Source organism: Flavobacterium silvisoli, from assembly GCF_004329815.1.
GTDB classification, from domain to species: domain Bacteria; phylum Bacteroidota; class Bacteroidia; order Flavobacteriales; family Flavobacteriaceae; genus Flavobacterium; species Flavobacterium silvisoli.
Genome location: NZ_SJPE01000013.1, coordinates 1 through 57671, shown reverse-complemented (window position 1 = coordinate 57671; position 57671 = coordinate 1). Strand labels below are relative to the sequence as shown.

57 protein-coding genes (1 of these 57 running past the window's edge) are annotated in these 57671 nt (G+C 36.7%); 34 read left to right on the top strand and 23 right to left on the bottom strand.

All coding sequences use genetic code 11. The features are described from left to right. Positions 1 to 618, top strand: the 3' end of a protein-coding gene (locus EZL74_RS10680) for a class I SAM-dependent methyltransferase (RefSeq protein WP_131476603.1). It extends 990 nt beyond the left edge of the window; only the last 618 of its 1608 coding nucleotides appear in the window; its start codon lies beyond the left edge, outside the window; the stop codon is at positions 616 to 618. 1 nt (position 619) lies between these two features. Here the strand turns inward: EZL74_RS10680 and EZL74_RS10675 are convergent, their stop codons facing one another. Beyond that, the gene (locus tag EZL74_RS10675) at positions 620 to 808 is read right to left on the bottom strand and encodes a hypothetical protein (RefSeq protein WP_131476602.1); all 189 of its coding nucleotides are present in this window, start codon (positions 806 to 808) and stop codon (positions 620 to 622) included. Positions 809 to 884: 76 nt separating this feature from the next. On the opposite strand from EZL74_RS10675, the gene EZL74_RS10670 reads away from it, so the two are divergent. Then, complete coding sequence (locus EZL74_RS10670; RefSeq protein ID WP_131476601.1) at positions 885 to 1268, top strand: pyrophosphohydrolase domain-containing protein; 384 nt, start codon at positions 885 to 887, stop codon at positions 1266 to 1268. 3 nt (positions 1269 to 1271) lie between these two features. Here EZL74_RS10670 and EZL74_RS10665 read toward each other — a convergent pair whose 3' ends face one another. The 3 genes from EZL74_RS10665 to EZL74_RS10655 all read right to left on the bottom strand — a co-directional run bounded on the left by EZL74_RS10665 (position 1272) and on the right by EZL74_RS10655 (position 6672). Further along, complete coding sequence (locus EZL74_RS10665; protein WP_131476600.1) at positions 1272 to 2774, bottom strand: thioredoxin-like domain-containing protein; 1503 nt, start codon at positions 2772 to 2774, stop codon at positions 1272 to 1274. Between the two features lie 148 nt (positions 2775 to 2922). After that, positions 2923 to 4182, bottom strand: coding sequence for an aminotransferase class I/II-fold pyridoxal phosphate-dependent enzyme (locus tag EZL74_RS10660; protein ID WP_131476599.1), 1260 nt, complete (start codon positions 4180 to 4182; stop codon positions 2923 to 2925). 96 nt (positions 4183 to 4278) lie between these two features. Then, positions 4279 to 6672 carry a hybrid sensor histidine kinase/response regulator gene (locus EZL74_RS10655; RefSeq protein ID WP_131476598.1) on the bottom strand — a complete coding sequence of 798 codons (2394 nt, stop codon included), beginning with the start codon at positions 6670 to 6672 and terminating at the stop codon, positions 4279 to 4281. 143 nt (positions 6673 to 6815) lie between these two features. Between EZL74_RS10655 and EZL74_RS10650 the strand changes: the two genes are divergently transcribed. The 3 genes from EZL74_RS10650 to EZL74_RS10640 all read left to right on the top strand — a co-directional run bounded on the left by EZL74_RS10650 (position 6816) and on the right by EZL74_RS10640 (position 10319). After that, complete coding sequence (locus tag EZL74_RS10650; RefSeq protein ID WP_131476597.1) at positions 6816 to 7385, top strand: non-canonical purine NTP diphosphatase; 570 nt, start codon at positions 6816 to 6818, stop codon at positions 7383 to 7385. Between the two features lie 142 nt (positions 7386 to 7527). Beyond that, on the top strand, positions 7528 to 9387 hold the full coding sequence (locus EZL74_RS10645) for a DEAD/DEAH box helicase (protein WP_131476596.1): 1860 nt from the start codon (positions 7528 to 7530) through the stop codon (positions 9385 to 9387). 164 nt (positions 9388 to 9551) lie between these two features. Next, the gene (locus tag EZL74_RS10640) at positions 9552 to 10319 is read left to right on the top strand and encodes a carboxypeptidase-like regulatory domain-containing protein (RefSeq protein WP_131476595.1); all 768 of its coding nucleotides are present in this window, start codon (positions 9552 to 9554) and stop codon (positions 10317 to 10319) included. A 1-nt stretch (position 10320) separates the two neighbouring features. Here EZL74_RS10640 and EZL74_RS10635 read toward each other — a convergent pair whose 3' ends face one another. After that, positions 10321 to 10989: a TrmH family RNA methyltransferase gene (locus EZL74_RS10635; protein ID WP_131476594.1), complete on the bottom strand. Its 669-nt coding sequence runs from the start codon at positions 10987 to 10989 to the stop codon at positions 10321 to 10323. Between the two features lie 82 nt (positions 10990 to 11071). Here EZL74_RS10635 and EZL74_RS10630 point away from each other — a divergent pair, with 82 nt between their 5' ends. Further along, positions 11072 to 11779: an SIR2 family NAD-dependent protein deacylase gene (locus tag EZL74_RS10630; RefSeq protein ID WP_131476593.1), complete on the top strand. Its 708-nt coding sequence runs from the start codon at positions 11072 to 11074 to the stop codon at positions 11777 to 11779. 99 nt (positions 11780 to 11878) lie between these two features. Beyond that, the gene (gene purB, locus EZL74_RS10625; RefSeq protein WP_131476592.1) at positions 11879 to 13222 is read left to right on the top strand and encodes an adenylosuccinate lyase; all 1344 of its coding nucleotides are present in this window, start codon (positions 11879 to 11881) and stop codon (positions 13220 to 13222) included. Positions 13223 to 13284: 62 nt separating this feature from the next. On the opposite strand, the gene guaB is transcribed toward purB, so the two are convergent. From guaB to EZL74_RS10600, 5 genes are all read right to left on the bottom strand, one after another. Beyond that, positions 13285 to 14757, bottom strand: a complete 1473-nt coding sequence (guaB, locus tag EZL74_RS10620) for an IMP dehydrogenase (RefSeq protein WP_131476591.1) — start codon at positions 14755 to 14757, stop codon at positions 13285 to 13287. 66 nt (positions 14758 to 14823) lie between these two features. Next, positions 14824 to 14997: a hypothetical protein gene (locus EZL74_RS10615; RefSeq protein WP_317125810.1), complete on the bottom strand. Its 174-nt coding sequence runs from the start codon at positions 14995 to 14997 to the stop codon at positions 14824 to 14826. 5 nt (positions 14998 to 15002) lie between these two features. Next, the gene (locus tag EZL74_RS10610) at positions 15003 to 16601 is read right to left on the bottom strand and encodes a tetratricopeptide repeat-containing sensor histidine kinase (protein ID WP_161971727.1); all 1599 of its coding nucleotides are present in this window, start codon (positions 16599 to 16601) and stop codon (positions 15003 to 15005) included. A 166-nt stretch (positions 16602 to 16767) separates the two neighbouring features. Next, on the bottom strand, positions 16768 to 17634 hold the full coding sequence (locus EZL74_RS10605) for a hydroxymethylglutaryl-CoA lyase (RefSeq protein ID WP_131476588.1): 867 nt from the start codon (positions 17632 to 17634) through the stop codon (positions 16768 to 16770). 27 nt (positions 17635 to 17661) lie between these two features. Next, a complete protein-coding gene (locus EZL74_RS10600) occupies positions 17662 to 18684 on the bottom strand; it encodes a quinone-dependent dihydroorotate dehydrogenase (protein WP_131476626.1) in 1023 nt (340 codons plus the stop codon). Positions 18685 to 18864: 180 nt separating this feature from the next. Here EZL74_RS10600 and nadC point away from each other — a divergent pair, with 180 nt between their 5' ends. The 3 genes from nadC to priA all read left to right on the top strand — a co-directional run bounded on the left by nadC (position 18865) and on the right by priA (position 23226). After that, on the top strand, positions 18865 to 19722 hold the full coding sequence (nadC, locus tag EZL74_RS10595) for a carboxylating nicotinate-nucleotide diphosphorylase (protein WP_131476587.1): 858 nt from the start codon (positions 18865 to 18867) through the stop codon (positions 19720 to 19722). Continuing rightward, entirely contained in the window at positions 19723 to 20670 is a 948-nt protein-coding gene (locus EZL74_RS10590; RefSeq protein ID WP_131476586.1) for a YihY/virulence factor BrkB family protein, read from the top strand. Positions 20671 to 20769: 99 nt separating this feature from the next. Further along, positions 20770 to 23226, top strand: a complete 2457-nt coding sequence (gene priA, locus EZL74_RS10585; RefSeq protein WP_131476585.1) for a replication restart helicase PriA — start codon at positions 20770 to 20772, stop codon at positions 23224 to 23226. Positions 23227 to 23232: 6 nt separating this feature from the next. Here priA and EZL74_RS10580 read toward each other — a convergent pair whose 3' ends face one another. After that, positions 23233 to 23928, bottom strand: a complete 696-nt coding sequence (locus tag EZL74_RS10580) for a LytR/AlgR family response regulator transcription factor (RefSeq protein WP_131476584.1) — start codon at positions 23926 to 23928, stop codon at positions 23233 to 23235. Between the two features lie 187 nt (positions 23929 to 24115). Here EZL74_RS10580 and rpsF point away from each other — a divergent pair, with 187 nt between their 5' ends. The 7 genes from rpsF (at position 24116) to EZL74_RS10545 (ending at position 29478) form a co-directional block, all read left to right on the top strand. After that, complete coding sequence (rpsF, locus tag EZL74_RS10575; protein WP_131476583.1) at positions 24116 to 24460, top strand: 30S ribosomal protein S6; 345 nt, start codon at positions 24116 to 24118, stop codon at positions 24458 to 24460. Positions 24461 to 24465: 5 nt separating this feature from the next. After that, entirely contained in the window at positions 24466 to 24762 is a 297-nt protein-coding gene (rpsR, locus tag EZL74_RS10570) for a 30S ribosomal protein S18 (RefSeq protein ID WP_131476582.1), read from the top strand. 65 nt (positions 24763 to 24827) lie between these two features. Then, positions 24828 to 25268, top strand: a complete 441-nt coding sequence (gene rplI, locus EZL74_RS10565) for a 50S ribosomal protein L9 (RefSeq protein ID WP_131476581.1) — start codon at positions 24828 to 24830, stop codon at positions 25266 to 25268. 139 nt (positions 25269 to 25407) lie between these two features. Next, a complete protein-coding gene (locus EZL74_RS10560; RefSeq protein ID WP_131476580.1) occupies positions 25408 to 25881 on the top strand; it encodes a DUF6495 family protein in 474 nt (157 codons plus the stop codon). Between the two features lie 77 nt (positions 25882 to 25958). Further along, positions 25959 to 27959 (top strand): NAD-dependent DNA ligase LigA, encoded by a 2001-nt coding sequence (ligA, locus tag EZL74_RS10555; protein ID WP_131476579.1) that lies wholly within the window; start codon positions 25959 to 25961, stop codon positions 27957 to 27959. Between the two features lie 89 nt (positions 27960 to 28048). Continuing rightward, positions 28049 to 28774, top strand: coding sequence for a lysoplasmalogenase family protein (locus tag EZL74_RS10550; protein WP_131476578.1), 726 nt, complete (start codon positions 28049 to 28051; stop codon positions 28772 to 28774). A gap of 17 nt (positions 28775 to 28791) precedes the next feature. Beyond that, positions 28792 to 29478 (top strand): hypothetical protein, encoded by a 687-nt coding sequence (locus EZL74_RS10545; protein WP_131476577.1) that lies wholly within the window; start codon positions 28792 to 28794, stop codon positions 29476 to 29478. Here the strand turns inward: EZL74_RS10545 and EZL74_RS10540 are convergent. Both EZL74_RS10540 and EZL74_RS10535 read right to left on the bottom strand, forming a co-directional pair. Then, complete coding sequence (locus EZL74_RS10540; RefSeq protein ID WP_131476576.1) at positions 29461 to 30378, bottom strand: bifunctional metallophosphatase/5'-nucleotidase; 918 nt, start codon at positions 30376 to 30378, stop codon at positions 29461 to 29463. The genes EZL74_RS10545 and EZL74_RS10540 overlap by 18 nt on opposite strands. Positions 30379 to 30424: 46 nt before the next feature. Beyond that, a complete protein-coding gene (locus EZL74_RS10535; protein WP_131476575.1) occupies positions 30425 to 31204 on the bottom strand; it encodes a 5'-nucleotidase C-terminal domain-containing protein in 780 nt (259 codons plus the stop codon). Positions 31205 to 31252: 48 nt separating this feature from the next. Between EZL74_RS10535 and EZL74_RS10530 the strand changes: the two genes are divergently transcribed. The 13 genes from EZL74_RS10530 (at position 31253) to EZL74_RS10470 (ending at position 46325) form a co-directional block, all read left to right on the top strand. Continuing rightward, positions 31253 to 31771, top strand: coding sequence for a DUF6913 domain-containing protein (locus EZL74_RS10530; RefSeq protein WP_131476574.1), 519 nt, complete (start codon positions 31253 to 31255; stop codon positions 31769 to 31771). Position 31772: 1 nt separating this feature from the next. Continuing rightward, positions 31773 to 32657 (top strand): 4-hydroxy-tetrahydrodipicolinate synthase, encoded by an 885-nt coding sequence (dapA, locus tag EZL74_RS10525; RefSeq protein WP_131476573.1) that lies wholly within the window; start codon positions 31773 to 31775, stop codon positions 32655 to 32657. 109 nt (positions 32658 to 32766) lie between these two features. Further along, on the top strand, positions 32767 to 33561 hold the full coding sequence (locus tag EZL74_RS10520; protein ID WP_131476572.1) for an outer membrane protein assembly factor BamD: 795 nt from the start codon (positions 32767 to 32769) through the stop codon (positions 33559 to 33561). 9 nt (positions 33562 to 33570) lie between these two features. Continuing rightward, on the top strand, positions 33571 to 33891 hold the full coding sequence (locus EZL74_RS10515) for a DNA-directed RNA polymerase subunit omega (RefSeq protein ID WP_131476571.1): 321 nt from the start codon (positions 33571 to 33573) through the stop codon (positions 33889 to 33891). Positions 33892 to 33896: 5 nt separating this feature from the next. Then, positions 33897 to 35114, top strand: coding sequence for a bifunctional phosphopantothenoylcysteine decarboxylase/phosphopantothenate--cysteine ligase CoaBC (gene coaBC / locus EZL74_RS10510; protein ID WP_131476570.1), 1218 nt, complete (start codon positions 33897 to 33899; stop codon positions 35112 to 35114). After that, the gene (porD, locus tag EZL74_RS10505) at positions 35098 to 35985 is read left to right on the top strand and encodes a type IX secretion system protein PorD (RefSeq protein WP_131476569.1); all 888 of its coding nucleotides are present in this window, start codon (positions 35098 to 35100) and stop codon (positions 35983 to 35985) included. Before coaBC ends, porD begins: the two co-directional genes overlap by 17 nt. A gap of 42 nt (positions 35986 to 36027) precedes the next feature. Continuing rightward, positions 36028 to 37680 carry a DNA repair protein RecN gene (recN, locus tag EZL74_RS10500; protein WP_131476568.1) on the top strand — a complete coding sequence of 551 codons (1653 nt, stop codon included), beginning with the start codon at positions 36028 to 36030 and terminating at the stop codon, positions 37678 to 37680. A gap of 65 nt (positions 37681 to 37745) precedes the next feature. Next, positions 37746 to 38939 (top strand): enoyl-ACP reductase FabV, encoded by a 1194-nt coding sequence (gene fabV / locus EZL74_RS10495; RefSeq protein ID WP_131476567.1) that lies wholly within the window; start codon positions 37746 to 37748, stop codon positions 38937 to 38939. Between the two features lie 108 nt (positions 38940 to 39047). After that, a complete protein-coding gene (locus EZL74_RS10490; RefSeq protein ID WP_131476566.1) occupies positions 39048 to 42287 on the top strand; it encodes a T9SS-dependent choice-of-anchor J family protein in 3240 nt (1079 codons plus the stop codon). Positions 42288 to 42378: 91 nt separating this feature from the next. Beyond that, on the top strand, positions 42379 to 43383 hold the full coding sequence (locus tag EZL74_RS10485; protein ID WP_131476565.1) for a glycosyltransferase: 1005 nt from the start codon (positions 42379 to 42381) through the stop codon (positions 43381 to 43383). Next, positions 43380 to 43955: a dephospho-CoA kinase gene (gene coaE / locus EZL74_RS10480; RefSeq protein WP_131476564.1), complete on the top strand. Its 576-nt coding sequence runs from the start codon at positions 43380 to 43382 to the stop codon at positions 43953 to 43955. The genes EZL74_RS10485 and coaE overlap by 4 nt, the downstream gene beginning before the upstream one ends. A gap of 79 nt (positions 43956 to 44034) precedes the next feature. Then, on the top strand, positions 44035 to 45618 hold the full coding sequence (locus EZL74_RS10475; RefSeq protein WP_131476563.1) for a sensor histidine kinase: 1584 nt from the start codon (positions 44035 to 44037) through the stop codon (positions 45616 to 45618). A 5-nt stretch (positions 45619 to 45623) separates the two neighbouring features. Continuing rightward, positions 45624 to 46325: a response regulator transcription factor gene (locus EZL74_RS10470; RefSeq protein WP_131476562.1), complete on the top strand. Its 702-nt coding sequence runs from the start codon at positions 45624 to 45626 to the stop codon at positions 46323 to 46325. Positions 46326 to 46353: 28 nt separating this feature from the next. Here EZL74_RS10470 and EZL74_RS10465 read toward each other — a convergent pair whose 3' ends face one another. The 7 genes from EZL74_RS10465 to EZL74_RS10435 form a co-directional block, all read right to left on the bottom strand. Beyond that, positions 46354 to 47091, bottom strand: a complete 738-nt coding sequence (locus tag EZL74_RS10465) for an acyl-[acyl-carrier-protein] thioesterase (RefSeq protein ID WP_131476561.1) — start codon at positions 47089 to 47091, stop codon at positions 46354 to 46356. After that, positions 47091 to 48011: a tRNA (adenosine(37)-N6)-dimethylallyltransferase MiaA gene (gene miaA, locus EZL74_RS10460; protein ID WP_131476560.1), complete on the bottom strand. Its 921-nt coding sequence runs from the start codon at positions 48009 to 48011 to the stop codon at positions 47091 to 47093. Before miaA ends, EZL74_RS10465 begins: the two co-directional genes overlap by 1 nt. A 79-nt stretch (positions 48012 to 48090) precedes the next feature. Next, positions 48091 to 49452 (bottom strand): exonuclease domain-containing protein, encoded by a 1362-nt coding sequence (locus tag EZL74_RS10455; RefSeq protein ID WP_131476559.1) that lies wholly within the window; start codon positions 49450 to 49452, stop codon positions 48091 to 48093. A gap of 15 nt (positions 49453 to 49467) precedes the next feature. Further along, positions 49468 to 50127 carry a YggS family pyridoxal phosphate-dependent enzyme gene (locus EZL74_RS10450; protein WP_131476558.1) on the bottom strand — a complete coding sequence of 220 codons (660 nt, stop codon included), beginning with the start codon at positions 50125 to 50127 and terminating at the stop codon, positions 49468 to 49470. Between the two features lie 11 nt (positions 50128 to 50138). Then, positions 50139 to 51356 carry a DUF1015 domain-containing protein gene (locus EZL74_RS10445; protein ID WP_131476557.1) on the bottom strand — a complete coding sequence of 406 codons (1218 nt, stop codon included), beginning with the start codon at positions 51354 to 51356 and terminating at the stop codon, positions 50139 to 50141. Positions 51357 to 51371: 15 nt separating this feature from the next. After that, entirely contained in the window at positions 51372 to 52259 is an 888-nt protein-coding gene (locus tag EZL74_RS10440; RefSeq protein WP_131476556.1) for a 3-hydroxyacyl-CoA dehydrogenase family protein, read from the bottom strand. Between the two features lie 9 nt (positions 52260 to 52268). Continuing rightward, a complete protein-coding gene (locus EZL74_RS10435; protein WP_131476555.1) occupies positions 52269 to 53243 on the bottom strand; it encodes a Gfo/Idh/MocA family protein in 975 nt (324 codons plus the stop codon). A gap of 97 nt (positions 53244 to 53340) precedes the next feature. Here EZL74_RS10435 and EZL74_RS10430 point away from each other — a divergent pair, with 97 nt between their 5' ends. After that, positions 53341 to 53982 (top strand): protein-L-isoaspartate(D-aspartate) O-methyltransferase, encoded by a 642-nt coding sequence (locus tag EZL74_RS10430; RefSeq protein WP_131476554.1) that lies wholly within the window; start codon positions 53341 to 53343, stop codon positions 53980 to 53982. Here EZL74_RS10430 and smpB read toward each other — a convergent pair. After that, entirely contained in the window at positions 53979 to 54431 is a 453-nt protein-coding gene (gene smpB / locus EZL74_RS10425; protein WP_131476553.1) for an SsrA-binding protein SmpB, read from the bottom strand. The two genes, EZL74_RS10430 and smpB, sit on opposite strands and share 4 nt — an antisense overlap. A 141-nt stretch (positions 54432 to 54572) precedes the next feature. Here smpB and EZL74_RS10420 point away from each other — a divergent pair, with 141 nt between their 5' ends. Further along, on the top strand, positions 54573 to 55211 hold the full coding sequence (locus EZL74_RS10420; protein WP_131476552.1) for an outer membrane beta-barrel protein: 639 nt from the start codon (positions 54573 to 54575) through the stop codon (positions 55209 to 55211). Positions 55212 to 55305: 94 nt separating this feature from the next. Further along, the gene (locus EZL74_RS10415) at positions 55306 to 55539 is read left to right on the top strand and encodes a VF530 family protein (protein ID WP_131476551.1); all 234 of its coding nucleotides are present in this window, start codon (positions 55306 to 55308) and stop codon (positions 55537 to 55539) included. Here EZL74_RS10415 and EZL74_RS10410 read toward each other — a convergent pair whose 3' ends face one another. Together EZL74_RS10410 and EZL74_RS10405 are read right to left on the bottom strand one after the other, a co-directional pair. Then, positions 55540 to 56100 carry a GNAT family N-acetyltransferase gene (locus tag EZL74_RS10410; protein ID WP_131476550.1) on the bottom strand — a complete coding sequence of 187 codons (561 nt, stop codon included), beginning with the start codon at positions 56098 to 56100 and terminating at the stop codon, positions 55540 to 55542. Between the two features lie 20 nt (positions 56101 to 56120). Next, positions 56121 to 56975, bottom strand: coding sequence for an aldose 1-epimerase family protein (locus EZL74_RS10405; protein WP_131476549.1), 855 nt, complete (start codon positions 56973 to 56975; stop codon positions 56121 to 56123). A 98-nt stretch (positions 56976 to 57073) separates the two neighbouring features. Here EZL74_RS10405 and EZL74_RS10400 point away from each other — a divergent pair, with 98 nt between their 5' ends. Further along, the gene (locus tag EZL74_RS10400) at positions 57074 to 57355 is read left to right on the top strand and encodes a hypothetical protein (protein WP_131476548.1); all 282 of its coding nucleotides are present in this window, start codon (positions 57074 to 57076) and stop codon (positions 57353 to 57355) included. The last annotated feature ends 316 nt before the right edge of the window (positions 57356 to 57671 follow it).

The following is a 57671-nucleotide window of genomic DNA, read 5'->3' as shown; positions in this document are numbered from 1 at the left end:
AATCGCGGTAAAATGTTAGACGAACATCCGCTTTTCTTGGTAGGAGTTGATTATAATGAAGCCGCATTAAAGGTTACTCGTGCCAATTTAATCAAAGCCGATATTTGGGCCAAAGTTATTTGGGGTGATATCGGAAGGCCTCAACTACTGGCTGAAACTCTCAAAGAAGATTATAACATAGAACTGAGAGAATTGTTAAACGTCAGAACCTTTTTAGATCACAACCGCATTTGGGAAAACCCAAGTACAATAACGAAGGGCAGAATCAGTTCCTCTACCGGAGCTTTTGCTCACAGAGGTAAACGAATTTCCAATTCGGAAGTAGAGGATAACTTGTTGGAGCACCTTAAAAAATGGTCCCCTTTTGTTGAAAAATTCGGTTTGCTTTTAATCGAACTGCACACCATAGCTCCTGAATTGACTGCTTCAAACTTGGGAAAAACTGCCGCAACTGCTTACGATGCCACTCATGGTTTTTCGGATCAATACATTGTTGAAATAGAAGTATTGCATAAAATCGCTGCCGAAGCCGGTTTGTTTTCGGATGAAAAAGTATTTGCCAAATTTCCTAATTCCGAATTAGCAACGGTTAGTGTCAATCTTTTAAAAGGAAAATAATCTAATGTTTCATCGTTACTTTGATGACAAACAGTAGCGCAATAAAGAGAAGAAAAGCAATGAGGATTTTATAACTTCCTTTGTATACTTTGTTGTGTAAAGCTTTGTCTTTTCCGTAAGCAAAATAGGCTGCAATCACAAAAGCTATAAAAAACAAAGCGGCGAAAGTCCATTGACCGGTTGTGAACATTTATTTGAAATTTTCAACAAATTTACTCAAATGCATCGGATTGTCGTAATTTGCATTCACATAAAATTTCAGAAAAATGCAAAAACAACTCAATGCTGTAAAAGAATTCCACAACGCTTTCGGACTGGGAGTCAGTTATGAAATGAAAGGGGATTTAGGAGAACAAAAAAACCAACTTCGTTTCAATCTCATGAAAGAAGAAAATGAAGAATACTTGGAAGCTGTTCAAAACAATGATTTAATCGAGGTTGCCGATGCGCTGGGTGACATGCTTTATATTCTTTGCGGCACTATTTTAGAACACGGATTGCAACACAAAATAGAGGAAGTGTTTGATGAAATTCAACGCAGCAATATGAGCAAACTGGGGGAAGACGGGCTTCCTATTTATCGTGAAGACGGCAAAGTGATGAAAGGCCCCAATTACTTTAAACCCAGTTTTGAAACAATTTTAAAGTAAGAGCTATTTCTTATTTTCCAGATCGCTGATAATTTTTTTGATTGAGTCGACGCTGATTCTTTTGGCTCGGATGATTTTATCTTTGTCCAAAAGATAAATTACGGGAGTAGAGTATACGTCGTATTTTTCGACAGCATTGTTGTAATGGGCACCGTCATACACGTTTATCCATGGCAATTGATGCTCAGCAATGTATTTAAGGTATTTCTCTCCTTCGTGTTGCATGTAAACGCTGTATACTTTGATGTCTTTGTGTTCTTTGAGCAATTCGTCGTAAACGGTTAATAATTTTGGAATTTCTTTTTGACAATGACCGCAGTCAACATCCCAAAAAATCAGTAACGTATATGTAGCTTTTACATCGCTCAACTTGACAAACATTTTATTGACTTCATTCACATTTTTATAAAAAACATTGGTCATTTCTTCGCTGTTCTTGGCGTTTTCAAATCCCATTTGTTTCATTTTATCAAAATCCTCGGCCTTAATCATGAACAAATCCTGAGCCGGTGCTCCAATTAATAAGGGTTTTAATTTATCGGCACGTTTGATTATTCGTTCAATTACATCGTCATCATAAACTCCTTTGGCTTTGCCGGTTTTAAAATAGTTGTCTGACAGATAAACAAAAACTTTATCAAAACCCATGATTTCTGAGGTTTCATAAGTATAGGTGAAATGTGCCAGCAGTAATTTATTGAATAAACTTCCGGGCGTCGTTCTTTTCATCATTTTATCAATTTGGACACAAACTGAATCGGGTTGAATAGGAATTACCGAATCAAAATACTTCTTGATTTTTTTGAAGAAAAAAGGATTGCGTATGGTTCCTTCGTCGTGAAAATTGACAGCATCCCAGTAGTGATTTCTGTAGTAAGTAAAAGCTGCCATATCATCAGACTTAACGTCTTTGTTTTTTGGGATATTTTTTAAAACTTTTTCTAATTTGATATTGACTACATCGGCTATGTAAGTTCCTTTGTTTTTGGACAAAAAGTTTTCTTCGTAATCAGCTATGTTTTTTTCAAATTTTACCTGAACATCAGCTAAAGCCAAAGTGTCTTTTTTAGTTTGAAGCACCGTTTTTTGTTTGATTTCCTGAAAGTCCTTATTTTGTTTAGTAATAAAGCGGATGTAATCGAAAAATTCATTTTCCCGGGCTGAATTCAAAGCCTTTAGTTCTTTGAGCATATTTTCTCCTATTTCACTTGCAAGCTCTAACTTTTGGGTATCGTCATCTATAAAGAAATCAAAGAAAATAGACTTTTGCTGACTCACCAACGAATAAATTCCTTTGTCGAGTTTGCCTTTTCCTTTAAAAACAATTTTACCGTTTTTGATGCTCGTACAAGTGTCTTTTATCATGGTTTTATCCATTTGATAAAAGGTAAGGTAAGCCAGAGTGTCTTTGCAGTTTTTTAAATTAATGGTAATCTCATAATTTGTTTGAGCTGAGCCGTAGAGAGATGATAAACATAATGCAAAACCGAAAAGTAATTTTTTCATAAACACATTGTTTTGAATTCCTTTGAAATAAGCCAGTCAAAAATAATTTTTTTTTGACATAAATCAACCCCGGAAATTTTAAAGTTTCCTTAAAATGAAAAGAGGTACCGTGAAGTACCTCTTTTTTGGAATAGATATTTTTCAGATGTTAGGAAACGTCAACTGTAGTGGCTTCGGCTATTTTTTTGTAAGTACCGTTAACCAATTTTTCCCGAATGGCGTCAAAAGCTGTAAGCGTTTCTTCTATATCCGCCATAGTGTGTGAAGCCGTAGGAATCATTCTCAATAAGATGATGCCTTTTGGAATAACCGGATAAACAACAATGGACAAGAAAATACCATAGTTTTCTCTTAAATCATTTACCATCACCATAGCCTCCGGAATTGAACCTTCCAAATAAACCGGAGTTACACAAGTATTAGTATCTCCAATGTTGAATCCGTGAGCTTTTAATCCGTTTTGCAGGGCATTTACATTTTCCCAAAGTTTAGCTTTTAACTCGGGCATAGTGCGCAGCATTTGCAAACGCTTTAAAGAACCCACTGTTTGAATCATTGGCAAAGCTTTTGCAAACATTTGCGAACGCAGGTTGTATTTTAAGTAATCAATAATGTCTTTGTCAGCGGCAACGAAAGCCCCTATATTCGCCATTGATTTGGCAAAGGTTGAAAAATACACATCAATACCATCCTGACAACCTTGTTCTTCACCGGCACCGGCACCTGTTTTACCAAGAGTCCCGAAACCATGAGCATCATCAACCAACAATCGGAAATTGTACTTTTGTTTCATAGCTACAATTTCTTTCAGTTTACCTTGTTGACCGCGCATCCCGAAAACACCTTCGGTTATGAATAAAATACCGCCTCCGGTTTCATTGGCCATTTTAGTGGCACGTTGCAGGTTTTTCTCCATGCTCTCCAAGTCGTTGTGCTTGTAGGTAAATCGTTTACCCATGTGTAAACGTACCCCGTCTATGATGCAGGCATGAGCATCAACGTCGTATACAATAATGTCGTTTTTGGTTACTAAAGCATCGATGATGGAAACCATCCCCTGATAACCGAAATTCAATAAATAAGCCGCTTCTTTCATTACAAATTCGGCTAATTCATTTTCTAATTGTTCGTGAAAATTAGTGTGACCACTCATCATTCGGGCACCCATTGGGTAGGCGGCACCATACATTTGAGCGGCTTCGGCATCAGCTTTACGCACTTCTGGGTGATTAGCCAAGCCTAAATAGTCATTGATGGACCAATTCAAAATTTCTTTTCCGTGAAATTGCATTCTTGGACCCAGTTCGCCTTCTAATTTTGGAAATACATAATAGCCTTCTGCTTGTGAAGCCCATTTTCCTAGAGGACCTTTATTGTTTTGTATTCTTTCGAATAAATCTTTTACCATGGTAATTAGTGTTAAAAACGAGGCAAAAGTAAAGATAAATTTAGTTTACTCCTAATGTTTGAAAACATAAAATTATGCCAAATAATAAGTTTGGAACTAAGTGATTGCAAGCTCTACCAATGATTTGATATTCTCATACAACACTTCTTTATCAACGGGTTTAGAGAGGTATTTATTCATCCCTATTTCGAGTACTCTTACTTTAGTACTTTCCATTACATCAGCTGTTACAGCTATAATCGGAATGTTTTTATTTTCCTCGCCTGCATCTCCTTTGCGTATGGCAATAGTTGCTTCATATCCATCCATTACCGGCATTTGTAAATCCATCAAAACAATATCAAACGGGTTGCTTTTTAGTTTATTGACTCCTTCTTCGCCATTGTTAGCAAACACAACTTCGGTATTCATCCAATTTTTGGTAATCATTTTGATGACCATTTGGTTCATAATATTGTCTTCAACTACCAAAATTCGCTTGCCTTTTAGGTCATAATTGGTATTCGATTCAGGGATTACTGCTTTGGGTTTATCTTTTATGGTTTCAAAGTTCAAATCAATGGTACAAATGGTGCCTAATCCTTGCTGACTCCTAATATCAACCTTACCATTGTGTATGTCCACGAGGTTTTTAACGATATATAATCCTAAACCAAGACCGCCAAATTTTCGTTTATTGTTAATGCTTTCCTGTGAGAATGAATCAAAAATACTATTCATCTTTTCTTTAGGTATACCAATACCGCTATCGGTTACTTTCAGTTGAAGTTTGACCTGATTTTCTCCATTCGGAGTTGACGTTAATTCTATTTTGATTGTTCCTTCTTTAGTAAACTTAATAGCATTGTTAATTATATTATTGGCAATTTGTTCATATCTGATCGCGTCGCCAAGCAGGTTATCAGGTAAATCGTCAGACAGGAGAAATTTTATTTCTAAATCTTTTTCTTTAGAAGTGACCATAGCTGTGTTTTTGATATGTTCCATTGATTTAGTCAAGCTAAATGGCTGTATCTCTAATTTGAGCTCTCCTTTTTCAATTTTAGAAAAATCCAAAATGTCATTGACTGAATTCAGTAAGCTTTTAGAAGAATATTTAATAACATCACAATTCGACTTAACTGTTTGATTTTCGACTTCAGCAGCAATGGTGTCAGACAAGCTCATAATTGCATTGAGAGGTGTACGTAATTCATGACTGATATTAGAGAGGAAATACGACTTTAGTTCATTCATTTCTTCCGAACGTTGCAATGCCAAGGTTTGTAATTCTTCACGTTCGTTCTTGAGATTTCTGATTAAGTTAGCCATTGAAAGCGATAAGAACACCACTTCCAATCCTGTGCCCAATTTAGAGGCGTTTTCGGTCCAAAAAGTAAGAGGTAACAAACTGAAATTTTTTAGAATGAAAACCACAAAACCACTGATCAAAAAGAATATACCAACAGCGAAGAATCGATCGATAGTTTGCGTTCTGATATAAATTAGAGCTTGTGATGTAACGATAAGAAGTAATAATATCAATCCCAATATGTTGGCAATAGGATAGGCATATTGGTGATTTTCAATTAAAAATAAAGACAATAATAATAAAAAATCTAAAACATATATCACATAAAAGGCAGTATTCAGAAATTGGCTGTAAACTCTAATTTTGAGAAATACTTGTGCATATCTTCCCAAAAAGAAATTGGCAACACAGGCAAAAAGCAAAACAGCATGTAGGGATAACCAACCCGATTGTGGAGTGATAAATTGAAAAAAATAACCATCAACAGCAAACTGCAATAATCCGATGAAAACAACATACATGCTGTAATACAAAAAAGTATTATCGCGCATAGCAAAGAAAAAGAACAAGTACAAAACAGCTGCAATAATTAATATGCCATAAAAGAAGCCAAATATGAATTGCTCAAAAGAAGTAACCTCAAGTAAATTTTCCAAACTATGTAATATAACCGGCATTGAAAGCATTTCACCATCACTCTTTATGTGTAGATAAAATTGTTGTTTTTCGTGAGGTTGCAGTACGATTTTAAAAATGGTTTTTCGATGGTTAAAACTTTTTTTATCAAACGGAATAGCATCTCCGCTTTGATATCTTGTAATTTGATGATTGGATTTTATTGTGTAAAGCTCAGCTTTATCAGTAATGGGACGGGCAGTTTCAAAAAAGTATATCGTTTCCTCATCTGTAGTATTGACCAATTGGAATCGGAACCAAAAATTATGATTGGTAAAGCCAAAATCCATATTTTCACTTTTCATAGGTAAAAAATGAAGAGATTTGTTATGCAGGATTTGGCCTAAAGTAAAATTAGATTGCTCCACATCTATATATTCCGTTTGATTATGTATGGAAAAACTCTCGTTATTTCTTTTATTATTGATGATTAACTGTGCTGAAAGCGACTCAGCTGACAAGAAGCATAGTAAAACAAATAATGCAGAACGATAGAGTCTTTTAATCACGTATTTTGACGGCATATTTTTGGTTCAATTTATTAAGTAGGTTATATTGTATTTTGTTTAGCAATAATACTAAAAAGATAAACAATAATTATATTTCATATTCTTTAAATCAAGAATATGCTCAGATTTGCTAATTTTGTGGGCTAAATACTTCATTTATGCAACTCGTTTTCGCTTCAAATAACAAAAATAAAATCAAAGAAATTCAATTGCTGCTTCCCTCACACATTCAAATTCTGAGTTTGGAAGACATAGGTTGTTTGGAAGACATTCCGGAAACAGCCGACACCATTGAAGGGAATGCCATACTCAAAGCCAATTATGTTTCTGAAAAATATGGATACAATTGTTTTGCCGATGATACCGGATTAGAAGTTGAAGCTTTGAACGGTGAACCCGGAGTGTATTCTGCCCGTTATGCCGGTGAACAAAAAGATGCTGAGGACAACATGGATAAATTGCTTTATGAGTTGCAAAATCAAGCCAATAGAACAGCACAATTCAAAACTGTAATCGCTTTAAATTTATATGGTAAGCAAACATTATTTGTCGGAATAGTAAAAGGTAAAATTACAACAGAAAAAAAAGGTGACAACGGTTTTGGCTATGACCCAGTTTTTGTTGCTGAGGGGTACAGTAAAACGTTTGCCGAGTTGTCGATAGAAGAGAAGTCGGGCATTAGTCACAGAGGCTTAGCTATTCAAAAATTAATTGATTTTTTGAAATAAAAAATCCTCAATAAATTGCCTTACAAACCGCTTTTGATTGTGAATAAATCGTTAAATAGTTTAATTTATTGATTTTCAGTTAATTTTAAATTAGGGTATGTGGTATTTATAGACTACCTTTGCACCCAATTTAAAATACAATATGAATAAATTTGAACAATTAGGTCTGAATGAATCGTTACTGCTGGCGATCAAGGATCTAGGATTTGAGAATCCGTCAGAAGTGCAAGAAAAAGCGATTCCGGTACTATTGGAACAAAACACTGACTTAGTAGCTTTAGCACAAACAGGAACAGGGAAAACAGCAGCTTTTGGTTTCCCGCTAATTCAAAAAATTGATGCCGAAGACAGAAGTACACAGGCGTTGATTTTATCACCAACCCGTGAGCTTTGCTTACAAATCACCAACGAAATTAAACAATACTCAAAATATGTAAAGGGTTTACATACAGTGGCGGTTTATGGTGGTGCAAGCATTACAGAACAAGCCCGAGAGGTAAAACGTGGAGCACAGATTATTGTGGCTACACCCGGTAGAATGCAGGACATGATTAATCGTGGTCTTGTAAATATTAAAAACATCAATTACTGTATTCTTGACGAAGCAGATGAGATGTTAAACATGGGATTCTATGAAGATATTGTTTCGATATTGTCTGATACACCCGATGATAAAAATACGTGGTTGTTTTCGGCAACCATGCCGGCCGAAGTAGCCCGTATTGCTAAAAAATTCATGCACGAACCGGCCGAGGTAACCGTAGGAGCTAAAAACTCAGGTTCGGCAACAGTTTCTCACGAATTTTATGTGGTGAATGCCCGTGATCGTTATGAAGCTTTAAAAAGATTAGCAGATGCAAATCCGGATATTTTCTCAGTAGTTTTCTGTAGAACAAAAAGAGACACTCAGGCGGTGGCTGAAAAGTTAATCGAAGACGGTTACAACGCAGCGGCTCTTCACGGCGATTTGTCTCAGGCACAACGCGACAGCGTAATGAAGTCGTTCCGTGGAAGACAAGTACAGATGTTGGTCGCTACTGATGTGGCGGCTCGCGGAATTGACGTAGACAATGTAACGCACGTGGTGAATTATCAATTGCCGGATGAAATTGAAACCTACAATCACCGTTCGGGAAGAACTGGTAGAGCAGGAAAATTGGGAACTTCCATCGTAATCATTACTAAAAGTGAAATTCGCAAGATTCACGCAATTGAAAAAATCATCAAACAAAAGTTTGAGGAAAAATCCATTCCTTCCGGAATCGAAATTTGTGAAATTCAGTTACTGCATTTGGCCAACAAAATAAAAGATACAGAAGTTGATCACGAAATTGACAACTATCTTCCGGCTATTAATGAAGTTTTAGACAGTTTGTCTAAAGAAGAGTTGATTAAGAAAATGGTATCAGTAGAGTTCAACAGATTTATCAATTATTATAAAAAGAAGCGCGATTTATCCGGAGAGAAATCAGAAAGAGGTTCGGAACCAAGAGAAATCAGAGCCGGAGACCCAGTTCGTTATTTTGTGAATATTGGTGCCCGTGATGATTTTGATTGGATGCAATTGAAAGACTTCTTAAAAGAAACGCTTGATTTAGGACGTGATGACGTATTTAAAGTTGATGTAAAAGAAGGTTTTTCATTCTTCAATACTGACGGTGAACATACAGACCGTGTTATGTCTATCTTAAACGGATATGAGTTAAACGGACGTCGCATTAATGTTGAGATTTCTAAAAATGATGGTGGAAGCAGTTCAAGACGTGACCATAACGGTAGAAACAGTGGAGGTGAACGCAGAAGTTCAGGCGGTTTCGGCGGAAGACGTGATGGTGACAGAAAATCATCAGGAGGCTTTGGTTCGCGAAAAGAAGGAGGTTTTAGAAGAGAACCTGGTTCATTTCAAAGAGAGGAAAGAGCACCAAGGCGTTCTGAAAGCAATGACAGACCTGCAGGACGTTCTTTTGAAGCGGCTAAAAACAGAAGACCAAGAAGAAGCTAAGCTTTCAATCTAATATTTTCAACTCCGTTTTTGCTCAATATATTGAGGTGAAAACGGAGTTTTTTTTGGTGTATACCTCATTTTGTTAATTTTGTTCTAATTCTCTAAACAAACAGTAAATTATCTTAAAAGAGTTTCATACTTTTAAACCATCAAAAACAACCATGAGATATTTTACTGTTTTACTTTTTCTGTTATTTTCTCTAAGTGTTACGGCACAAGACAATCCGATTATTCAAAAGGTAACCGGAACGATTGTTAATGACAATACCCTGATGCCCATTGCTAATGCTAATGTCATCAATGTCAATAAAGTTAAAGGAGCTGTAACCAACAGCAAAGGTTTTTTTGAATTAGAAGTCAGTGTGAGCGACACGTTACACATTTCTATATTAGGTTATCAATCGTTGCGTATCAGAGTAACCAATGACTGGCTTAAAAACGGTACAGCTAAAATAATGCTGACCGAAAAAGCTATTGCCTTAGAAGAAGTTATTGTAAAAAAATATGATTTAACGGGCTATCTCGAAGTTGATACCAAATTAATTCCCGATAAGGAAAACTACCGCTACAGTATTTCGGGCTTACCGCAAGCGTATGAAGCAGGGGAGAGTTCGCCAAATGCTTTCACTAGAGTGCTAGGTTCTATTTTCAATCCGGCCGATATGTTGTATAATTTCTTTGGTAAAAAACCTAAAGAACTCAAAAAGTTGAAAGCCATGAAAAAGGATGATACGGTGCGCAACTTACTCGAATCCAAATTCGACAGAGAAACGATTTCGGTGTTATTGGGTGTGGATAAAAAGGAAATTGCAGAGATTCTTCAGCGTTGCAATTACTCAGAATCTTTTATAAAAACTGCGAACGATCTGCAAATCATGGATGCTATAAGTGATTGTTATGAGCAGTATAAAGTGTTAAAGAAAAATTAATTTATATTAATGGTGTGTTGCGGCTGTAATAACGCTCTTCGATTCTTTTGATATCTTTAATCGAATTCTTAGCCCAAAGCAGTCTTTTATTTAAAATTTCTTCTTCCGTCAGTTTCCAATTTACTTCCGATTGTCGCAAACGCGTGGTTATGTCTTGAATAATGATGGCAGCTGATACTGATATATTAAGGCTTTCAGTAAAACCAACCATCGGAATCTTGATGAACCCATCAGCTTGGTCTATAACTTCTTGTGATAAACCTTCTTTTTCGGTACCAAAAAAAATAGCACTCTTTTTAGTGATGTCAAATTCATGCAACATGCAAGAATCGTTGTGTGGAGTTGTTGCAATGATTTGATATCCTTTTTCCCGTAGAGAATCCATACAATTTTGCATGGTATTAAACCGATTGATGTCAACCCATTTTTGAGCTCCCATAGCAATTTGGGTATCAATTCGTTTCCCGAATTTTTGTTCAATGACGTTCAATTGCTGTATCCCGAAAACCTCGCAGCTGCGCATTACCGCACTGGTATTGTGCAACTGATAGACATCTTCCATAGCAATGGTAAAATGATTCGTTCGGTTGGCCAATACTGCAGCAAAACGTTCTTTGCGGCTATCGGTTAAAAAGTCTTCAAGATAAGCTAGGTAATCGAGGTCAATCATGGAATTAGTTTTGCCAAAAATAATAAAAAAGTGTAGTTTTAAATCAAATATAGTTAACGAACCTAAAACGATACTGTAAACCGTGAATAAAAAGAAATTAGTAGTATTAACCGGTGCCGGAATCTCAGCCGAAAGCGGTATTAAGACCTTTCGCGATGCAGACGGATTGTGGGAAGGTCATGATGTCATGGAAGTAGCGTCGTATGAAGGCTGGCTTAAAAATAAATCATTAGTACTCGATTTTTATAATCAAAGACGCCGACAGTTAAAAGAAGTAACGACCAATATTGGTCATTTAGTTTTGGCCGAATTGGAAAAGGATTTTGAAGTACACATCATCACGCAAAATGTTGACAATCTGCATGAGCAAGCCGGAAGCAACAAGGTATTGCATTTACATGGCGAACTGCTTAAAGCACGAGGTGATCATCCTGACGCAAAACATGTGTTGGTATGGGAAGAGGATATAAAAGTAGGTGATACCGATCCGGATGGTCATCAATTGCGACCGCATATTGTTTGGTTTGGTGAAATGGTTCCGGCTTTAGATGAAGCCATGCTGCTCACAAAACAAGCCGATTATCTGGCTGTAATAGGAACTTCACTTCAAGTATATCCTGCAGCCGGTTTGATGCATTATGCCCATCCTTCTGTTCCGGTTTTTTATGTTGATCCCCGACCGGCAAGTATCCATAATCTTTCAAATCCTTTAGAAGTTATAGCTATGATTGCCACAGAAGGAGTGCCGGTTTTAAAAGAAAGATTGTTGGCTTTGAATCGGACGGATTAATTACGAACAGATACAGATAGTTTGCTTATTTTCTGTTCGTCTGCTTTCTTTTATCTAAATCTAATGCTTACTTTTGTGCCACAAACAACACTACAAAACATGTCATTAACACCTTTAAATGCTGTTTCTCCTATTGATGGCAGATACAGAAGCAAAACCAAATCATTATCCGCTTATTTTTCAGAAGAAGCTTTAATCAAGTACCGAGTATTGGTTGAAGTAGAATACTTCATTGCTTTATGTGAAACCGAATTACCCCAGCTGAAAAATGTAAACCGCACGGTTTTTGATAATTTGCGTAACATCTATAAAAACTTCACCACCGAAGATGCGCTTTGGATTAAAGAAACCGAAAAAACAACCAATCATGATGTGAAAGCGGTGGAATATTTCATCAAAAGTAAATTTGAAGAATTAGGATTGAACGAGTTCAAAGAGTTTATTCATTTCGGATTAACTTCTCAGGATATCAATAATACAGCAATTCCGCTTTCGGTGAAAGAAGCTTTTGAAAAAATATACTTGCCGGGTCTGATTGCCTTGATTGCCAAGCTGAAAGAACTGAGCATGGAATGGAAAGACATCCCTATGCTGGCCCGAACCCACGGTCAACCGGCATCGCCAACCCGGTTAGGAAAAGAACTGTTGGTTTTTGTAGAACGTTTAGAGGAACAAATGCGATTATTGTTCAATATACCTTTTGCGGCAAAATTCGGAGGGGCTACAGGAAATTTCAACGCTCATCATGTGGCTTATCCTAATGTAGATTGGAAACAATTCGGAACAGCTTTTGTAGAAGAAGTATTGGGTTTACACCATTCCTTTCCAACTACACAAATTGAACATTACGATCATTTAGCCGCTTTTTTTGATGCTTTAAAACGAATCAATACCATCATTATTGATTTAGACCGTGATGTGTGGAGCTATGTTTCGATGGATTATTTTAAACAAAAAATCAAAGCCGGAGAAATAGGTTCTTCTGCCATGCCACATAAAGTAAATCCTATCGATTTTGAAAATTCTGAAGGTAACTTAGGCATTGCCAACGCAATATTTGAACACCTTTCAGCAAAACTTCCTATATCAAGGCTGCAACGTGATTTGACTGACAGTACCGTATTGAGAAATATAGGAGTGCCTTTTGGACACACGCTAATTGCTTTTGATGCTACTTTGAAGGGATTAAACAAATTACTGCTGAACGAATCCAAATTTGCCGAAGATTTAGAGAAAAATTGGGCTGTAGTGGCTGAAGCAATTCAAACAATATTGAGAAGAGAAGGTTATCCAAATCCGTATGAAGCTTTAAAAGGATTAACCCGAACCAATACAGTCATCAACAAAGAATCGATTCACGCTTTTATCCAAACTTTGGCAGTTTCGGAAGAAATTAAAACAGAGTTATTAGCGATTACTCCTAGTAATTATTTGGGAATTTAATTTGAAATTTGACATAAAAAGAAAGGCATAAGTTGAATCTTATGCCTTTTTCTTTTCTAAAATTATCTTGAATAATTAGGAGCTTCTTTGGTAATCGTAACATTATGCGGATGACTTTCACCAATTCCGCTGGTGGTAATCCGTACAAACCGCCCGTTTTCTTGAAGGGTTGGAATATCTTTGGCACCGCAATATCCCATACCGGCACGGAGTCCGCCAATGAATTGTTGCATGCTTTCGTTTAATTCACCTTTGTAGGGAACACGTCCAACTATTCCCTCAGGAACCAATTTTTTAATATCGTCTTCCACATCTTGAAAATAACGATCCTTTGAACCCTCCTGCATGGCTTCTACAGAACCCATACCGCGATAGGATTTGAATTTTCGTCCTTCAAAAATGATAGTTTCTCCCGGAGATTCTTTGGTTCCGGCTAATAAGGAACCTAGCATGACGCTATCAGCTCCGGCAGCAATAGCTTTTGGGATATCACCCGTATAACGAATACCTCCATCGGCAATAACCGGAACTCCGGTTCCTTTTAAAGCAGCGGCTACTTCTAACACTGCTGAAAACTGAGGAAAACCAACTCCGGCCACCACTCTTGTAGTACAAATAGAGCCCGGGCCAATTCCAACTTTCACTGCATCAGCACCATTTTCAACCAAATATAAAGCAGCTTCTGGGGTGGCAATATTTCCTACAACCACGTCTAAATCGGGGAACTTCGCTTTAACTTCTTTTAAAACAGTAACCACACCTTTGGTATGTCCGTGAGCAGTATCTATGATTACTGCATCAACACCGGCATGCACAAGAGCAGTAGCTCTCTCTATGGCATCAGCAGTAACCCCCAGAGCGGCAGCCACTCTCAGACGGCCGAATTTGTCTTTATTGGCAATGGGTTTTTGAGTAAGCTTAGTGATATCTCGGAACGTAATTAAACCTACCAATTTGTAGTTCTCATCAACCACCGGTAGTTTTTCGATTTTATTTTGTTGTAAAATGCCTTCTGCTTCCTGCAATGTTGTACCAACGGCTGCAGTTACTAAGTTTTGGGCAGTCATGACTTCGGTTATGGAGCGTGAGTTGATTTTTTCAAAACGCAAATCGCGATTGGTAGCAATTCCTTTTAAAATTCCGTTTTCATCAACTACCGGTATGCCACCGATACCGAATTCTTTCATCGCCATTTTAGCATCGCCAACGGTTGCTGTTAGGGGTAAAGTTACCGGATCGAGTATCATTCCGGCTTCGGCACGTTTCACTTTTCGTACTTTGGCCGCTTGTTGTTCAATAGTCATATTTTTGTGTAAAACGCCAATTCCGCCTTCTTGTGCCATAGCGATAGCCATCGAGCTTTCGGTTACAGTATCCATCGCAGCAGAAACGATTGGAACGTTTAAAGTAATATTCTTCGAAAATTTCGACTGTATATTAACTTCACGCGGTAAGATTTCAGAATAATTCGGAATAAGCAATACATCGTCGTAGGTTAAACCTTCTCCGACGATTTTGGAGTTGTGTGCTTTCATGTTGCAATTTGTAGTTGTAGTTAAATTGCGAGCAAATATAGTAAAAAATCTCTAAACTTTGACGGCTCAGGCTTTCAAAAATGAAATGATGAATTCGGTCATTTCACCTTCTTTGCTCTGAATATTGAGTAGCCCTTTATTATTAATCAGAAATTGCTTGACTAGTAGTAATCCCAAACCGGTTCCTTCTTCCAGCGAAGTTCCTTTTTCAGAAGTAAGTCTTTTGTTAAAACTCATGATTTCATCTATTTTACTCTGGTTAAAACCATTTCCAAAGTCTTTGATGTGAATCTTTTGGTATTTCTCTTGTCCGAAGAATAAAAAATATCAATACGGCTGTTGATAGGGGCAAATTTTATCGCGTTCGCAATGATGTTCTGAATGATGATGCGGGTTTGCCCGATATCGGCTTTGATGAAAATATCTTCGTTATAATTGTGGTTGAAACTTACTTTCTTTTTTACCACTTCAGCATAAAATGAACTGATAGACTCTTCAGTAATTTGATTCAGTATTATTTTTTCAAAATGTACACTGGTTCCGTCTATTTGCGAATTAGCCCAATGCAATAAATTATTAAGTACCAGCGAAGTTCCTTTCACTTGTTTCTGAAGCTGTTCAAAAATAAAATCCTGTTCTTCTTTTGTTAAATCGTTTTGTTTGTTGAGTTCTATCACCTGAATGAGTGAATTTATAGGAGTTTTTAAATCGTGTGAAATAACAGAAAACATCTTATTTTTAGTTTGATTCAATTCCTCTAAAGCAATATTTTGAGCGGTAATCATTGATTGTTGACTCTGAATCTCACGGTTTTTAATTGCAATTTCTTTGAAAAATTCCCCTCTTTGTTTGGTATATTGGTAATAATAATAAGTGAAGATGGACAGCGATACCAAAAGAATGATGACGAAGCCTACAAAAATTCGGGTATTATTGAGCTTTTGTTGTGCTGTTTCAGCCTTGGCCGCTAATTTTTCGTTTTCAGATTCTTTGGCTTCTAACTGCAGGATGTTGACCGCCTTTATTCTCGATTCGGCATACAAAGAGTCATTGTACCTTTTGTTAATTTTAAGGTATTCATAGGCTGATTTATAATCATTCTTTTTTCGGTATATATTGGATAAAATTTCTGCCGAACGGGCTATGTCCCATTTGGCTTTTACTGTTTTAGCCTTTTCAAAACCCTTTAATCCAAAATCAATGGCTGCTGGATAGTCTCCTTTTTTTAAGTAAACTTCTGAAAGGCCTGATAAAGCATAAGCTTCTTCCCATAAATTAGGTTTGACTTTATCATTCAGTACTTTTTGGTAGTAATATACCGCCGAATCAAGATGGTTCTTAACATAGTGGGTATTGGCTAACTTATTCATTGCCATTTGAGAATCTTCCTCAAATTTTAATTTTCGACTTAATTTTAGGGATTCTGTAAAACTTTCATAAGCTTCATTGTATAGGTTTAAATTAGCTTGAGAAACTCCCATATTCAAAAGATTTTTTATAACGAACGAATGATTCTTCAGTGCCCTGCAGATAGCAATTGATTTTTTGAATTTTTTTAATGCTTCTTCATCTCTGTCATAACTTTGTAAAATAATACCTTGCCCCATCAAACATTTTGCAACTCCGAGTCTGTTGTTTTGAGCATCATATATTTGAGCTGCTTTAATGTAGTGTTTCAAGGCTACGTCATACGAACCGAAAATATAATAATTGGCCGCAAACTGAAATTCTACATCAGCAATTGCATTTTTGTCATTAAGTTGATGGGCTATTTTGTCGGCTTTCGCCAAATAAAGTTTGGCAGTACTGAAATCGGAATAGGTGTACTTTTTAGATTCCTTCAAGTAGAAATTAATAGAATCTTTAGGGTGCGGTGTGCCGAAAACTGTGTTTTGAAATGCAAACAGGCACATTAACGCTAAAAACGAAAAGCGAATGATTTGAGACAAAAGTTATGATTTTGAGTTAGGGGTTATAAATGTACAAAACTATTGCGCTCAAGCCAAAGGCTTAGTGAAATTTCCCGAATAATTTGGATGCCTCATTGTAAGCACTTTCAAAGCTCATAGGACTAGCATTGGTGTTGGCTCTTTTTTCGGTAAAATAGGAGAGTAACTTTTCAGTAGGCATGTTGCCGGTCAGGTCGTCTTTGGCCATGGGACATCCGCCAAATCCTTGTATGGCGCCATCAAAACGCAAACAACCGGCCTGGTAGGCAGCATCTACTTTTTCGTGCCATTTATCGGGAGTAGTGTGAAGGTGGGCACCAAACTCAATGTTAGGATACTTCGGAATCAAATTAGAAAACAAATAGGTAATTACATCAGGTGTAGAACTGCCAACAGTATCCGAAAGCGAAAGAATTTTAACCCCCATTGTAGCCAGTCGTTCTGTCCATTCGCCCACAATTTCGACATTCCATGGGTCGCCATAAGGATTCCCGAAACCCATGGAAAGGTACGCTACAACTTCTTTGTTAGCTGCATCAGCAATATTTAGTATTTCCTGTAAAGTCACCAAACTCTCAGCAATGGTTTTATGTGTGTTACGCATTTGAAAGTTCTCAGATATTGAAAACGGAAAACCTAAATATTGTATTTCTCTATGAGTGGCCGCTGTTTGGGCTCCTTGTGTATTGGCAATGATAGCCAATAACTTACTTTGAGTTTGTGATAAGTCGAGTTGTGCTAAAACTTCTGCCGTATCCTGCATTTGCGGTATGGCTTTGGGTGAAACAAAACTCCCGAAATCGATAGTGTCAAAACCCACCCGCAACAATGCCTGTATGTACTGTACTTTTATTTCGGTAGGGATAAACGTTTTGATGCCTTGCATGGCATCTCGTGGACATTCGATTATTTTAACTGTTGTATTCAAAAGGAATCGGGTTGCAAAGGGGCTAAGTTACAAAGTTTTTTCAAGGATTTTTCTATTGATTTGTTTTATCAGATTCGGTCCTTCATATATAAAACCGGTGTAGAGTTGTACCAATGATGCACCGGCATCTAATTTTTCCAAAGCATCTTCCGCCGAATGAATACCACCCACACCAATAATAGGGAAAGCTTTATGACTCTTTTCTGAGAGAAAACGGATTACTTCGGTAGCGCGTTTGGTCAGCGGTTTTCCTGATAAACCTCCGGTTTCGACTTTATTTTCAGACTGAAGTCCGTCACGAGAAATGGTTGTATTGGTAGCGATAACACCTGCAATTTTAGTTTCCCTAACTATATCGATTATATCGAGCAATTGTTCGTCTGTTAAATCGGGTGCTATTTTTAACAAGATGGGTTTTTGTTTTGGTTTGTTTAGGTTTTGATTTTGAAGGGTTTGCAGTAAAGTAGTTAACGGTTCTTTGTCCTGTAATGCCCTCAGGTTAGGGGTGTTTGGAGAACTTACATTCACTACAAAGTAATCTACATAATCAAACAAAGTGTCAAAGCAAATCAGGTAATCGGAAGTAGCATTTTCATTTTCGGTGACTTTATTTTTACCGATATTTCCTCCGATAAGAACACCTTTATTTTTCATCAATCGCAGTACTGCTGCATCCACACCGCCGTTATTAAAACCCATTCGGTTGATAATAGCATTATCTTCTTTTAAACGAAACAGTCTTTTTTTGGGATTTCCATCCTGTGGTTTAGGTGTTAAAGTTCCTATTTCGATAAATCCAAATCCAAAGAGCGACAATTCCTGATACAATTTGGCATCTTTATCAAATCCGGCGGCCAAGCCAACAGGATTTTTGAACTTCAAGCCAAAAACTTCTCTTTCCAAGCGCGGATCATCAACCTGATAGAGCCACTTTAAAAGCGTTGGAACAAAAGGAATTTTAGTAATCAATCGGATAAAAGAAAAGGAAAAGTAGTGGACTTTTTCGGGATCAAACCAAAAAAGAATGGGACGAATGAGTAGTTTGTACATGAGTTGTTGTGTTGTTGCGCAAAGGTAATAAATGATTTGAAAGTTTGAAGAGGTGTCAATTTGAAAAATGACTGATTCCATTACAAACCCATAAATTTATCGTTGATGCCATTATTTTCAATTCTAAATTTCTTAATTTTCAAATTTTCAAATTACTTTAGCGATTCAATAATTACAAAAATGATTTCAGAGCAACAGTTTCAGAGAGAACTAGATATAATTATACAAAACGGTATTCGTGAAGATATTGGTCCCGGCGATTACAGTTCGTTGGCGTGTATTCCGGATACTGCAAAGGGAAGAGCCAAGCTTTTAGTGAAAGACAACGGTATTATTGCCGGGGTTGAATTTGCCAAAATGGTTTTCAAAAATGTAGATCCAACCTTGAAAATGGACGTTTTCATAGAAGACGGAACTCCGGTAAAACCAGGCAATGTGGTTTTTCACGTTTCGGGCAGTTCTCAATCGATATTAAAAGCCGAGCGATTGATGCTCAATTCGATGCAAAGAATGTCGGCTATAGCCACCAAAACTAACCAGTACGTTAAGCTGTTAGAAGGTACCCAAACCAAAATATTAGATACCCGTAAAACCACGCCGGGTTTTCGTGCCTGCGAGAAATGGGCGGTAAAAATTGGGGGAGGAGAAAACCACAGGTTTGCGTTGTATGATATGATTATGCTAAAAGACAATCACAACGATTTTGCCGGAGGTATTACTCACGCCATAACCAAAACCAAAGCGTTTTTAAAACATCACAAACTCGATTTAAAAATCATAGTTGAGGCCCGAAACCTTGATGAAATTGAGGAAATATTACAAAATGAAGGCGTATACCGCATCCTTATAGATAATTTTAATTTTGAAGATACTCGAAAAGCTGTTGCCATGATTGGTGACAAGTGTCTGACCGAATCTTCGGGAAACATTAACGAAAGAACCATACGTCATTACGCTGAATGTGGGGTTGATTACATATCATCAGGAGCCTTAACGCATTCTGTTTATAACATGGACCTCAGTTTAAAAGCATTTTAAATGACCGAAGAATCAGATAAATTGATAAACCGACTACCGCTGGTCAAACAACTTGTTGCTTTGCTCAAAAGAATTAAGTTACCATGGCTGCACGGATTGTCATTTTATGAATTGCTTGATTTATACACAACCGGAATTGTAGAAGGTGCTATTTCCTACCGAGCAGCAGCTATTGCCTGGAGTTTCTTTATGGCCCTGTTTCCGTTTATGCTGTTTATCCTGAATCTTATACCGTATATTCCCATACAAGGTTTTCAGGATGATTTCCTTGGATTTGTGCACCAAAGTGTACCACCAACGACCTATGATGCAATTTACAAAATCATCAATGACATTTTACACAACAGTCACAGTGGTTTGCTTTCAACGGGATTCCTAATGGCAATTTTGTTGATGACCAACGGGGTGAATGCCATATTGGGCGGTTTTGAGAGTTCGCATCACGTACACATTACTTCCAAACGAAAATTTTTCCGGCAGTACTTTGTAGCATTGGCCCTGTCCATATTACTGTCGTTGCTGTTAATCATTACCGTTGCAGCTATAGTGATTTTTGAGGTTTTCATTCAAATGACCAAAATTCAGGATGTTTTATCCGATAATATCCCACTGATAGAAATGGGGCGATACATTTTTGTCATTTTAATGATACTGATTGCTACTTCGCTGCTGTTCAAATTCGGAATCCGACACGACAAAAAACGGTCTTTTATATCTATCGGCTCTGTATTTACTACCATTTTGATTATCATATCATCCTATTTTTTCGGAATTTGGGTTGTAAAATTTTCAAAATACAATGAGCTGTACGGCTCCATAGGAACCTTGTTAGTAGTCATGTTTTACATTTGGATTAACTGTATGATATTGCTTTTAGGCTTTGATTTGAATGCTTCCATACAACACATCAAACGCGAAAAACAAAAAGAATTAGAAACCAAACCATAGGCATCTTTTACAGGTAGTTCCTGCCTTCCGCACTACACGGTAGTTGCTGCAGTCAGGGTTAAAAAAACAAACGGTTCGCATTTTTTTAAATCATATATCATGCTTTTTTTTATTGAAGTTATCATTCCGCTTTCACTTCCTAAAACCTTTACATACAAGGTTTCTGAAACTGAGTATGCTTTTATAAAAAAAGGAATGCGTATAGCTGTTCCCTTTGGTAAAAACAAAATCTACACGGCATTGGTTATCGATTTACATCAAACAGCACCAACGCTCTACGAAGCCAAAGAAATACATCAAATTCTGGATGAACAGCCCATTGTCAATGAATTTCAAATCAACCATTGGTTTTGGATTGCGTCCTATTATATGTGCAACATCGGCGATGTATATCGCGGTGCTTTGCCCTCGGCATTGTTGTTAGAAAGCGAGACCATTCTTTCACAACGTCAGGATACTTCTGTCAATCAGGCAGACTTATCCGATGATGAGTTCTTAATATACGAAGCGCTCCAGCATCAATCTTCGCTAAAGATTCAGAATGTAATAGACATACTGAACAAAAAAACAGTATTGCCCATTATTCAAAAACTAATCAATAAAAACATAATTTCTTTACAGGAAGAAATTCAGGAAGAATACAAACCAAAGCTCATTCGGTACATTCGTCTGCACGAACAATACCAACAGGAAGAAAAACTGATTGAGTTGCTGGATAATTTTAATAAAAATGCCAACAAACAAAAAGAGTTGGTCTTGCAGTATTTTCAGTTGCAAGCTCTGGAAAAGAAACCCATCTCAGTCAAACATTTAACAGAAACCGCTAAAGCATCAGCCGCCATTGTCAAAGCATTGATAGATAAGCAGGTTTTTGAAGAATATTATCTTCAGGAAGACCGCGTTAATTTTCATAAAAATAAAGTAGACTACCAGCTATCATTGAGTGAAGCACAACAAAATGCGGTGAATCAAATTGAAGAGGTTTTTGTCGAAAAAGAAGTTTGTTTATTGCACGGAGTAACCTCCAGTGGTAAAACCGAAATCTATACTCAGCTCATTGAGCAATATATAAATCAAGGAAAACAAGTCTTGTATTTGCTGCCCGAAATTGCCTTAACCACACAATTGGTATCGCGTTTGACGCAGTATTTCGGAAACAAAGTAGCTGTTTTTCATTCTAAATACAGCAACAACGAACGCGTTGAAGTTTGGAACCAGGTTCTTGCTTCCTCCGAAAAAGCTCAGATAGTAATCGGGGCCCGGTCGGCTTTGTTTTTACCTTTCTCCAATTTAGGATTAATCATCGTAGATGAAGAGCATGAAGCTACATTCAAACAACAGGATCCGGCACCGCGTTATCATGCCCGTGATGCGGCCATTGTACTGGCAAATGCTCATCAGTCTAAAGTGCTTTTAGGTTCGGCCACGCCAAGCATTGAGACTTATTACAATGCTACTTCAGGAAAGTTTGGTTTGGTTACCTTAAAAGAACGATTCGGAAAAGTACAACTACCCGAGATTCAATTAGTAGACTTAAAGGATAGTTATTTCAGAAAAAAAATGAAAGGACACTTTAGTATCACCTTAATCGAAGCTATTACCGAAGCATTCGCGAATGGTGAGCAAGTAATATTGTTTCAAAACCGCAGAGGATTTTCGCCGGTATTGGAATGTTTGACTTGTGGCCACGTTCCGCAATGTCCGCAATGCGATGTGAGTTTGACTTATCACAAGTACAAAAATCAATTGCGTTGTCATTATTGCGGGTACAATATGGCTAAACCCAAAAATTGTCACGTGTGTTCAAGCGTTGACATAGAAACTAAAGGATTTGGTACCGAGCAAATCGAACTGGAATTAGCCGGATTGTTCCCCAATAAAAACATCAAGCGGATGGATCAGGACACCACGCGCGGGAAATACAGTTTTGAAAAAATTATTGACGGATTTAAAAATCGCGAAATTGATGTTTTGGTAGGTACTCAAATGTTGGCCAAAGGATTAGATTTCGACAATGTTTCGTTAGTGGGCATTATGAATGCCGATAATATGCTCTACCATCCCGATTTCAGGGCTTTTGAGCGCAGTTATCAAATGATGACCCAAGTAGCGGGCAGGGCAGGGCGCTCTGAAAAAAGAGGTAAGGTTATCATTCAAACGTACAATCCGCTTCATAATATTATACAGCAAGTGACCAATAATGATTATGAAGGCATGTACAAAGAACAATTGTACGAGCGAAAGATATACTACTATCCGCCATACTATCGCTTAATCCGATTAACCGTGAAGCATCGCGATTTTGAAAAACTTAAAGAAGGTTCGGTGTGGTTGTATCAGGTATTGAAACAAAATCTGTCTATTCCGGTGCTTGGACCCGAGGAACCGGCCGTGAGTCGCATTCGCAATGAATACATCCGTACAATCATGATCAAAATTCCGGCAGAAACGTCTTTACAGGCCACAAAAAAAACTATCCAGAAAATACTGAATAGTTTTGATTCGGTTGCGCAATACAGAACTGTTAAAGTTACTGTAAATGTAGATTTTTATTAAATAGTTTTAAGCAATAGCTAAAGCTCTGATTAAATCTTCTTTCTTATTTCGGCTCAAAGGAATCTTGGTAAGGCCAATTTCGGCAAACTTACTGTTGAAACGCTCTACTTTATCTATATTAATGATATAAGATTTGTGAACACGAATGAATTTATCTTTTGATAAATCTTTCTCAAACGATTTCATAGTAGAAAGTACTAAATTGCTGTCGTCTTCGGTAACTACTTTTACGTAATCGCCATAAGCTTCAATCCATTTAATCTTATTGGTATACACTTTGAGTTTTTTGAGATTACTTTTAATAAAGATGTGTTCACCTTCTTCTTCCTGATTTTCTTTTTTAAGCATGTGAAAATCCATAGCTCTTCTCACAGAAGCATTAAAACGATCCAACGCTATCGGTTTCTGTAGGTAGTCCGTAGCGTCATAATCGAATGCTTTCATTGCATATTCTGCTTTTGACGTGATGAAAATGATTTGAGGTTTTACTTTCAAACCATCCAGAAAATCAAATCCACTGATGACCGGCATCTCTATATCTAGAAATATTAAATCAACAGTATGAACCGACATGCAATTTTTTGCTTCAATTGCATTAGAAAAATCACCAACTAAATGTAGATTCGGGTGATTATTTACTAGCTTTGCAATGATCATCCTTTGGATTGAACTATCATCAACAACAACACAATTTAGTTTCATAACTTTACTTTTATAGATTTGGTGATGTAAAAATATATAGTTTTTTTTAATCTACCTAACATTTTATCGACTTTTTTTGCTTTTAAACGGAATTTTATACTTTTAGACGATTTGTCCATATTTGCTATGGTTAATTGAAAAGTATTTTATATTTTTGCGCCCAATTTAAAATTTTAATCATTTTATTATGAATCATTACGAAACTGTTTTCATTTTAAATCCCGTTTTATCTGAAGTTCAGGTAAAGGAAACAGTAAGCAAATTTGAAGATTTTCTTACTGCAAAAGGAGCTAAAATGGTATCAAAAGAGGATTGGGGCTTGAAAAAACTAGCTTACGAAATCCAAAACAAGAAAAGTGGTTTTTACCATTTATTCGAATTCCAAGTATCTCCTGAGGCTTTAATCGCTTTTGAAACTGAATTCAGACGCGACGAAAGAGTAATGCGTTTCTTGACTGTAAGTCTTGACAAACACGCTATCGCTTGGGCAGAAAGAAGAAGAGCTAAATTAAAAGAAACCTCTAAAGCTTAATCATCATGGCAAATTTGCAACAATCAGCTTCAGGAAAAAAAGACGGAGATATAAGATATTTAACGCCTTTAAACATCGAAACCAACAAAACTAAAAAGTATTGTCGTTTCAAAAAATCAGGAATCAAATATGTAGACTACAAAGATCCTGACTTCTTATTGAAATTCGTTAACGAACAAGGTAAAATTTTACCACGTCGTTTGACAGGAACTTCATTAAAATACCAAAGAAAAGTATCGGTAGCTGTAAAAAGAGCCCGTCACTTAGCTTTAATGCCATACGTGGCCGATTTATTAAAATAATTAACAAACATACAGTTGTTGGTTTTCTGTAAAGAAACCTAACTTCTATAAAAAAGGACAACAACATGGAATTGATCTTAAAACAAGACGTTCAAAATTTAGGATTTAAAGACGATATCGTAACAGTAAAAAACGGTTACGGTCGTAATTACTTAATCCCGCAAGGCTTTGCTACTTTAGCAACTCCTTCAGCCAAAAAAGTTTTAGCTGAAAATTTAAAACAAAGAGCTTTCAAAGAAGCCAAAATTGTTGACGATGCTAAAAAATTAGCTGAAGCATTAAAAGCTTTAGAAATTAAAATCACTGCTAAAGCAGGCGGAGAAAAATTATTCGGTTCGATTACCAACATTGATATCGCTGCAGCTTTAGAAACTGCCGGTCAGCCTATCGACAGAAAATTCATCACCAGCGGTGTAGTAAAACGTACCGGTAAATATGCTGCTACTGTGAGATTGCACAGAGAAGTGGTTATCGAATTACCATACGAAATTGTAGCTGAGAAATAATATTTCACGATACAAACACAAAGTCCCGATGCAAATCGGGATTTTTTTTTGAAGCTTTTTCCCGCTGTCCGCGCTACACGGTAGCTTGCTCCCATCGGGGCTAGGGCAATACCCATACTAATACAACACGTCATAATTTATGAAGTATAAACGATTAACCAAAGAACAATTCGAAGCCTTACATCAAGAGTTCAGCAATTTCTTGGCTACACAATCTATAGACAAAACCGAATGGGACGCCATCAAAGCCAACCGACCCGAAGTAGCAGAACAGGAATTAGACGTGTTCTCCGATCTAATTTGGGAAGGCGTTTTGACCAACGCCCATTATTTGGAACATTTTTCCAAAAATCATATTTTTCTTTTCCATTGTCAGGAAAAATTAATTCAGTCCATAGTGCTCAAGTCACTAGAGCCCGAAATTGATTTCATGCAAAAAGAAGGATTACAATGGCTCAGCGATAATTTATTCACAGATACCGTAGAAATACACTTAGGCAAAAAAGAATACGACCAGGAGCGAAATGCGGCTATTTTTGATTTGATAACACAAGGAGCAATTTTAAGTGACGGACAGTTATACCTACAAATCAATGGAATAATTCAATCGTAAAGTTTCCTTCTTTATCAAAAAAATATTGGCTATTTTAGTGCACACAATTTGCAACTATAATAGCCAAATTTCTTTTTATGGATATCTCAAAAGTCATTCAGGATTTACGCGACGAACTCAACCAGCACAACTATAACTATTATGTGCTCGACCATCCTACGATAAGCGATTTTGAATTCGACCAAAAACTGAAGCAGCTTCAGGAATTAGAAGCACAACACCCTGAATATTTTGATGAAAATTCACCTACCCAACGGGTTGGTGGTGCGATAACCAAAAATTTCAATACCGTTGTTCACGACTATCGCATGTATTCTCTCGACAATTCCTATTCCAAGGAAGATTTGATTGATTGGGAACACCGCATTCAAAAAGTGTTGGGCAATGTGCCGTTGCAATACACCTGCGAATTGAAATACGACGGCGCCTCCATAAGCATCACCTATGAAAACGGCAAACTCAAACGCGCCGTCACCAGGGGAGACGGTTTTCAAGGCGATGATGTAACCACCAATATCAAAACTATAAAATCGATCCCCTTACAACTCAAAGGTAATTTTCCCGAACGGTTTGACATCAGAGGCGAAATCATATTGCCTTTTGAAGGTTTTGAAAAAATGAACCAGGAGTTGATTGAAATTGGGGAAACGCCTTATTCCAATCCCAGAAATACCGCTTCGGGAAGTCTGAAATTGCAAGACAGCGCTGAAGTAGCCAAGCGTCCGCTCGAGTGTTTGTTGTATTTCATCGTGGGCAACAATTTAAACATTAAAACCCAATTTGAAGGTTTGGAAGCCGCGCGCAAATGGGGATTCAAAGTGCCCAAAGAAGCCAAATTGGCCCATTCACTCGAAGACGTTTTTGAATACATCAACTACTGGGACACACACCGCCATAAACTTCCGTACGAAACCGATGGGGTGGTTGTAAAAGTAAACGACTTCAATTTGCAGGAAGAACTGGGCTATACCGCAAAATCACCCCGATGGGCGATAGCCTATAAGTTTAAGGCCGAACAGGTTTCCACCAAATTGAATTCGATTTCGTACCAAGTGGGGCGAACGGGTTCCATCACGCCGGTAGCCAATTTAGAACCCGTGCAACTGGCCGGGACAATCGTTAAACGAGCATCGCTGCACAATGCCGATCAAATTGAAAAGCTCGACATTCGAATTGGGGATACGGTTTTTGTCGAAAAAGGCGGTGAAATTATCCCCAAAATTATTGCGGTAGATTTAACAAAAAGAACGGCCGATGCTGTTCCTACGGCATACATATCGCATTGTCCCGAATGCAACACAGCATTAGTCAGAATCGAAGGAGAAGCCAATCATTACTGTCCAAATTTTTATGGTTGTCCGCCGCAAATTATTGGCCGAATTCAACATTTCATTTCGCGCAAAGCGATGGATATTGAGGGATTGGGCGGCGAAACGGTGGCTTTACTCTACAACAATGGTTTGGTAAAGAACTATGCCGATCTCTACGAATTAACCGTAGATCAAATTCTTCCGTTAGAGCGTATGGCTCAAAAATCGGCAGAGAACTTAGTTAATGGGGTTCAAAAATCAAAAGAAGTTCCGTTTGAGAGGGTGTTATACGCCATCGGAATTCGATATGTGGGAGAAACGGTAGCCAAAAAATTAGCCAAGCATTATAAAACCATCGATGCTCTGAAAAACGCAACTTTGATGGATTTGGTTTTGGTGGATGAAATAGGTGAGAAGATAGCCCAGAGTGTTCTGGAGTTTTTCAGCAATCCCGACAACGTGAATACTATGGAACGCCTGAGACATTTCGGACTGCAATTGGAACTTGTAGAAAAGCACAATCCGAATGCGACCAACATTTTGGCCGGAAAAACATTTGTAGTTTCAGGCGTGTTTGAAAAATTCTCAAGAGATGATTTGAAAAAAGCCATCGAAGACAACGGGGGTAAGGTTGGCAGTTCGATTTCGGCCAAAACTGATTTCGTTGTAGCCGGTGACAATATGGGACCTGCCAAATTGGAAAAAGCCAATCAGTTAAAAATTCCAATCATTTCTGAAACCGATTTTTTGGAAATGATCAGCACCTAAAAAATAATCCTTTTTGAGCGTTTGATTCTGAAATATTTAGCTTATATTTAGAGAGGTTTTTTAAATATATTTCGGGTTGTTTCGTTGCTATGAAAAAAGGAATTGTCGATTATTTTAAGAATTTAGGAAAAAGTAAACTGTCAAACATTTTTTTGTTGTGTTTCCTTGTGGTTTCTGTGCTTGAAATTATGGGAGAATACAATGAAAACAAAACGTTGGTTTGGGCAACCAAACCATTAATTCTTCCTTTATTAACCGCTTATTATTTAATAGTTTCCCAGAAAATAAACCAGCTTTTTATTGTTGCCTTGGCTTTCAATTGGGTGGCTAATTTGTTATTTATTCAAAATACCTTCCAGTTTATTGTTTATGGGGTTTTGTTTTTTGTGATTTACAGAATATTGATAATTTACATTGTTGTGAACAAAGTAAAAATGCCTAGCCTTATTCCTTTAATCATTGGGTGTATCCCGTTCGCCTTTATTTATATGTCGGTAACAATATTTACTTATAATGCCCTTGGAAACGGTGTTTATTTATTTTTGCTGCAAGGTGTTTTCACCATTTTTTTAGGCGGATTCAGTCTTGGAAATTACATCATGGATTCTAATAAATCCAATTCATTGTTGCTCATAAGTACTTTGTTTATGGCTTTTAATCAATTTGTTTTTTTGTTGAAACTTTACTACGAACAAGTAAATGTGTTACAAGCTTTTGCAATGCTTTTGTTTATTGCCGGGCAATTGTTATTGACGTTGTACATGTTTAACACCGAAAAAAACATCCAAAGAATAGAGCCGATAAAAACTAAATAATTTGGAAAAACAATTGCATGCAAAATAGAAATGACATCATAAAAACATTAACGTTTTGCTATTTTCTCATAGCAGCTTTTGAAATCATTGCCGAATATGTAATTGCCAAATCTTTTATCTGTACCTTAAAACCGTTGATTACATCAACTCTGATAGTCATTTATTGTTTAAAATCTGATAAAAAAAGTAAACTGTTTATTCTTGTTTTAGGGCTATCGTTATTGACAAATATTTTATTCATTCCCAATACACCTTCTTTTCTATTTTATGCTTTAGTCGTTTTCAGCATTCACAGGATGTTGGCAATTTACCTGATTTTTTCTTTGCAAAAAATTAAAGATTTCATCCCTGTTGCAATTGCGACAGCTCCTTTTTTATTGATCTTCTTTTACTTGTTCATGGAAACTCCTGACATACCGGAACAAAGCTATTACTTGTTAGTGATACAAAACGTATTGATTTCGTTATTTGCCGGTATTTCGTTGTCGAGTTATGTGATGGACGACAACAAACAAAATTCCATTTTATTAATAAGTGCTTTGTTGTTTGTAATGCTGCAGTTTTCTGTTTTTATAGAAAAGTATTTCTTAACAAATGAATATCAGGAATTCTTCCGTCCTTTGGCCATGACCTTTAACACCTTGGCATTTTTTACATTTTACAAATACGTTATCACGGCCGAAAAATCAGCTGACAATGATTGATCTACCCGACGTTATTTTGGTTTTATCATTTTCAAAATACACATCAATTCTACCGAGATTCACTCCGTAACAGCCTACCTGATTTACCAAAACATCCTGACCGTCAGCATTTTTTAATATTGTCGGTTTGTCGAGAAAAGTATGGGTATGCCCCCCAATGATGAGATCAATGTCTTTGGTTGATGTGGCCAGCTTGGTATCGCATATTTTGTCGGGTTCATCTTTGTATTTGTACCCGATATGAGAAAGACAAATGACTAAATCGCATTGTTTTTCATGCTTCAGGATACGAGCCATATCCTGAGAAACGCCCACGGGATCATTGTAAACGGTTTCCTTACTGTTTCGTTTGTCTACTAATCCATCCAGTCCTACACCAAGTCCGAAGACACCCACTTTAATTCCGTCTTTGTTCAATATCTTATAAGGCTGAACATGTCCGTTCATGATAGTGTTTTTAAAATCATAATTGGCAGAAACAAACTCGAAAGTGGCATTGGGTAATTGTTTATACAAGCCTTCGATACCGTTATCAAAATCGTGATTGCCAATGGTCGCCAAATCGTATTTCATCATGCTCATCAGTTTGAATTCCAATTCACCGCCATAATAATTAAAATAAGGAGTTCCCTGAAAAATATCTCCGGCATCGAGCAGCAATACATTTGGATTTTCTTTTCTGATGGTTTCTATCAGAGCAGCTCTTCGTGCCACACCGCCCATACCCGGATTTTTAGGATGATTTGGCGGAAAAGGATCAATGTAACTGTGCACATCATTGGTATGAAGTATTGTCAGGTGTTTGGTGTTCGCAGCTTTAAAACTACTGAGTGATAAACCACTGACTCCCAGTAAAGCAGATGTTAAAGCTGTATTTTGTATAAAGTCTCTTCTTTTCATTGATGCTGGATTTATTAGAACATTTTAAATAAAATGCTTTGCATGTTTATTGTTCTTTTGTAATTCTGATGTCTTTGTTAGCAGTAATGGTCTTGTTTTCTTTGAAATAATCGATGATGATGTTTCTTAATTTATAATCTAAATCGAATTTTTCAACTCCTTTTTTAAAGAAGTTCATGTTGTCGCCGCCATTTGTCAAATAATCGGAAGTGGCCACATAATAAATTTTGTCATTAACTAAAGGCATTCCATTTACCATAATATTTTTGGGTTGATTGTCCTTGCTTATGGTAAAAGTCAATCCTCTCAACGGATGTGGTTTCTTTTCGGATATAAAGTAATTTACGAGTTCCAAAATTTGTTCACCTTTCAGAGCCACCACAATAGCACTGTTTTCAAACGGCATGATTTCGTAAGCGGTTCGGGCTGTTACATCACCTTTCGGAATAATGGTTCGAATTCCTCCGTGATTCAACAGGCAAATGTCGATCGCCTTTTTTTCTCTTATCTGAAAAACTTTATCTGATTTCTCAAAAGTAATGTCGGCCAAAAAATTCCCCATGGGCGTTTGCCATTCACCAGTTTTGTCAATAGTTACCGGGGCATTGGCCAAAACCAAATTTAAATCGGCATCAATTTTATCGCGATAGGGCTTGATAAAATTTTCTATATCAGCTACTTCAGCATTTTTATTTGTTATGCCTATTTCTTTGCCTTCAATTCGGGTTACAGTGTATTTTTTTTCCGCACAAGAAAGGGCAATTGTAAATGTTAAGAATAAAACAAAAAGTTTTAAAACAACCGCATAGTTTTTTAGCTTTGTCATCGACTTTGGTACTAATTTTAGTAAATTTGTAATTCAAGTAAAAGTAGTATGTTTTTAAATTACTTCAAGGATTTTTCAACAAAAAAAATAGTTAAAAATAGCTTATCAAATGTTAAACATTTGACCACCGACGGCCTTATAAAAACGGTCGGAATTGTTTTTGATGAAACTTACTTTTACGAAAGAGAAGCTTTGGTACAGGAATTAATTCAAAACGGAATTGAAGAAAACAACATCAAAGTTCTGGTTTACAAGGATAAAATCAAAAAAAATGAAACTTTTGAGTATCCGGTTTTCAGTCATAAAGATTTAAGTTGGCATGCTACTTTTGACAAGAGAGAAGTCAACGATTTTATAAAAGAACCTTTTGATTTATTAATCAACTATTACGATACTGAAAAAGTGGCCTTGCTTTTAGTATCACACTTGTCAAAAGCCGGATTTAAAGTTGGATTTACATCCATAGATAAGCGATTGAATCATTTTATGATTAATACCAATGCCGAGAATTACAAGGTTTTTATGGATGAATTATTCAAATATTTAAAAATACTAAACAAACTATAACATGCAATCACTAATTGGAACCGGAGTAGCTCTGGTTACTCCCTTCAAAAAAGACTTTTCTGTTGATGTAGAAGCATTAAAAGCCATCGTTAATTTTCAGATAGATAACGGAATTGATTACCTGGTAGTACTCGGAACCACAGCCGAAAGTGCTACTTTATCAAAAGCAGAAAAAGAATTGGTTATAAAAACTGTTGTTGAAGCCAATAAAGGAAGATTGCCTCTGGTTTTGGGGGTTGGCAGCAACAATACTCAAGAAGTGGTTGAAGAATTGAAATCGCGCGACTTTTCAGATTTTGTAGCAATACTTTCTGTTTCTCCATATTACAACAAGCCTACTCAGGAAGGAATTTACCAGCATTTCAAAGCTGTAGCTCAAGCATCACCGCTTCCGGTAATTTTATACAATGTTCCGGGAAGAACTGCCAGCAACATGCTACCGTCAACGATAATAAGATTGGCCAACGATTTCAAAAATGTAGTGGCCGTTAAAGAAGCAGCCGGTGATCTTGTTCAGGCCATGAAACTGATTCAAAACAAGCCAAAAGATTTTCTGGTAATTTCGGGTGATGATATGATTACACTCCCTATGGTTTTAGCCGGAGGCGCAGGAGTTATTTCGGTTATTGGGGAAGGTTTTCCAAAACAATTTTCAGAAATGGTCCGACTGGGTTTGAACAGAAGAGTAGAAGATGCTTATAAGATACACTATCTTTTGGCCGATGCAATTGATATGATTTTTGAACAAGGAAATCCTGCCGGAATTAAAGAAATATTTAAATCATTGGGATTATCAGAGAATACGGTGCGTTTACCATTAGTAAATGTAGATGAAAATTTGGCCAAACGCTTGGATGATTTTACTGTTAAAATTTCAAAAATGTAGTTTTTCGGAAGTCGAAAAAAATATTTTGTAGTCTACAATTAATAACTAAATTTGCAGTTGCTTTTTAAATCACTGATGTCGTTTAGAATAAGCTGAATTAAACCGAAAAATGAAGAAATTTTTAGCCCTGTTTGCAGTAACCTTGTTTTTATCGTCATGCAGCGAGTATCAAAAAGCACTAAAGTCGGAAGACGTTGCTGTTAAATTTGTTTCTGCTACAAAAATGTACGAAGCAAAAAAGTACAACAAAGCCATACGATTATTTGAACAAATTGCTCCGGCATACAAAGGTAAACCTCAGGCTGAAAGGATGTTCTACATGTATTCTCAAGCTTTATACAAGACCAAACAATACTATTTAGCCGGTTATCAGTTTGAAAATTTTGCAGCCAGTTATCCCAAAAGTGAGAAAATGGAAGAGGCTTCTTTTTTAGGAGCCAAGTGTTTCACAGAGTTATCACCAGTTTACAGTTTAGATCAAACCGATACTTATAAAGCCATTGATAAATTACAGAATTTTATAGATGCTTATCCTAATTCACAAAATTTAGCCGAGGCGAATGTATTGGTCAAAAATTTAAGAGAAAAACTGGAAAAGAAAGCCTTTGAGAATGCCAAAATTTATAATAACATCAGTGATCACAAAGCGGCAATGGTAGCATTTGATAATTTTTTAATTAATTTCCCGGGAACCATTTACAAAGAAAAAGCATTGTATTTCAAGTTGGACTCAGCTTATCAATTAGCCATCAACAGTGTTCCTTCAAAAATGGAAGAGCGATTGAAAAATGCCAAGCAAGCTTATGTCACTTTACTGAAATACAAAGCGGACACTCAATACAAAGCAAAAGCTGACGAAATGTTAGCCCGAATAGACAAAGATTTACAACAATTTTCTAAATAAACAAAAGTCATGGATTTAAAAAAGACGAACGCACCGGTAAATACTATTACCTATAATAAAACTCTGATAGAGGAACGTACCGGTAATGTTTACGAAGCAATAACAATAATGGCTAAAAGAGCAAACCAAATCAATTCAGAAATTAAAAAAGAATTGACTGAAAAATTAGAAGAGTTTGCCACTTACAACGATAGTCTTGAAGAAATCTTTGAAAACAAAGAACAAATTGAAGTTTCTAAGTACTACGAAAAATTACCAAAACCACATGCATTAGCCGTTCAAGAATGGCTTGATGACAAAATTTACTACAGAGATACTACAAAAGACTAATTCTTATGTCTGTTCTAAGCGGTAAAAAAATAGTACTCGGCGTTTCCGGAGGAATTGCTGCTTATAAAACAGCTTCATTAGTCAGATTATTTATAAAAGCCGGTGCAGAAGTCCAAGTGATTATGACACCGGCTTCTAAGGATTTTGTAACTCCGCTAACGCTATCTACTCTCTCTAAAAATCCGGTTCATTCCACTTTTTACAATGAAGACGATGAGAATGCTCAATGGAACAATCATGTTGAACTAGGTCTTTGGGCTGACTTAATGTTGATTGCCCCAACCACAGCCAATACTTTATCCAAAATGGCCAACGGGAATTGCGATAATCTGTTAATCGCGACCTATTTGTCAGCTAAATGCCCGGTGTATTTTGCTCCGGCTATGGATTTAGATATGTACAAGCATCCTTCTACCATTGCCAGTTTTTCGCTTTTGCAAAAGTTTGGAAATATCATGATTCCGGCAGAATCGGGTGAGTTGGCCAGCGGTTTATCCGGAGAAGGCAGAATGGCAGAACCCGAAAACATTATTGCTTTTCTGGAAAATGACTTAGAAAGTAAATTACCGCTTCGCGGAAAGAAAATCTTAATTACAGCCGGTCCAACTTATGAAGCCATTGATCCTGTTCGGTTCATCGGTAATCATTCAACGGGGAAAATGGGGTTTGATATTGCAACCCATGCGGCCAACCTTGGAGCTTCAGTAACTTTAATCACAGGCCCTACTTTTTTAACTGTAAAACATTCCAATATTCATATTATCAGAGTCACTTCGGCTCAGGAAATGTACGAAGCATGTCATCAGTATTTTGATCAAAGCGATGTGGCTATTTGTGCCGCAGCCGTCGCAGATTATAAGCCTAAAGTTGTAGCGGAACAAAAAATCAAAAAAACAGAAGCTGAATTTTCCATCGAATTAGAGAAAACCAAAGATATTTTAGCTTCATTAGGACAACAAAAACAAAAACAATTCCTGATTGGCTTTGCTTTAGAAACGGAAAATGAAATTGAAAATGCAAAGTTGAAAATTCAGAAAAAAAACCTAGATTTGGTTGTTTTAAATTCGCTACGGGATGAAGGCGCCGGTTTTGCAAAACCAACCAATAAAATTACTTTTATTGATAAAAACTTTGCCATTGAAACCATGCCGTTAAAATCAAAAGAAGCCGTTGCGGGAGACATCATCAGTAAAGTAATTTTGCATTATGAAAAAAATAGTTAGTTTTCTTTTTTTGTTTTTTGTTGGAATGGTACAAGCGCAACAATTAAATTGTACCGTGCAGGTAAATGCAGCCAAACTGGCCAGTACTAACAATCAGATTTTTAAAACCTTGCAAAATTCAATCAGCGAGTTTGTAAACAAAACAGATTGGACGGGAGAAAGCTACAAGCAAAATGAGAAAATCAACTGTTCAATGGTTATCATCATTGACAGCTATGATTCAAACCAGTTCACCGGAACAATTCAAGTACAATCAACCCGACCGGTTTTCAACTCTAATTACACCACGCCGGTTTTTAATTATAATGATAAAGACCTGGCATTCCGTTATATAGAATTTGAAAATCTCAATTTTAATCCCTCGAGTTTTGATTCGAATTTAGTTTCAATTTTGGCCTATTACAGTTATATGATTATTGGGTTTGATGCGGATACTTATGCTTTAAAAGGGGGTAAAAACTGGTTTGATACCGCTCAACAAATCATGTCTGTAGCTCAACAGGGCGGTTACAAAGGTTGGAATCAAGGCGACAGCAATCAAAACAGGTATTTTTTAGTTAATGATGTTCTTTCCGGTACATATGATTCTTTTAGAGAAGTGTTGTATAAATACCACCGTGAAGGTTTAGACACTATGAATACTGATTTAAAAACAGCTAAAGAAAAAATAATAGAATCCATCAATACTCTTAATGTATTGTATAAAATTCGTCCCAATGCCTTTTTGACAAGAGTATTTTTTGATGCGAAAGTAGATGAAATCATCTCGATTTTGTCAGGAGGGCCAAAAGTACCTTTGGCAGACACTATCGATACTTTAAATAAAGTTTCTCCCATCAACTCTAGTAAATGGGCAACCATTAAGTTATAATCAGTACCTTTACTTTTTAAACTTTTCCCTCTTTTTCCGAACATGATTACAGCGCTTTCAATCGAGAATTTTGCATTGATAGAAAAATTAAATATTGATTTTTCCAACGGTTTTTCAATAATTACCGGAGAAACAGGAGCAGGAAAATCAATACTTTTAGGTGCATTAGGCTTGGTCTTGGGCAAAAGAGCCGATTTGACTTCACTTAAGAACAAAGACGAAAAATGCATAGTAGAGGCCCATTTTGCTATTGGCAAATACAACCTCCAATCGTTTTTTGAATCCAATGATCTAGATTATGAAGAGGAAACGATTATTCGTCGTGAAATTTTACCTTCAGGAAAATCAAGAGCTTTTGTTAACGACAGTCCGGTCAATCTGCAGCAACTGCAAGATTTGAGTTTTTACTTAATTGATGTTCATTCGCAACACCAAACATTGGAACTCTCTGAGGAAGAATTTCAGTTTACCATCATAGATGCAATTGCTAACAATCAGGAATTGATTGCTGACTTTCAATTGATTTTGAAAAAGTACAGAGCCGCTAAGACTGAATTGGAAAACAAAAAGTCAAGTCTTTCCGGTATTCTAAAAGAAAAAGATTATAATGAGTTTTTATACAACGAATTAGCGTCAGCTCAGCTAAAAGCCGGAGAGCTGGAAGAATTAGAACAGTCGTATGAAGCTTTAAACAACGTAGAGTTTATCAAAGAAAACCTTTCTGCTTTATTAGCACTCGCAAACGATGAGGAATTTGGACTGCTGAAAAATTTGAAAGAGTTTCGTTCAACACTTCAAAAAAACAGTAACTTTTCTGCTGATTATGGTTTGCTTTATGAAAGAACCAACTCGGTTTTAATTGAGTTTGACGATATTGTAAAAGAAATAAATCGTGCTTCAGAACTGGTTTTCAGCGATCCCGAAAAACTCGAATTAATCAATCAAAAATTGCAGTTGATTTACACGCTGCAGAAAAAGCATCAGGTATTGACCGTTGAAGAATTGTTGGGAATTCAAAACGAACTCGAAAATAAAGTCGTTTCAGTGGTGACTTTGGAACAAGAAATTGCGAAACTGGAAAATACAATTACTGATTTTGAAAAACAATTAGACGGTATTGCCGATAATATAAGCAAAAGCAGGAGGGAAGCCATTCCGGTTTTGACCGAAAAATTAATAGCAATTCTGGGTCAACTGGGGATGCCAAATGTAAGGTTCAAAATTGAGCTTATGGCAGCACGTGTTTACCACAATAACGGAAAAGACACCCTTCAGTTTTTATTTTCCGCCAATAAAGGAACCGATTTCGGATTATTGAAAAAAGTGGCTTCAGGCGGTGAAATGTCGAGAATTATGTTGGCGGTAAAATCTGTTTTAGCACAATATTCAAAATTACCAACGATTATTTTTGACGAAATAGACACGGGGGTTTCAGGTGAAATTGCCAATAAAATGGGTGAGATTATGAGAGATATGAGCCGAAGCATGCAGGTTTTTGCCATTACTCATCTTCCGCAAATTGCTGCCAAAGGAAATTGTCATTACAAAGTATTCAAAACAGTATCGGGCGAAAATACCATTTCAGAACTTAAATTATTGAACACAGAAGAACGCATCAGAGAAATAGCAGAAATGCTTTCAGGTAAAGAAATTTCGGATTCGGCATTGAATCATGCAAAAGCATTGCTGAACTAACCGTTTAAATTTACTACTTTTGTGCCACTTTTTAACTAAAATTTGCAACTTAATTTCAACAGAATATGATTATAGAACCAAGAATGCGAGGATTTATTTGTCTAACAGCCCATCCTGATGGTTGTGCGCAAAGTGTTAAAAATCAAATAGCTTATGTAAAATCAAAAGGTGCTATTGATGGTCCGAAAAAAGTTTTGGTTATCGGAGCTTCAACCGGTTTCGGATTAGCATCGAGAATCACCAGTGCCTTTGGTTCAGACGCTGCAACTATTGGCGTTTTCTTTGAAAAAGAACCTGCAGAAGGAAAAACGGCTACACCGGGTTGGTACAATTCAGCCGCTTTTGAAAATGAGGCTCATAACGCAGGATTGTATGCCAAGAGTATTAATGGTGATGCTTTTTCAAATGAAGTAAAGCAGGAAACCATTGATTTAATCAAGGCTGACCTGGGGCAAGTGGATTTAGTAATATACAGCTTAGCGTCTCCGGTTCGTATGCATCCGGTTACCGGGGTGTTACATCGTTCTGTTTTAAAACCTATCGGAAGTACATTTACCAATAAAACCGTTGATTTCCATACCGGAAACGTAAGCCAGGTTACTATAGAGCCGGCTAATGAGGAAGACATTAAAAATACCGTTGTTGTAATGGGAGGTGAAGATTGGGCTATGTGGATGGAAGCTTTGAATAAAGCTGGTGTTTTAGCTCAAGGAGCTACTACTATAGCTTATTCATACATAGGGCCGGAAGTTACTGAAGCTGTTTACAGAAAAGGGACTATCGGCAGAGCTAAAGATCATTTGGAAGCTACAGCTTTTGAAATTACAGACAGTTTGAAATCAATAGGATGTAAGGCTTATGTTTCGGTTAACAAAGCATTGGTAACCCAGGCAAGTTCTGCCATACCTGTAATTCCGTTGTACATTTCACTGCTGTATAAAACCATGAAAGCCGAAGGAATACATGAAGGTTGTATTGAACAAATTCAAAGACTTTTCGGAGAAAGACTTTATACCGGTAACGCAATCCCTACAGATGACAAAGGAAGAATCAGAATTGATGATTGGGAAATGAGAGAAGACATTCAAAATCAAATCAAAGCTTTGTGGGAAACAGCCACAACGGAAAATCTGAATGAAATTGGAGATTTAGCCGGTTATAAACAAGACTTTTTAAATCTTTTTGGTTTTGGATTTGATGGAGTGGATTACGATGCAAACACAAACGAAATGGTGCCTATTCCAAGTATCAAAAAATAGTTTAATTGTTAAATTAATAGTTATAACCTTTAAAAGCTCACAAATTGTTGTGAGCTTTTTTAATAATTTCTATCTTTATAGGCAATTAACTTTTAAACTATAACTTTTATGAAAAAAATTACATTTTTGTTCTTTTTTCTTCTTGGAGGGATTTTGTCGTCCTCTGCTCAGTTTAGCCAAAACTTCGACGCAGGTACAACAACCCCGGCAGGTTGGACAGTGAACAATGGAGGAGATCCAAACACTTGGACTTTTGGCGTTCCTAATGTAGGCACCGGAAACAGCGGTACCAACGTTGCGAAACTTATTTATGGTTCAACGGCTCACGATGATTATTTGATCACACCTCAATTTACCGTTACTGCAGGTGTAACAGATTTTTTGACGGTTTGGGCTAAACAAAGATCTAATACCTTCCCGGAACCTTTTGATATCTTATTGTCAACTGCAGGTACAGCAAGCTCAGATTTTACTACTACTATTGCCAGTACAGTTCAACCCAATACGAATTGGCAAAAGTTCAGCTATCCCTTAACGGCATATTTAGGGCAAACAGTTTACATTGCATTCAGAAGTACAACTACTGACGAATGGGAACTGTATCTCGATGACATCTCTGTTGGGGCTTTACCAAATCCGCTTGATTTTGTTAGCTTACAGTCACCTGCAACTGCAACTATTCCACAAGGTGGTAATGTTACCGTTTATGGACAAGTATCTGAGGCTGGTCTTACAGATGTTACTTCAGGACAAGCTCCAGGCATCCAAGCATGGGTAGGATACAGTTCAACCAACACTAATCCAAACACATGGACTAACTGGACTGCCGCAACTTTTGATATGGAAGTTGGTAATAATGACCAATACAAGGCTACAATTGGTTCGACATTAACCCAGGGAACCTATTATTATGCCACCCGTTTTTTACTAGGTAACGGAAGCTATTTTTACGGAGGAATTAACTCCAGTGAGGATGGTTCTTTTTGGGACGGAACTACTTTTTTAAGTGGAGTCCTTACTGTTACACCACCACCACCACCAGCAAACGACGAATGTTCAGGAGCTATTTCTTTGACTGTTAATCCTGACTATTTATGTGGAACCGTTACGCCGGGCACTGTTGTAGGAGCAACTGCTTCAAACGTTGATTCAGCTGTTTGTTCAGGAACTGAAGATGATGATGTTTGGTTTTCATTCGTTGCAACATCTACTTCACATAAAATCAGTATTTTGAATGCTTCGGGCTCTACAACAGACATGTACCATTCTTTATGGACAGGTTCTGATTGTAACAGTTTGACTTTGGTACCAGGTACCTGTTCAGATCCTGATAATAGTTTTCCTTCAGGTTTAACCATAGGACAAACTTATTATGTAAGAGTATATACCTACACAGCTACAACTGGTCAAAATACCACATTTAATATTTGTATTGGTACACCACCACCACCACCGGCCAATGATAATTGTTCAGGCGCTGTTGCATTAACCGTTAATCCGGATTACTCTTGTGCAGTAGTTACACCTGGAACTGTTTTAGGAGCAACAGCATCGCCTGTTGATGCTTCTGCTTGTTTTGGAACTGAAGATGATGATGTTTGGTTTTCATTCGTCGCCACATCTACAAATCATAAAATCAGTATCTTGAATGCTTCGGGTTCTACAACAGATATGTACCATTCATTATGGACAGGTTCTGATTGTGGTAGTTTAACATTAGTTCCTGGAACTTGTTCAGATCCTGAGACTAGTAATCCAAGTGGATTAACAATCGGTCAAACTTATTTCATAAGAGTTTACACTTATACCGCTACAGGTGGTCAAAATACAACTTTTAACATTTGTGTAGGTTCACCACCACCACCACCAGCGAATGATGATTGTTCAGGAGCTATTGGATTAACTGTAAATCCTGATTATTTGTGCGCTGTAGTTACTCCGGGTACAGTTGCAGGTGCGACTGCTTCAAATACTGACACTACTGCATGTTCAGGAGCAGAAGATGATGATGTTTGGTTCTCTTTTGAAGCAACAGCCACTGCACACAGAATCAGTCTTACTAATGTTTCCGGATCTGCAACAGATATGTACCACTCATTATGGACAGGTTCTGATTGCGGTAGTTTAACTTTGGTTCCGGGTTCATGTTCTGATGCTGACACTAGTAACCCATCAGGATTGACTGTTGGTCAAACTTATTTTGTACGAGTTAATACCTATACTGCTACAGGTGGCCAGAATACTACTTTTAATGTATGTGTCGGTACACCACCGCCACCGCCAACGAATGATGATTGTTCAGGCGCCATTACAGTTGCTTGTGGTTCGACGACTTTAGGTACAACAGAAGGAACAACCAATGAAGGTGTTGCTGTTTGTGGCATCGCTAATGTTACAACACAAAACACTAATGGAGTTTGGTATAAATATGTTGGAGATGGAAGTACAGTAACCGTAACAACTTGTTCACCAACTATAACAACAGGTGATTCAAGACTTGCTGTATTCACAGGAGCTTGTGGTAATTTGAATTGTATCGGCGGAAATGATGATTTGCAAACAGCAGGATGTTCTACCAATACATTGGCTTCAGGTGTAACTTTCAATACTGTTGCCGGTACTGATTACTACATATTGGTTTATGCTTATACTTCAAATGCATTAAACTTTGCTTTGACAGTAAACTGTGCTGCAGCATGTACTCCTGCTACAACCAATGATGAGTGTTCAACAGCTATGCCATTAACATTAGGTACTACAGTGACAGGCGCTAATAACTTATGTTCAACTGCGAGTTTAGATACAGCTTATCCAAGTTGCGGAAATCAATTCTTAGCCTATTATGATACTTGGTATGTGTTTGATTCTGCCTCAGCTACAAGCATTACTATTTCTTTGGCTAATCCGACAGGTGTTAATGGATATGCGTTGTATAGTGGTAACTGTGGATCATTAACTATGGTTACAGGATCTTGTACTACAACAGGAGGTACTCTTGCTCTAACAGGTTTAACACCTGCAACTACTTATTACTTAAGAGTATTCTCTACATCTCCTTCAAGCAGAGGAACCTATGATTTGACTGTTTCTAATACTTTAGGTAACAATTCATTTGATAACGGAAGTTTTACTTACTATCCTAATCCGGTGAAAAATGTTCTTAATTTATCGTACAACCAAGCCATATCAAATGTTGAAGTATTCAATATGTTAGGACAAAAAATGAGTTCAAACAAATTTAATGCGAATGAAGCTCAGGTTGACATGTCACACTTATCTGATGGAGCTTACATGGTAAAAGTAACTTCAGATGGACAAGTAAAAACAATCAAGGTTATCAAGCAATAATCTTATATAATTCTATTTAAATTTAAAAACCACCTAATTATTTAGGTGGTTTTTCTTTTTAATAAAACTTATCTTTGATAAAAATTTTAGCATGTTGTTTTCAATAATTATACCGGTTTATAATCGTCCAGACGAAGTTGATGAGCTTTTGGAAAGTTTAGTGAAGAGTGATTATTCTAAAGAATACGAAATTGTAATTGTTGAGGATGGCTCATCGGTAACATGTAAAGAAGTTGTTGAAAAATATCAAGACGTATTAAACATCTCTTATTATTTTAAAGAAAATTCAGGCCCGGGTGATTCACGAAATTACGGTATGAGAGTAGCAAAAGGAGACTATTATATCATTTTTGACTCTGATTGTATAATACCTAAGCAGTATTTATCGGAAGTTGAAAATGAATTGAATGCTAATTATGTTGATTGCTTTGGTGGTTCTGATGCTGCACTTGATTCATTTTCTAAAATTCAAAAGGCCATTAATTTTGCCATGACTTCATTTTTAACTACCGGCGGTATCAGAGGCGGATCTGAAAAATTAAACAAATTCCAACCGCGCAGTTTTAATATGGGTATTTCTAAAAAAGCTTTCCAAGCTTCTAATGGTTTCGGAAATATTCATCCGGGAGAAGATCCTGATTTATCCATCAGGCTATGGAAATTGGGTTTTCAAACAAGATTGTTTTCAAGAGCATTTGTATACCACAAAAGAAGAATCGATTGGGATAAATTCTCGCTGCAAGTGACAAAATTCGGAAAAGCCAGACCAATTTTAGATTCTTGGTATCCCGAATATAGTAAGATCACGTTTCTTTTTCCTTCTTTATTTGTTTTAGGATTTGTTTGTGCACTATTCTTGTTTTTATTTGGCATTGAATTTCCTATACTCTGCTACGCCTTTTATTATATTTTAATTTTTGTTTTTGCCAGCATTGAAAATAAAAGTATTGAAATTGGACTTTTGGCCCTGATAGCAGTCACAAAACAATTTTTCGGATATGGAAGAGGCTACTTAATTTCTTTTATCAAAATCAAACTTCAGAAAAGAAAACCGGAAGAAGCATTTCCGGAGTTATTTTTTAAAATAAAATCATGACCAAAATAATAGGACTGACCGGAGGAATAGGGAGTGGCAAAACGATGATTGCAAATTATATGAAGTCATTAGGTATTCCTGTTTATATTGCCGATGATGAAGCCAAAAACTTGATGGAGACCAGAGAAGTTATTGATGCTATCGTCAATGAGTTTGGTGATGAGATATTTGTGAACAACAGTCTCAACAGAGAAAAATTAGCTAAAATTGTCTTTACTGATCCGAATAAACTTCAAAAACTCAATGCTATTATTCATCCGGCTGTTAAAAAACACTTCGAAACTTGGTTGCATCATCATAGTACTTATCCGTTTGTAATAAAAGAAGCTGCAATATTATTTGAAAGCGGAAGCTATCGCGATTGTGATGCTGTAATAACTGTAACCGCTCCCTTAGAAACAAGAATCCAGAGAGTCATTGCACGCGACAAGACCAGTCGTGAAAACGTTTTGCAAAGAATGCAAAATCAATGGACCGACGAACAACGCATTGATCAAAGCGATTATGTAATTCATAATATTTCTGTTAAAGAAACCCAAAAACAAACTGATAAAATTCTTAAATTATTATAAAATCAATAATAATAGAATGAGATGTTAATGTTTGGTTAATGTATTTATCGTATAAATGTTAAAATGCTAAATTTGTTTGATGAATAAATTGTTTTTCCGATTACTTGTCATTTTAATGAGTTTATCCTTAATAGGTATAATACTTGTTCAGGTATATTGGTTTGATAAATCGTTTGAGAACAATCAGGAGCAATTTAAATTTCACGTAAAGCAGGTTCTTGGTAATGTTGCGGAAAAGTTGAATAATAATGAAATGTATACGTATTATGAACGTTACAATCATTTAAAAGACAGTACCGGTAAAATTCCGGATAAAAATGATTTCTTAGAATTGCGTCTTTATCAAAGAGACACCCGTACTAATGAAACTATTATCTATTCCAACAGCATCATTTCTGAAGACTATGGCATTACATCATCGTTCTTTGATACTAAAACGGATACCGTAAAAAAAATTAAAAGTTTATCTGCCAACAGAAAAACTGAAATTTATAACAAAGGTAACATCGACAATCTTTCTGCCAATCACACCATTACGCCCGATATCAAAATTGAAAAAAAGGGGCGTACTGACTTATTAGACTCTCAATTTGAAATGGTATTTAAAGACATTGCAGCTTTAAAGCCCATTCAGGAAAGGGTTTCCAGTGAAATGCTGCAGAAATTGCTTTTTGAAGAACTCAATAATTACGGAGTAAAAACTCCATTTGAATTCAACGTTTACAGCAACGGATTAGCCACAAAAATAAAATCGGAAAAGTTTAAATATGATAAAGAATCTACCTATTCCATTCCCATTTTTATTGATAATGACGGAGTAAATAAGTACCAGCTACTGGTAACTTTTCCACAAAAAGAGAAATTTTTATTCTCAGAACTGGTTGGTATTTGCATATTGTCAATCATTTTTACCCTCATCATCATTATCGCTTATTCAAATGCTTTGAGTCAGGTAATTAAACAGCGTCAGATATCGGAAATAAAAACCGATTTCATCAACAACATGACGCACGAGTTTAAAACACCTATAGCAACGATAAATTTAGCTTTAGACGCCATCAAAAACCCAAAAGTAATTGAGGACAAAGAAAAGGTTTATCGCTATTTGCAAATGATACGCGATGAAAACAAAAGAATGCATGCTCAGGTTGAAAACGTATTGCGCATTTCCAAGCTGGAGAAAAAAGAGTTAGAAATCAATAAAGAATCCAATAACATCCATGACATCATTGAAGACGCTATAGAACATGTTAACTTGATTGTAGAAGACAGAGGAGGAACCATTACAACGCATTTTGAAGCCACCAGAAATACTGCTCTGTTAAATGATGTACATTTTACCAATGTTATTGTAAATATACTGGACAATGCTATTAAATATTCGCCATTAGCACCGGTAATTGATATTTACACGGAAAACGTTAAAGATTTTATCATTATAAAAATTAAAGATCAGGGTGCCGGTATGACAAAAGCGGCCCAAAAAAGAATATTTGAAAAATTTTATCGCGAACACACCGGTGATTTGCACAATGTTAAAGGCCATGGTTTAGGCTTGGCTTATGTAAAAAGAATACTGGACGATCACAACAGTCAAATAACTGTTGAAAGCGAAAAAGGAAAAGGAAGCACATTTATAATTAAAGTCCCACTCATAAATTAACATATATGGAAACAAACAAAAAAATTCTTTTAGTAGAAGATGACCAGAACTTCGGAATAGTTTTGAGAGAGTATCTGACTCTAAATGATTTTGATGTAACCTTAGCCAAAAACGGCATGGAAGGTTTTGAAAAGTTCAAAAAAGACAATTTCGATTTGTGCATTTTGGATGTAATGATGCCTTACAAAGACGGTTATACTTTGGCTAAAGAAATAAGAGAAAAGAACAAAGATGTGCCATTGATTTTCTTAACAGCAAAGTCAATGAAAGAAGATGTAATGAAAGGATATAAAGTTGGTGCTGATGACTATTTAAACAAACCTTTTGACTCTGATGTATTGTTGATGAAAATCAAAGCAATCATCCAAAGAAAGTCAGCTGAAAATAAAAATGAACCGGCTAAATTTGAATTCCAAATAGGTAAATTCCTTTTAAATTCAAAGTTGCGTTACCTGAAATTCGGAGATCAAGAGCCAATCAAATTATCACCAAAAGAATCTGATTTGCTGAAAATGATGGCTACTTATGAAAATGATTTAATGCCAAGAGAATTGGCCTTAACCAAAATTTGGAGAGAAGATAATTACTTTACTTCCAGAAGTATGGACGTTTACATTGCCAAATTGCGTAAATACCTCAAAGAAGACCCGAACGTAGAAATCCTCAACATTCATGGCGAAGGATTCCGATTGGTAGTAAAAAAATAAGAAGAGGCTCTGGGAAACCGGAGCCTTTTTATTTTAAGTGTAACTGTAAAGCAAAATTAACTTTGTCTTCCCTATGAACGGCAAACGTTACTTGGCTTTCTGAATGGTGACTGCTTATGGTTACTGTGTCATTAAGAGAAACTTCTTTTAAATAATTCATTTCAAAACTCTCAATTTTTTGATTTTGAATTACAGTTAAATCCGCAGCATCCAAGCACCATTCTAAATACTTCACACTGTTGGCATGATTCACTATGTCTAAATCCGAAAGTTTTATCGTATGAGTGGCTTTGGGCTGCATTACATGTTGAAAATCGATTTTAGTAAAAGGATGTTGAGTAGCTCTGATTGGATATTTTTCAAAATGTTCATGCGGAAGAGCTAGTGATTCAGGTCGACGGGTATCGGTATTGAATACTGCCCAAAAGGTTTCGCATCCAATAATTTTTTCACCATTAAGATATACTTCCAAACAACGGATTGAACGGGAATTTTCCAATGAATTAATCCAGGTTTTTACCGTAACTGTATCTTTCCATTTTGGCAATCGCTTTATTTCAACCCGCATTCGGCTTAAAACCCATGCCTGATTATGTAGCTGCATGTCGGTAAAACTAATACCTCCTAATTCTGCATGTAACCCCGCAGTTAATTGCAGAATATTGCATAAATCGGTATACTTCAAGTACCCGTTGGGGTAACACTGAAGAAAATTGATGGTCCAATCCTGTTGCAATACAGAAGTAAAATTAGGTGCAATTGGCATTATTTAGTCTTAGATTGAATGTAATTGATGATTTTTTCTTGCTCGGTTAAATAATCAAACCAAACGGCATTTTCAGTTCTTTTAAACCAAGTCAACTGGCGTTTGGCAAAACGTCTTGTGTTTTTCTTAATTTCTTCTATGGCAAATTTCAAACTCACCTTACCGTCAAAATAGTCGAAAAGTTCACGATAGCCAACCGTTTGTAAAGCATTTAAATGTTTGTACGGATGCAAGGCTTTGGCTTCTTCTAAAAGTCCTTCCTTTATCATGATATCAACACGTTTATTGATTCGGTCGTACATAACCTCTCTTTCGGCTTCTAAACCTATAATGATAGGCATGAAGTGTCGATTGTTTTTCTTTTGACCTATAAAGCTCGAATAGGGTTTACCGGTTCCTAAACATACTTCGACAAAGCGTTTCATACGTTGTGGATTCTGAAGCGTTTGAGGATTTTCGGTCAGCAGTTTTTGATAATATTTGCCGTCAAATTCTTTCAACTTGTTTTGGAGGTAATCAATTCCAAGTAATTCAAAATCAGAATTTATTTTACTTCTTATAGTTGATTCTATATCTGGGAAATCATCAAAGCCTTTCAAAACGGCATCAACATACAGTCCCGATCCGCCAACCATGATTTGAACGTTGTTTGCAGAAAATAACTCGTCCAGTTTAGTTATAGCTTCCTGTTCAAAATCGCCCACAGTATAATTTTCAAAAATCGATTTGTTTTGTATGAAATAATGGGGAGCAGCATCCAATTCATCTTTATTGGGAGCTGCAGTTCCGATGCTCATTTCTTTAAAAAACTGTCGGCTGTCACAGGATAGAATACTACATTCGAAATGTTTTGCCAATGCAATGCTCAAGGAAGTTTTCCCTATGGCTGTCGGTCCGATTATGGTGATTAGATGATTCATGTTTTTAGCCCCGATAGGAGTGGCATCCTTTTGTTGTTCAACAAAAGATATAACGGATAGCGGGAAATAGCTTCAAATATTAAAAATTAATAATCTTCATAACCTTGTGACGACGCAAATATCCTTGGATGATGGTTCGTGTGTCGCGGTTGTTTTGCATCGGAATGATTAGGTTTTTGAGGATTTCGATGTTGTTCACTTGGTAATTCAAATCGAAGAAACAATAGCCTTTATAAATTCCGTTTTCAATTAAAACAGCACTGCGTTCATTCACATTTCTACCGCGATCAATGATGACCATATTTTTGTTTTCGAATTTCATTTCGTTGATGAATTCTTCCACACGCTCGTTGTATTCTTCGGGCGGCTCCTGGTTCAAACAAGCGCCTTTGCACTCTTTGATTTTAAGTTGAAAACAACCGTTTTTAGTTTCGTATAATCCGTTTATTTTTTGGCATAATTGATGCTCGGCAGTAATTCGGTGCAACAAATTCTTGCCTTCCTGCATAGAAGTAAAGGAGGTAATTTCTTTTTTTCTGCCATCGGCTTTTTGCACTTTCAGAGCCAAATATCCATTCGCATCTTTTTCAACATACAACGCGTATTGAAAAATGGTTTTGCGTTGCGCCCGATTGTATATGGGCTTGTTGATTTTGATTTCTTCACTTTCTTTGAGCAATGCAATCAACTCGCTGCCGGTTTCCTCATAAGTTACCGCAAACACATCACGCTGAATTTTTTTGCTTTTGCCCGAAGTTCCCGTAAAATGCTGGTTGATACGTTTCTTAATGTTTTTGCTTTTACCAATGTAAATCAAATCACCTTTCTCATTGTGAATGTAGTAAATACCGGTTTTGGTTGGCATACTTTCAACAATATCAAGCAATTTAGGAGACAATCCTTTTTTGATTTCGGCTTTGATTAAACTGATTAAAATTTCTTTCTCTACATCTTTTGCCAAAAGCATCTTAAACAGTTTAACCGTTGCCATAGCATCACCACTGGCACGATGCCTGTCGGTAACCGGTATGCCTAAAGAGCGAACCAATTTTCCTAAACTATAAGAGGCCTGACCCGGAATCAGTTTTTGTGATAATTCAACTGTACAAAGAGTAGGTTTGACATAATCATATCCCAATCGGGAGAACTCCGTGCGGAGAATTCGGTAATCAAAAGAGGCGTTGTGTGCTACTACAATACAATCCTGAGTAATTTCTATAACTCGTTTGGCTATTTCATAAAACTTAGGTGCAGAGCGCAACATGGCATTATTGATGCCGGTAAGTTTTACGACAAACGGCTGAATTGGCTTTTCGGGATTAACCAAGCTGATGAATTGATCCACCACTTCATGACCATCAAATTTATAGATGGCAATTTCAGTAATGCCTTCTTCGTTGAATTGGCCTCCGGTGGTTTCTATGTCGAGTATAGCGTACAACTTATGTGTTGGATTTTATCTGTTGCCAAAGATACTACTTCCTATGCGAACCATAGTACTGCCACATGCTATAGCCAATTGGTAGTCGCCGCTCATACCCATAGACAAAGTATTCAGCTGGCAGTTGACACTGTTCAGCGTTTTGTATTTATCAAAAATCGATTTCAGATGTTGAAATTCTCTTATTATTTGTTCTTGATTATCAGTGAAAGTAGCCATTCCCATCAATCCAATCACTTTAATTTTTTCCATAGCTTTGAATTCTTCGGAATTCAGTAATTCTTCCAGTTCATTTTCGTTCAAACCAAATTTTGTTTCTTCTTCGGCTATGTGAATTTGTAACAAACAATGGATCGTTTTTCGCCAACGAACCGCCTGACGATTGATTTCTTTCAGCAATTTCAAACTGTCAACTCCGTGAATCAGTTTCACGTAAGGAACCATATACTTCACCTTATTGGATTGTACATGGCCAATCATATGCCACTCGATATCCTTTGGCATTTGCTGCCATTTTTCGGTCATTTCCTGAATCTTATTTTCCCCAAAAATGCGCTGACCGGCTTGATAAGCTTCCATTAAATCAGTAACGGGCTTGGTTTTGGAAACAGCCACCAAGGTTACATGAGAGGGAAGTGAAGATTTTATTTCGAGAAGATTGTCTTTAATTGACATTTGTTTTCTGATTATAATTCATAAACCATTAGTCCGCTTCTGAACTTTGGTTCAATATAAGTGCTTTTGGGTGGCATGATTAAATTATTGTCGGCCAATGCTTTAATCTCAGATATATCGGAAGGGTAGAGCATGAAGCCTACTTCAAACTCACCTTCATCTACTAGTTCTTTAATCGTCAGAATGGATTGTTTTCCGGGGATGTACTCAATCCGCTCATCATTTCGTAAATCTTCAATACCTAATAAAGGTTGCAGAACTTTATCATACAAAATTTGCGCATCGAGGTTTTCCAGAATTGACGGTTGTTTGTTTTCTTGTTTGTAAAAAAGTGCATAAAAATTCCCATCCAAGTACATTCCGAATTCGAACTTGCTTTGTGGCTTCCACAATTCCTGTTCTTTATCTTTTATGATAAAGTTTTCGGCCAATTTTGTCAAAAAATCTTCTTTAGAAAAGCCATTCAAATCCCGAATGATTCGATTGTATTCGTAGATTTTCACATTGCTTTCAGCAATGAGAAAACTCATGAAATAGTTTAAATTCTGGTTGCCCAAATGTTTGTCTTCGTCATACAATAATTCGGCCGAAGCAGAACGGTGATGCCCATCGGCTATATACAACTCAGGTATATTTTCAAACTGTTTGGTCAGCCAATTGATTTCATCATCGGTATCAATTTTCCAAAGTTGATGTTTTTCTTTATTGGTGGTAGAATAGTTGTAAATAGGTTGGCTTTTTTTCTTTTTATCTATCCAGTCGTTCAGGATTTGATTATCAGGATAAGTAATTAAAACCGGCTCAGTATTGAAACCGGTTTGATGCAAGTAATCTTTAAAATATTCTACCCGATATTGCAGTGTGTCTTCGTGCTTTTTGATGACATTATTCTTGTAATCTTCAATAGAAGTGCCGGCAACAATACCGGTGAACGACTGCGCTTTAGTCTGAATTTCATAGAGAAAGAAAACTGCTTTGTCTTCTTCCATAAAAACACCATCTTCTTTGAAGTCCTGGTATTTATGAGCTACTCCTTTAAAACGCTTGTCCAACGTGATTTTTTGCGAATGCATATAAGCCGGATTGATGACATGCAAAAACGAATACGGATTAAAACTCAACCAAGCCGCTAACTCAGCCGAACTGTAATCGTCATAATTTCTGCAAGTGACCAATGCAACTTTATCGGGCGTAGGGCGAACCGCTTTGAAAGGAATTATTTTACTCATTTATTGAATTGATAATTACGAAAATTGTTTTGCTACTTTCTCTGCCTTTTTTGATTCGGAGTAATCGTAAAATCCTTCACCGGATTTAACGCCTAATTTACTGGCCATTACCATGTTTACTAAAAGCGGGCAGGGAGCATATTTCGGATTTTTAAATCCATCATACATTACGTTCAAAATAGAAAGACAAACATCCAACCCAATAAAATCGGCTAGTTGTAATGGCCCCATTGGATGAGCCATTCCTAATTTCATCACCGTATCTATTTCGCTTACACCAGCCACGCCGTTATATAATGTTTCGATGCTTTCGTTAATCATTGGCATCAGTATTCTGTTGGCCACAAAACCAGGGTAGTCATTTACTTCAGTTGGAGTTTTACCTAATTTTACCGATAAATCCATGATGATTTTTGTTACTTCATCAGAAGTGTTGTACCCGCGAATGATTTCAACCAATTTCATGATAGGCACCGGGTTCATGAAGTGCATCCCGATTACTCGTTCCGGATGAACCACCTGAGCGGCAATCTGAGTGATAGAAATTGAAGAGGTATTAGTCGCCAAAATCACATTGTGATCACATACCTCGCTCAGTTGTTTGAAGATGTTTAACTTCAAACCTACATTTTCTGTAGCGGCTTCCACCACTAAATCGGCTCCCACAACACCGTCTTTTACATCAGTGTAAGTGATGATGTTGCTTATGGTTTTGTGTTTATCTTCTTCTGTAATACTTCCTTTGGCTACCATTCGGTCTAAATTGGCAGCGATGGTCGCCATGCCTTTTTCCAGTGATTTTTCGGAAATATCAATTAATTTTACGGTAAAACCGCTTTGAGCAAAAGTGTGGGCAATTCCGTTGCCCATTGTTCCTGCGCCTATTACAGCTATTGTTTTCATTGTATTAGTTTAGTTTGTATTTTGTTTCATTGAATCGATGATCATGTAGGCTACGCGAAGAGCTTCTGTCCCGTCTTCCAGTGTAACTATAGGTGTGGTGTTGTTGGTAATGGCATCGGCAAAGGTTTCCAATTCATCTAAAATGGCGTTGTTTTGATGCACTTCGGGATTGGCAAAATAGATTTGTTTGCGTTTGCCTTCGGCATTTTGTAAAATCATATCAAAATCACCGGGAACTTCGGGAGCATCTTTCATTTTAACCACCTCACAGGTTTTATCTAAATAATCTACCGAAATATAAGCGTCTTTCTGAAAGAACCTCGATTTACGCATATTCTTCATCGAAATTCGGCTCGAAGTAATATTGGCTACACAGCCATTTTCGAATTCGATACGGGCATTTGAAATATCGGGGGACTGACTCAACACTGAAACACCGCTGGCATGCACCGATTTGATTTTGGATTTTACCACGCTCAAAATTGCGTCGATATCGTGAATCATTAAGTCTAAAACCACCGGCACATCTGTTCCGCGAGGATTAAATTCTGCCAATCGATGCGTTTCGATGAACATCGGATTATCAATCATGTCTTTTACTGCCGTAAAGGCCGGATTGAAGCGTTCAACATGTCCTACTTGTCCTTTAACGTTGTATTCTTTGGCCAACGCAATAATTTCTTCGGCTTCTTCAACAGTGGTGGAAATGGGTTTTTCTATAAAAACATGTTTGCCCGATTTGATGGCTACTTTGGCACATTTATAATGCGAGAGGGTAGGAGTAACAATATCAATAACATCAACAGCGTGGATTAGCTTAGCAATCGTATCAAATTGTTTATATCCAAATTCGGCTTCAATTTTAGCACCGTTTTCATGATTTTCGTCGTAAAAACCAACGAGTTCGTATTTTTCAGATTGTTGTAATAAACGCAAGTGTATTTTTCCGAGGTGACCGGCACCTAAAACGCCAACTTTTAGCATAAAAAAAAATTTTACCAAAAATAGAAATTAATTGATAAATGGGAATTGATAATTGATAATTTGTTTTCTATTTTTACCAAATAAATCCCAACCCAAATTGAAAGATACCAGTAAACATCAAGGACTTCGAAATCAATTAGCTAAGCAATTGGAAGAAAAAGGAATTACGGATAAAAATGTTTTAGATGCCATTCGTAAAATTCCGAGACATTTGTTTTTGAATTCCAGTTTTGAAGATTTTGCTTATCAGGATAAGGCATTTCCTATTGCTGCCAATCAAACCATTTCACAACCCTATACGGTGGCTTTTCAAACCGAATTACTTCAGGTTAAAAAGGATGATAAGATTCTGGAAATTGGTACAGGTTCGGGGTATCAAACTGCTGTTTTGGTGACTCTGGGAGCCAAAGTATATTCAGTAGAAAGACAAAACGAATTATTCAAAATCACTTCAACTTTATTGCCGAAGTTAGGCATTAGACCCAAACATTTATCTTTTGGAGATGGCTACAAAGGCTTGCCTAATTTTGCGCCGTTTGACAGCATTATAGTAACCGCAGGGGCTCCAATTATCCCGGAAGCATTGATGGCTCAATTGAAAGTAGGGGGAAGGCTGGTAATTCCGGTAGGCGAAAATGAGCAGGTCATGACCATGTTGATTCGCAAAAATGAAAGACAGTTTGAAAAGCACGAGTTTGGTGATTTCCGTTTTGTACCACTGTTGCAGGATAAAAATTAAAACGATTTTTTAATTCGGTCTAAATCGCGTTTGGTGTCTTGCTCTTTTAGACTCTCTCGTTTATCGTAGGTTTTCTTTCCGCGGCAGAGAGCTATATCTAACTTGGCAATTCCTTTTTCGTTAGTAAACAACTTGAGCGGAATGATGGTCAATCCTTTAGTGTCCATGGCTCTTTCCAACTTTTTCAACTCTCTTTTATTCAGCAACAACTTGCGTTCACTCTTTGCTTTGTGATTGAACTGATTACCATATAAATATTCATCAATTTGAGTATTGATGGCAAACAATTCATGGTTGTGAAACTCGCAAAATCCCTCGGTAATATTGGCTTTTCCCAATCGTATAGACTTAATTTCTGTACCGGTTAGGACAATACCCGCCGTGTAGGTTTCGATAATTTCATAATCGAACTTAGCGCGCTTGTTGAGTATGTTTACAGTTTTTAACATGGGATGGCAAATGTAATAAATTATTGCTGCAATTTGGGATGGAATTAGCAATAAAAAAAATAGGTGAACTATGATTTATATCAGTTTTTCGGCAAAATCTTCATTCTAATTTTGGTGTATAATTTAAAACCAATATTCAAAATGAAAAAATTATTAGTAGTAGCAGGAATTGCATTATTAAGTATAACTGCTCAAGCACAAGAAAAAGGTCAAGGTCTTAAAGGAGCATGGTGGGCTACCGCTCAATTTGGTTACCAACAAACAAAACAAGGAGATAATAAAGGCACCAATACTACCATTTTGCCTTTAGCCGGTTATTTCGTTACTCCATCCGTTACGGTAGGAGCCGGTGTGGGCATGATTAACATTAAATCAGAAAATGCCGCTGGTACTGCCGCTAATACTAACTTGCTAGTAGTAGAGCCGTTGGTTAGAAAATACTGGAATATAGCCGGTAACTTCTATTTCTTCGGACAATTGGCCGCACCGATTATTTCAGGTAAAGAAAAAGAAGCCAACACTAAAGTAAATCAGTATGGCTTGGCAATGTCGGGCGGTATCGATTTCTTCGTAACTAAAAATTTCTCGGTAGAGTTTTCGTATGACTTGGCCAACTTTACATCAACAACAATCAAACCGGATGGAGGAGACAAAACTACAGTTAACAATTTTTCGATTGCTCATGTAGCTTCTGCAGATCAAGCTTATATTGATGCTTTGGGAGGCAGTGCACCAAACTTGACCTCTCCATTATCTTTCGGGTTCAAATTCGTGTTTTAATTTATGAGTTAATAGGTTAGTAGTCTGATTTCGGTCGGACGCTAGGAACCGCCTTTCTTGATTGATTGGCGGTTTTTTTTATTACTTTTACGACATGCAAAACAACACCTCCAATAACCCGCTACACGGTATTACTCTACAAAATATGCTAGAGCAGCTTGTGGCCTTTTATGGTTTTGATACTTTGGGTGAATTGATTACAATCAGATGTTTTCGTGAAAATCCTTCGGTAAAATCGAGTCTGACTTTTTTGAGAAAAACAGATTGGGCCCGAAAAAAAGTAGAAAAACTCTACATAGATACCTTGCCTAAATTGAAAAACCAGTAATCATTTTTTAAAATTTCTTTTCAGCAAAGAATAGATTACGGTGTCCCAAAACTTACCATCCCAGTATTCATTTTCTAAAATATGAGCTTCTTTTACAAAGCCGTTTTTCTGTAAAACTCTTTCCGATGCGACATTGGCGGGATCAATAACGGCTTCAATGGAATGTAAATTCATTTGATTAAAACCATATGCAACAACCGCTTTAATGGCTTCGCTGATATACCCTTTGCCATTATATTGAGGCAAAGATATATAGCCGATTTCTGCCCGGTAATTTTCGGGTTGGATACGATAATGACCAATAATCCCAATGATTTTATTGCTTCCTTTGATGGTAATTCCCCAATTGATTCCGGTATTGTTTTCTATTTTTTCTTCAATCATAGCAATGTGTTCCAAAGCCTCTTCTTTGGTTTTGGCCAGCGGACGAGGAATATATTTCATCACCTCAGGATTTCCCCGCATTGCCAGTACTTCATCAACATCGTTTGTGTTCAGACGACGCAACAATAATCGTTCGGTTTCTAAATTTTGAAAGGGATGGAAGTTGATCATTAGCATAGAATTCTTTTGGATTAAATTTATAAAATTTCAATACTAAAATGATACTCTTTCTCAGAATTACTCTCTAATAATTGAATTCCTTCTTTTTCAGTAATAATTCCGGTAGAAGTAACCACATCCGAATAACCGGCCCATGGTTCGAGACAAATAAAGGGCGCTTGAGGTGGAGTCCAAATTCCCAAATTAGGAAAATCGTTAAACTTAAAATTCAGAATTGGTATTTTATTTTCAATAATTTGAATTTGTTTAGAATGTAACTTTTTAAAAATCAAGGCATCTTGTTCAAAAAGTGAATACGTAAGGGGTAAAAGATGGTCTTGAAGCTGAATCTCCTTCACATTTTCAGATAATAGATTGTTTTCCAAAGTATAGCTCATCAATCTTTCGTCTGATTCAAACCGCAAATGGTAAGTTTCAAAGGATTGATTCAGTGCAAAAGCAGGATGACCGCCAATAGAGTAGGGCATGACCGTAATACTATGATTGATTACTTTGTATGTAATTTGCAATTCACAATTGATGAGCTCATACGTCAGTTGCAATTCAAAATCAAATGGATAAATCAATTTTGTATTTGCATCAAATTGTAAACTAAACACTACTTTATCACTTGTTACGAATATCAGCTTAAAATCTTTGTCTCTGGCAAACCCATGTCGCGGTAATTCATATTTTTTACCATTGTATGTATATGAATTATTTTTCAGCGTTCCGACAATAGGAAAGAGAATAGGAGCGTGTTTCCCCCAATAATCAGGGTTTCCTTCCCAAATATACTCTCGCTCTGAATTGATATTTTGCAAAGATTGGAGTTCAGCTCCCTTGTTATTAATTGTTGCTTTTAGTGTTGAATTTGAGATGGTTGTAGTCAACTTTGAATTGTAATTTTAAACAGAATAATTTGTTTCGCAAATATATTTTTTTAATTTTATTCTGCCCATTAATCTATTACCAACTTAAATCTACAGACATGAAAACAAATTTCGAAACTATTGACAAGGAGAAAATACAACTTCTGTCATTTCCCTCTTCTGATGTTTTAGAATCACGTGAAGAAATTCAACAGCGTTTTTTTGATTTAAACAGAGCCCTAGCTTTAGGAAATTTAGAACATTCTAAAATTAAAATTTATTTTGAAGACAATCAATCCAAGAAAGTAGTTGAAACCACCGTTTGGGCAGTGACTGATCAACGGGTCATACTCAAACAGGGACATTCGATTCCGATAAACCGGATTTATAAATCAGCCTGATAAAAAAACCACTCTCTGGAGTGGTTTTTTAGTTTTGCAGGTATCCGATTAAAACAATCGAAAAACAATATATAAGTAAGAAATTATCTTATATAATAAAATAAAAAGTGTATTTCATCGATTTTATTTGTATTTTAAACGATAAAATATGTAGTATTGCTCAACCAAATCAAACAATACGTTCTGTCATTATTAATTAAATAAAGTGTTTGCCCCACATCTACTTTATTAAAAACTTAACCTACTACTATGAAAGCAAAAATGTTTAGAGCATTGTTGCCCTTAGCAATCGTGTTCGCTATGGTATCTTGTTCTT

What these genes read in the sequence shown, in the direction of transcription:
- EZL74_RS10420 (WP_131476552.1), top strand. Translation starts at nt 54,573, where the DNA reads ATGAAAAAATTATTAGTAGTAGCAGGAATTGCATTATTAAGTATAACT.
- fabV (WP_131476567.1), top strand. Translation starts at nt 37,746, where the DNA reads ATGATTATAGAACCAAGAATGCGAGGATTTATTTGTCTAACAGCCCAT.
- smpB (WP_131476553.1), bottom strand. Translation starts at nt 54,431, where the DNA reads ATGTTAAAAACTGTAAACATACTCAACAAGCGCGCTAAGTTCGATTAT.
- coaBC (WP_131476570.1), top strand. Translation starts at nt 33,897, where the DNA reads ATGTCTGTTCTAAGCGGTAAAAAAATAGTACTCGGCGTTTCCGGAGGA.
- EZL74_RS10530 (WP_131476574.1), top strand. Translation starts at nt 31,253, where the DNA reads ATGTTTTTAAATTACTTCAAGGATTTTTCAACAAAAAAAATAGTTAAA.
- EZL74_RS10410 (WP_131476550.1), bottom strand. Translation starts at nt 56,100, where the DNA reads ATGCTAATGATCAACTTCCATCCCTTTCAAAATTTAGAAACCGAACGA.
- EZL74_RS10645 (WP_131476596.1), top strand. Translation starts at nt 7,528, where the DNA reads ATGAATAAATTTGAACAATTAGGTCTGAATGAATCGTTACTGCTGGCG.
- EZL74_RS10540 (WP_131476576.1), bottom strand. Translation starts at nt 30,378, where the DNA reads ATGAAAAGAAGAGACTTTATACAAAATACAGCTTTAACATCTGCTTTA.
- EZL74_RS10635 (WP_131476594.1), bottom strand. Translation starts at nt 10,989, where the DNA reads ATGATTGACCTCGATTACCTAGCTTATCTTGAAGACTTTTTAACCGAT.
- EZL74_RS10520 (WP_131476572.1), top strand. Translation starts at nt 32,767, where the DNA reads ATGAAGAAATTTTTAGCCCTGTTTGCAGTAACCTTGTTTTTATCGTCA.
- priA (WP_131476585.1), top strand. Translation starts at nt 20,770, where the DNA reads ATGCTTTTTTTTATTGAAGTTATCATTCCGCTTTCACTTCCTAAAACC.
- guaB (WP_131476591.1), bottom strand. Translation starts at nt 14,757, where the DNA reads ATGAAAGCACACAACTCCAAAATCGTCGGAGAAGGTTTAACCTACGAC.
- recN (WP_131476568.1), top strand. Translation starts at nt 36,028, where the DNA reads ATGATTACAGCGCTTTCAATCGAGAATTTTGCATTGATAGAAAAATTA.
- EZL74_RS10580 (WP_131476584.1), bottom strand. Translation starts at nt 23,928, where the DNA reads ATGAAACTAAATTGTGTTGTTGTTGATGATAGTTCAATCCAAAGGATG.
- EZL74_RS10675 (WP_131476602.1), bottom strand. Translation starts at nt 808, where the DNA reads ATGTTCACAACCGGTCAATGGACTTTCGCCGCTTTGTTTTTTATAGCT.
- EZL74_RS10475 (WP_131476563.1), top strand. Translation starts at nt 44,035, where the DNA reads ATGAATAAATTGTTTTTCCGATTACTTGTCATTTTAATGAGTTTATCC.
- EZL74_RS10490 (WP_131476566.1), top strand. Translation starts at nt 39,048, where the DNA reads ATGAAAAAAATTACATTTTTGTTCTTTTTTCTTCTTGGAGGGATTTTG.
- porD (WP_131476569.1), top strand. Translation starts at nt 35,098, where the DNA reads ATGAAAAAAATAGTTAGTTTTCTTTTTTTGTTTTTTGTTGGAATGGTA.
- rpsR (WP_131476582.1), top strand. Translation starts at nt 24,466, where the DNA reads ATGGCAAATTTGCAACAATCAGCTTCAGGAAAAAAAGACGGAGATATA.
- EZL74_RS10470 (WP_131476562.1), top strand. Translation starts at nt 45,624, where the DNA reads ATGGAAACAAACAAAAAAATTCTTTTAGTAGAAGATGACCAGAACTTC.
- EZL74_RS10545 (WP_131476577.1), top strand. Translation starts at nt 28,792, where the DNA reads ATGCAAAATAGAAATGACATCATAAAAACATTAACGTTTTGCTATTTT.
- miaA (WP_131476560.1), bottom strand. Translation starts at nt 48,011, where the DNA reads ATGAATCATCTAATCACCATAATCGGACCGACAGCCATAGGGAAAACT.
- EZL74_RS10535 (WP_131476575.1), bottom strand. Translation starts at nt 31,204, where the DNA reads ATGACAAAGCTAAAAAACTATGCGGTTGTTTTAAAACTTTTTGTTTTA.
- EZL74_RS10655 (WP_131476598.1), bottom strand. Translation starts at nt 6,672, where the DNA reads ATGCCGTCAAAATACGTGATTAAAAGACTCTATCGTTCTGCATTATTT.
- dapA (WP_131476573.1), top strand. Translation starts at nt 31,773, where the DNA reads ATGCAATCACTAATTGGAACCGGAGTAGCTCTGGTTACTCCCTTCAAA.
- EZL74_RS10670 (WP_131476601.1), top strand. Translation starts at nt 885, where the DNA reads ATGCAAAAACAACTCAATGCTGTAAAAGAATTCCACAACGCTTTCGGA.
- EZL74_RS10400 (WP_131476548.1), top strand. Translation starts at nt 57,074, where the DNA reads ATGAAAACAAATTTCGAAACTATTGACAAGGAGAAAATACAACTTCTG.
- EZL74_RS10440 (WP_131476556.1), bottom strand. Translation starts at nt 52,259, where the DNA reads ATGAAAACAATAGCTGTAATAGGCGCAGGAACAATGGGCAACGGAATT.
- EZL74_RS10435 (WP_131476555.1), bottom strand. Translation starts at nt 53,243, where the DNA reads ATGCTAAAAGTTGGCGTTTTAGGTGCCGGTCACCTCGGAAAAATACAC.
- EZL74_RS10640 (WP_131476595.1), top strand. Translation starts at nt 9,552, where the DNA reads ATGAGATATTTTACTGTTTTACTTTTTCTGTTATTTTCTCTAAGTGTT.
- EZL74_RS10560 (WP_131476580.1), top strand. Translation starts at nt 25,408, where the DNA reads ATGAAGTATAAACGATTAACCAAAGAACAATTCGAAGCCTTACATCAA.
- EZL74_RS10600 (WP_131476626.1), bottom strand. Translation starts at nt 18,684, where the DNA reads ATGTACAAACTACTCATTCGTCCCATTCTTTTTTGGTTTGATCCCGAA.
- EZL74_RS10550 (WP_131476578.1), top strand. Translation starts at nt 28,049, where the DNA reads ATGAAAAAAGGAATTGTCGATTATTTTAAGAATTTAGGAAAAAGTAAA.
- rpsF (WP_131476583.1), top strand. Translation starts at nt 24,116, where the DNA reads ATGAATCATTACGAAACTGTTTTCATTTTAAATCCCGTTTTATCTGAA.
- rplI (WP_131476581.1), top strand. Translation starts at nt 24,828, where the DNA reads ATGGAATTGATCTTAAAACAAGACGTTCAAAATTTAGGATTTAAAGAC.
- EZL74_RS10515 (WP_131476571.1), top strand. Translation starts at nt 33,571, where the DNA reads ATGGATTTAAAAAAGACGAACGCACCGGTAAATACTATTACCTATAAT.
- EZL74_RS10465 (WP_131476561.1), bottom strand. Translation starts at nt 47,091, where the DNA reads ATGCCAATTGCACCTAATTTTACTTCTGTATTGCAACAGGATTGGACC.
- coaE (WP_131476564.1), top strand. Translation starts at nt 43,380, where the DNA reads ATGACCAAAATAATAGGACTGACCGGAGGAATAGGGAGTGGCAAAACG.
- EZL74_RS10650 (WP_131476597.1), top strand. Translation starts at nt 6,816, where the DNA reads ATGCAACTCGTTTTCGCTTCAAATAACAAAAATAAAATCAAAGAAATT.
- nadC (WP_131476587.1), top strand. Translation starts at nt 18,865, where the DNA reads ATGATTTCAGAGCAACAGTTTCAGAGAGAACTAGATATAATTATACAA.
- purB (WP_131476592.1), top strand. Translation starts at nt 11,879, where the DNA reads ATGTCATTAACACCTTTAAATGCTGTTTCTCCTATTGATGGCAGATAC.
- EZL74_RS10485 (WP_131476565.1), top strand. Translation starts at nt 42,379, where the DNA reads ATGTTGTTTTCAATAATTATACCGGTTTATAATCGTCCAGACGAAGTT.
- EZL74_RS10590 (WP_131476586.1), top strand. Translation starts at nt 19,723, where the DNA reads ATGACCGAAGAATCAGATAAATTGATAAACCGACTACCGCTGGTCAAA.
- EZL74_RS10415 (WP_131476551.1), top strand. Translation starts at nt 55,306, where the DNA reads ATGCAAAACAACACCTCCAATAACCCGCTACACGGTATTACTCTACAA.
- EZL74_RS10665 (WP_131476600.1), bottom strand. Translation starts at nt 2,774, where the DNA reads ATGAAAAAATTACTTTTCGGTTTTGCATTATGTTTATCATCTCTCTAC.
- EZL74_RS10450 (WP_131476558.1), bottom strand. Translation starts at nt 50,127, where the DNA reads ATGTCAATTAAAGACAATCTTCTCGAAATAAAATCTTCACTTCCCTCT.
- EZL74_RS10445 (WP_131476557.1), bottom strand. Translation starts at nt 51,356, where the DNA reads ATGAGTAAAATAATTCCTTTCAAAGCGGTTCGCCCTACGCCCGATAAA.
- EZL74_RS10660 (WP_131476599.1), bottom strand. Translation starts at nt 4,182, where the DNA reads ATGGTAAAAGATTTATTCGAAAGAATACAAAACAATAAAGGTCCTCTA.
- ligA (WP_131476579.1), top strand. Translation starts at nt 25,959, where the DNA reads ATGGATATCTCAAAAGTCATTCAGGATTTACGCGACGAACTCAACCAG.